Origin of the sequence: Sphingobacterium pedocola, assembly GCF_015209965.1 — a bacterium.
GTDB classification, from domain to species: Bacteria; Bacteroidota; Bacteroidia; order Sphingobacteriales; family Sphingobacteriaceae; genus Sphingobacterium; species Sphingobacterium pedocola.
Genome location: NZ_MU158690.1, coordinates 705,186 through 762,856, shown reverse-complemented (window position 1 = coordinate 762,856; position 57,671 = coordinate 705,186). Strand labels below are relative to the sequence as shown.

Sequence of the window (57,671 nt, the reverse complement as noted above, 5' to 3'; positions counted from 1 at the left end):
TTACCGGAACGCTGTCAAACAGCAATTTCCCGGACAAATCATCAAATGATGGTGAAAAAGTAAGATCAATCTTTTGTCGGGTTGCCACGCTGATACCGCTGCCGACACGTTCCACCTTACGTTGGTAGTCTGCATCATCGAGCGCATCGATTCGGGTCGATACACTATCGAGCAGGGCTAAACTGTGCATGTCTGTTTTTATTGCAGCAGATGCATTAATTTCAGTACGCAGCACATTCCATGCTAACGGAAGGCTTGCGGCATACACCGCATTTCGATCTACAGGTACACGGTGCTGCATCGTCGGAATGAAATGCAGGATGCTTGAATCCACAAGGGAACTCGTAGTATTATCTATTTTTTCGTTGGCTTGCGGGGGATGGCACGCTATTGCCATGAGGCCGAGCAAGATGATGTAAACCGGTGGCAGATACGCCTTCTTGTGTAATGAATAATACATTTTTCAGTTCTTTTTTTGTTTTCTCCCGCCTAACCATTCTTCCTCCAATGTAAAGGCAATTAACCAATCTAGCTGCGCCGGAAAAATGACCACCTCACCGATCCAGGTACTGAAAATATCCTCGTGATCGTGTGCGCCCAGTTCTTGAAGCGATGCGATCAAGACGAGCCCATAGTGCAGAAAATGCATGTATACAAGCTGTTCTTCCAAACCTAGTGCTTGAACCACCTTTTCTAGTCCGTCTCGGTAACCATTTTGAAGTGATGCGGCGTGGCAGTCTGCATATTGCGGCAGATCAGGTACGTAACGCAGTGGATTAACGGACGGAAACCGCTCGAATATTCCGTCCAATAGTGCCTCCAACGCCGCGCATTGCAGGTGAGCTGGCCGAAAGCCGGAGTCGTTATACAATGGCTGTGTGATTACTTCCATGATATATGGTTGATACTCGACAGGTACAAAGGGAAGACCGGCAATTTGGTACACAACCCCCTCCCGCCGTAAGTAATCTAATATTTCCTGTGTGGGCGCTATATGTTTATCAATATAGGTCTTCGCAAGCAACTTTACCTGTAGCGCTACGCGTCGCTTCTCCAGTATTTCACGTTTGTTATCATCCATATCGTTCTCTTCCATAAAATTTTACGTATCATATATCTGCTCCTTGCGCAATCACTTTTACACTGTCCTTTTTGAGAATAGGGTTCGCTTCTCCGAGATCCTGTGCAAGAGCTGATGACGCTTTAGCTGGCAACGGAGCCAGTCTACGTATTGCATCTATCAAACGGCTTTTATCGGCCGAGGGGATATTCGACAGCACCACACCATCGGCTGTTTTCGTTGGTTTGCCATCTACATACAGCGAGCGACCGGACAAGCTGACAAATTGATTTTTCTCATTAATAGTATCGATATTTTTCAGCGGAAGCAGGTATTGTCGAAGGCCGGTCAGCTGGATATTGCCTTTCGTTACTGTTATTTCATAACCGGATGTATACTTTTTCAGTATGCTTTTAACGATGGTCAAAGGTGGTTCTATGGGTGGAGCGGCTAAAGTGTGTGGCACATTCTTTTTTTCAGTAATGTCAGGAGGCTGATTTGCCCCCTCCGGCTCAATGTTTAACGATGCTATAGGCTCAAGTTTACCGTTTGGTTCGTCTACCCTTTCTTTATCATCATTTATCCAGTAATCTTTGGCAAACCAGGCGCCAATAAGCGATAAACAGAGGATTACCGTAAAAATACCGATAAGCTTGCTCTTGCTTGGTTCCTCTTTGCGGTGAGCCGTGTGCGCATTGAGTCTTTTGTCATACAAATCAGATGTAGGAAGCCCCATCTCTTCTTCTGGTTCTTGTTCTGTAGCAGCGACCAGCTGATTTGTTAAGCGGTAATTGATTGCAACGTCTAAACAGACTTTTGCCCGTCGTATTTCCTGTCGGAAAGGTTCCTTCGACGCTTCCAACCCGACCTGTTGCATGGCATATTCCAGCCCCTCGACATACTGCGCATACCGCTGTTCCAAAAGTTCGGAGACCTCATGTGGATATAGCGCAAAAAATGCCAGTGCTTCTTCAGCAACAACAGATTCGTCTTCACCGAGCATGTACTCGCCTTCTTCGACATACCCTTTACCTAAGGAAAGCAAAGCCCCCATGTCCGAAATAATCGGATTGTCGGTGAGCACTTTGTACGCTTGCTCCAGTTCGCGGATATGTTGTTCGTGCAGCTCCTTCATCCTATCGGTTAGGGCGCGGTCGTACTGTGTATCGCTTAATGTATATCGTGCCGCAAAACGCATGCGGATCATCTCGATGTCGGCATCCACCGGCAAAGAAAGGTTTTTTAGGGCTTGTTCTCTATTCATCGTATTGAAATGGGTATTGAGATTTAATCCGGACAATTCTTTACACATTCACCTTGTTTGTCGATATAAAACCACTGCTTACCGTCGTATACCGCTGCGATTCCATTTTTAAAATCACGCGCTGCGTGATATTTTAAAGGGATAACTTCGTTACCCGACCTATCCACAAACCCCCATCTATTATCTAGGCTCACCATTGATAGACCTTCCGAAAACCGATCCAATGTAGCATATTTGACGGGGACAACTATCTTCCCCTGTTTATTGATATAGCCCTGCTTGTAGACTCCACTTTTATCTTTTAGGGAGACTTCCGCGATATCCCCAAAAAAATCATAGGCGTCATCATATCCCGCTGCGATCACTATTTTACCTTCTTTATTGATATATCCCCATTTTCCTTGAATCTCTACGCCAGCCAGTCCTTCCGAAAAACCCAAGCCATTATCATATTTCAGCGGGATAACCACATCGCCCTCACGGTTTATATAGCCATATTTACCGTCGGCATCAACCCTAGCCAACCCCTCGGAAAAAACTATGCCCGCCCATTGTGATTTTTCTTCCCATTTTTTTATTTTTCCTTTCGCGCTTGCTGCACTGTTTTCTACTTTATTCTCCTCGCTGATTGTGTTGGATAGTTGTATGTCCGTTTTTTCGAGCACAGGTTGCTGTAGTATTGAGTTTTTTTCGGCCACTTCTATGTTAAGCTCCTCGCTGCTTATTCCGAGAGAATCTCGAGCCACCTGAGCAAATATACCGGTAGGGTACTGTTTGAGGTAATGCTCGTACGACGCTACATTACGACCTGCTAATGCAGCTTCCCATGCCGTCGAGTCCTGAGCTGGGCTCGTGGTTGAGATGGGCAGTTGATCGCTACTGTTACGAACAGTCAAGAGATAGCCACCTGTCGCAAGAGCTATTACCACCGCAGCTATTCCGATATAAGTTCCGGACTTTCCCCGAATTGCAGCTTTTTCCGGATTTCGTGGTTCGTCGGTCGACTGTGGCTGTTCAGATGATAACAGTGGCGCTACCGGCGGCTGCCTTGCCACAGTATCTTCGGCCTTCACAAATATTTCCCCTGTTCGGGGCAATGCTGCCGTATCATCCATCCCATTACTCCCGTTGAGCAGGGCGTAGGCTTCTTTCAGTTCTTCCAAACCGCGTTCGAACGTCTGTTTTAATCTCGGGGTCGGTGCATTTTCGATCCGCATGCGGTAATCGTTGTGCATCTCTGCAAATTTCTTGCGTACCGTTTGCAGGTCGGTGCCTACCGGTAATTCGAGCCGTTCGTATGCTTGTTCATTTGTCGTCATATCTTGGGGGTAACAATTAGTACTTAGTGGTGTGGAAATCTAGATTAAATAGTTAGGCACCTCTATATGTTGTTTTATTATCGCGCTGCACTCGGTAGGTGATCCATTAATATGCTTCTGGCGGTTCGTTACATGTTTGTTGATATTGATACCAGATTCTTTCCAATTCATTCCGGAAAGTCATCGCATCGTCCGGTATACCCTTCAAATTTATCTCATACAATTTTCTATTTGCTTTAATTCGACTGTCGTACATCGTGTTGCCATTATCGCCCAGGTTAATTCGCAGCTTGTCTCCAAATGCACGGTCTATAGTTACCAATTTTGTGTTAAATGTCCAAAGACGGATATGCGGATTTCCATAATAACTGTAAGTTTCGATAACAGTAATCTGACAAGGATTCAAATTAACCTGCTTTCGGATGGTGTTTTCACCAGCGGCAAAATATTTTTCAAACGCTTCGACGAGCAGCTGTTTATCTTCTAAACGAATAGTGTCCAATGCAGACTTCTCTACAACAATTGGCGTTCTAATCTCATTTCGATTGCATTCCCTCGTGACATAAAATGCCGGAAAATGCTTTTTGATACCTGCGGCTTGGGCGGCAAAAAAGATGAGCCATATACCTTGAAAAAGAATTAATAGTATTTTCATGATCATATTTTTGCATTTGTCTTGTTTTCAGTACAACATCTATTTTACTTTGATCTCCAACAGAAACCGGTGCATGTCGCCTTTCCATTTATATTGACTGTTTCCGTAGGCGATAAGGTTCAATCGGTTAGCCGCTATTCCACTATTAATTAGGTACCGCTTTAGCGCATCTCCTTTGTCTTTTGCCAACTTCATGGTGTATGCTTCCGACGCACCTTCATATAAATGTACAATCATATCGTATGATTGCTGCTGCTCGCGCATATAGCTTGCGATCTTGTCTAATACAGCATGACTGCCAGTGGTCAGTACGCTGCTGTCGTACTGAAAAGATATTTCAGATGCAAGCTTATTGATTTCTCTGGCAGGATCGTCTATTAGACTTACCGGTTGGACTTCAGTGTTATTCTTCTTGGTGTTTTCTTGGTTCGTCAATTTCGCTGCTGCTTCCTGTTTCCTGCGGACTTCCTCGGCTGTTTTTTCGTCGTGTTCTTTTTGCAGGGCTGTAATCGCTTGTTGTGCTTGGTCTCGAAAGCCCCCCTCGCTGTGTGTATTGATGTAGTGCTCATATGCAGCGATATGGTTTGCTGCGGTTGCGGTCTGCCAGGCAGTGGAGTCGCGGATCGCTTCAATGCTGATGGAATCCGGAGCCACAATGGACCGTTGCGCAGTAACATCGCCGTTTGTCTTTTGCAGTAAATAGTAGATTCCGCCAATAACCACGAGTAGAATGACGACGAGCCCCCAGCGCATGCCGTTACCTTTCTTCTGTGGATACGGAACGGACGGTTGTTCCGGATCTGCTACAGATTCGTACTGATGAGCTGTGATGAGCGATTCGGTCGCGCGCTCGCCTACCTCCTGCGTTTGTTGTTCGAGCTTTCCCGTAAGCCAGGTATTGATATCCTGTTTAGCGGTTTCCGCCTTTTGGATCTCTTCTTGGTAAAGTTGTTTTGCTGCTGGGATACGGATGGTCTGATATTGCGTATACAGCTCTTCCAGGTGAGACTGTATCGTATCGTGAATTACTTTCGGATTGTGCTCAACCGTCAGACCGAAAATAGTAAGGAGCTGTTCTATATTATTAGGGCTGTTACCCTCCAACTTCGTAAAGATTTCCCCTGTTCGGGGCAACGTTGCCGTATCATCCATCCCATTACTCTCGTTGAGCAGGGCGTAAGCTTCTTTGAGTTCTTCCAAACCGCGTTCGAACGTCTGTTTCAATCGCGGGGTGGGCGCATTTTCGATCCGCATGCGGTAATCGTTGTGCATCTCCGCAAATCTTCTACGTACCGTTTGCAGGTCGGTGCCTACCGGTAGTTCGAGCCGTTCGTATGCTTGTTCTTTTGTCATCCTATTTTAGTATGGTAGTGAGTAATGGGATTTAATCCGGACAGTCCGCAACGCATTCGTCTTGTCTGTTGATAAAAAACTCTTTGCCGTCTAATTCTACCTTTCCTCGCCCTTTGTAGAACGGAAGTGCGCTACGATATTTTAATGGGATGACTACTCGGCCTGTTTTATCAATAAAACCCCATTTGCCATTTAGTTTTACAGCCGCGAGACCTTCGGAGAAACTTCTTGCGAAGTCATATTTTAGAGGTATGACTTCGCGGTCGGCATTGTCTATAAAGCCCCATTGTGCTTTTTGATTTGGGGAGACGGCAGCAAGCCCCTCGGAGAAGTTTTCTGCAAATTCATACTTTGGATAGATAATCTCCCGACCCGTTTTATCAATATAGCCCCATACTTTGTTTAATTGGACTCTTGCGAATCCTTCCCTGAACCCATCCGCAAACTCATATTTCGGCGAAACAACGTTTCCACCTATTTTGTCTATGAATCCCCACTTTTCGTTTAGTTTTACTCTCGCGAGTCCGCTTCTGAAATCTCCCACAGACTGAAACTTTATCGGGGTAATCTCACGACCATTTTTGTCTACAAAACCCCATTTATCGTTTAACCCTGCACGCGCAAGACCGTCATAGAATTCATAGATCTTATCATACTTACTTCTCCAGTTTGTATTAGCGCCCGCAGGAAGGTCAACATCGGCATCTTGTGCTACTGTTTGTTCCCGGTTTTGTTGCTCCAGTTCTGCGATACGTTTCTTCTGCTGCTCAGCAAGGCGGCGTGTGGCTTCGGTATCGACCTGATCAGTTTGCTGTACCGTTGTGATGGCTAGCTCTACCGCGGTGTTCTCGGAAGAGGGGGCATCATTGCGCTTCGCCAGCGAGTCCTTGGCTACTGCGGCGAATATTCCGTCTGGATAGCTACTTAAGTAATGCTGGTAGGTAGCGGTGCTGTGGCCTGCTAATGCAGCTTCCCATGCCGTGGAATCTTTCGCGGCAGTGAAGGAATCGGTCGAAGACACGTTTTGTGCAGCATCGGGTCGGAGCAGGAAATAGCCCATAGCGGCCACTAGCAATGCACCGATAAGGACATACGCCCAGATCGGCTGCTTTGGCTTATCGGTGGCAGCAGGTGCCTGCGGCAAGTCCATTTTTAAACTTGCAGTAGCAGCTTTCTTTTCGACCGCTTCCTCTTGCTCAAAACTTCTTTCCGTCCGCGGGAGTTCAGCAACATCATCCATGCGCTCACTTTCATTTAACAGGGCGTAAGCTTCTTTAAGTTCTTCCAAACCGCGTTCGAAGGTCTGTTTTAATCGCGGGGTGGGCGCATTTTCGATCCGCATGCGGTAATCGTTGTGCATCTCTGCAAATTTCTTACGTACCGTTTGCAGGTCGGTACCCACCGGCAGTTCTAATCGTTCGTATGCTTGTTCTTTATTCATCTTACTAGTACTTAGTATTTAGATATTAGTATTTAGACTTCTGCATAGTTTGTTACCATTAACCACTAACCATTAAATCACATTATTGATAAATGCCTTTTGTACTAATTTTTTCTGTGCGGCAAGGTAAGTAGCACCCATACCTTCTTTTCCAAATGTCTTTTCCAGTTCGCGCCCGCTGCGGGGATCATAGGCTTGTAGCACTACAACATTGTCTTCGGTATATTCGAGCGTGATTTCGATTGGGTAATTGGCCTCATTACTGGGCAACGGTCCGACATTGAGTACACCCATAGTTTTGATATCATCCTCTTCGATGAATTGCGCCAGCTCAATTCGCATTTTGCCACCATTGTTTGGGGCGGTATAATACGTCTTTTTTACTTTGAGCGGAACAGGTCTGTTTTTCGGAATGATAATATCCAAAATGGTGCGTCCACTTTCGGTATCCACGGCACGTACCGCCAAGTTGTACCCCGTTACACCTTTGAGTTCAGAGGGCATCTCTATACTGCCGGGCTGGTCTTTGCCAGAAAGCATCCGTGCGTAGATCGCAGCGCCATACACCACCGCTTTCATTGGATCCTGAAAACGGATTTTGTCTGCTAGTTTGGGTATGGTGGCTTTGATATGTTGCTGTACAAAAGGCACCATTGACGAGCCCCCCACCAACAATAGGACATCAATATCTTCCTCTCTCAGGTTGGCAGACGAAATACAGCGTTTAAGGATTTTGAGGGTGCGATCAATGTAGGGTGTGATGGCACGTTCGAACTCTTTACGTGAGATGAAAACCTCGATATTATCATCGCCTAATAAGCACATCCGGTTGACATATTGCACACCCGGACAGGATAATTCTATCTTTACCTCTTCGGAGAATACGCGAAGCTGCTGCAGCTTACGTCCGGTGAAGACTAAGGCTTTTCCCGAAGATCTTTCAAACTGTTCGTGGATAATCCCAGCGATGGCCTCATCAAATTCCTTTCCCCCGAGGTCTGTCAGTCCGTCCTTGCTAAGCACATAAAAACTACGGTCGCTCATACTGAGGACGGTTGAATCGAAAGTTCCTCCGCCAAGATCATATACAAGTATATTCTGCTCTACGGCTTTGTTGCTGATACCGTAATGCATTGCTGCTGCCACGGGCTCTTCGACCAGTCCCAACACAGGTAGATCTATCATGGCGGCCGCATGCAGAACCGATTTACGTTGCGCATCGCTGAAATGTGCCGGAATAGTAATCACCGCGCCTTCTACGGTATTGGAAGCATAAATCTCGGCATCATACTTTATTTTTTTGAGTACCAGAGCAGCGATACTTTCTGGATACCATACGTCGCCCATACCATCCATATGCAGCTCCTTATTGTCGCCCAGATAACGTTTAAAGAAGCGGACGACACCTAGGTCGGGATTCTGTTCCAACATGTGCATGACCGATTGGCCTACAAATGCGTTATTGCCGTTAATATGCAAAATACTAGGCGTGTACAACACATTCTTGTCGGAATTGTCGGGCAGCAATACCGGCTGGTGGTCTAGATTGAGTGTCGCTCCGAGCGAATAGGTAGTACCTAAATCAATTCCGATAATCATAATTGCTGCAGCTGTTGTTGGTATTGGTTTGTCAACTCGCCCTTGAACTGGGCGAGGGAGCGATCGTAAGTTTCTTTATTTTTTAATACCCCCTGATGGCTACGTTCCCGTTGTTCCAGTCCTTGGACACGGCGTTGTACGGAGCGTTGGGCGTGTTGCATCTTGTCCTTGTGCTGTTCGGTTGCCTGGGTAAAGATCTGTTCCAGCGTGTTGACCATCTGGTTCAGTTCCTCACGTAGGGCTCCGATGATTTCCCGTTGCCACTCGTCCGTTACCTTGCGTATCATACCTCTCGACTCGTTAAGCAAATTCTCGCGCATGCGGTTTAGCTCAGTATCGTAGTCATGGGCTTTACGGGCTTTGGTATTTTTTATAAACATATAAAAACTATATATGGCTATGGGGATCAAAATAAGACCGATTAGCCACATGTATTCATTCAGTTTTCGTAAAGGAGGGATAAAACGGGAAATTAAAAAAATAGACATGACCCCCATGAACGGAGCAGTGGCCGCTCGCATATAATCAGAGAATTGCAGTTGTTTCTTCTCGACTTCATACTTCTGTGTAAACTGTACATACTCCGCAATATTGGCTTCCAGTCGGGACGGGTTAATCTTTAAGTGGGGCGTATAAGAAAATGGGATATGATGTTCCTTTAACTTTTCTTTCAGATCGTTACCTTCTTGTTTAACAAACTCTTTGAACGCGAAAACGTCTTGTTCGACCTGTGCGCGCAAGCCCTGAAAGACCGTGTGCGGGAGGATATCCAACGTACCTGTAGGTAGGGTCATGCGGATATTCCCGGCAAAATTTTCTTCCTGAAGATGGTCGATTTGCTGTACTAGCGATTCCACCTGTGCCATCAGCGAATTGGAGACATGACGTTGGCCAAGCCGGACTAACTGATCTTGAATACCCCGCTCACACTCTGAAAAATCACGTTGAAGCCCCCCCTTAAGCTGCTGGAATAGATCCCGAAGATTAAGCTTTTCTTCCTGCTTAACGGTATTAATATCTTGCTGGGCATTAAACTTTTTCGTTTTGATATCCTTTTCCTGTTGCGCAATAAATTGATAGAAAGATTCCGAAACTTTTTCCAGTCCCTGCACAAGCCGCATGGAATGCGCGAGTGGAAGCATAGCTTTGATTCTGTCAGACTCGAGCAGCAGTGATAGCTTGTCCGGAAGTTGGTCAGCACGCAAGGGCAAAACCTTCAGTTTTGGAAATCCCTGCATAAAGTCGGTGTCGGCACTGTTCAAAAAAAACACTACGCCACCTTCAGCATCCAGGCGCAGGAGGATGGGTTCGATCTCCTCTGCTGCGGGTGGCTCCGAAGAAAACCAACAAACGATCTTTAGGCATGGAGCAAGATTAGCGGTACTTCTTATAGGAAGGTGTGCCGAGCTGTATACCGAGATGCGGTAATGCGCCCTTTCGCCATGGAGCTCGTGATGGAACTGAAAACGATGCGTCGAATCGTTCAGCTGCATCGGTAGATTCTTACCATCTTCGGGCGTTATCTCTAAAAAATCCAAAAGCCGATAAAGCTGTTCTTCTTTAGGCATATCAAGTAAAAGGAGCTCAATTGGGTATTCGAAAAGCGGCGACGACTGCTTTTGTAAGAGCTGGAGATGACCACTCAAATGGTGTCCCATCTCCATACCGGGGTAGCTGTCCATCAAGTCCTGCAGTCCCTGTGTTGCTTTGTGGAAGCGATCTGAAAAAATAGTTGATACTGCCAAAACTTCGTGTTAATTCGATTAAAACATAAAACTGCTTCCACCTGCCGAAGAGGCCGAGGAACGAATGGACTCGATCTCCGAAAGTAGGCTTTGCGCATCGGAGCGAATGGATTCCACCTCACTTTTTACACTCTCTACTTCGCTTTTGCTACCGTTGATTTCAGACACCAGACTTTCGGCATCGCTTTGCAAACGCTGTATTTCACTCTTGAGGCTTTCGGATTCTTGTTTCAGCACGTCAATTTCCTGTCTTAACGTATCCGACTCATCGCGTAGCTGTTGGTTCTCATCTCTTAATGCTGTAGATTCATCGCGTAAGGTTGTAGACTCATCYCTTAGCACCGTAGATTCRTCACGTAGTACGGTCGACTCGTCTCTTAGCACCGTAGATTCGTCACGTAGTACGGTCGACTCGTCTCTTAGCACCGTAGATTCATCACGTAGTACCGTCGACTCGTCTCTTAGCACCGTAGATTCATCGCGTAGTACCGTCGACTCATCCCTTAGTACCGTAGATTCGTCACGTAGTACCGTCGACTCGTCTCTTAGTACCGTAGATTCGTCACGTAGTACCATCGACTCGTCTCTTAGTACCGTAGATTCATCGCGTAAGGCAGTCGACTCATCCCTTAGCACCGTGGATTCATCGCGTAGGGCAGTGGATTCGTCCCGGAGCGCCGTAGATTCATCGCGTAGGGCAGTCGACTCATCCCTTAGCACCGTGGATTCATCGCGTAGGGCAGTGGATTCGTCCCGGAGCGCCGTAGATTCATCGCGTAGGGCAGAAGTTTCATCACGCAGAGCGGAGACCTGCGCCTGACTTTGTTGGGCATCAGACGCAAAAGCTTCTAGTTGCTGCGCCGTTTCTTGAGCCTGTTGATGCTGGGCAGTGATTTCTTCGGTAAGCCCCTGCGCGGTCGAAGATTTTTCGATGAGTTCATCTAACGTACCGCCGGCAGTGGATAGAATGTCGTTTAATTGATCTGCTGTGTAGTCCATAATAGAGCATATTTTTGTGATATAATAATAGAGTTAGTTCAGTTAGTCCTGTTTTTTTATACAGATTTCACCAATGACGAAAATACTTGCATTTTATAGTGTAAGGAGAGCGAAATAGCAGGTGAAGGCAATATTCCCAATAGCGACAGCATTTCATCCTCCACCGACGTATTGTCGAGGACGTATTGTTCTAATGCAGCGTCATCTAATAATGGGGTCTCGTTTAAAACGGTTCCCGATTCGGTAGATGCATCCGCTACGCTTTCCTGTTCAACCGCTTCCAGTACAGTTTCTTTTTCTTCTTGACTCAAATGCGCATAGGCTGCCCATGACACGCCTACCGTGCTCAGTACTAAGGCCGCGGTCAAGAGCGTACGATTTCCTAGTTTTGAGTTTCGTTCCAGAAACGTTTTATTTTTTTGCAATGTGTCTATTTTGGGTTGCAGACTGACAGCTTGCTCGGGATTGTTTTGGCGTAGATCGTCGAAGCGTTTCGCGACTTTGTCCCAATCTGCTGTTTCAGAAAGCCCTACAGATTTCAATGCCTCTTTGGTTTGATGAACTTTGGCATTTTCTTCACTCAATTGCCGAGAAAACGATTGGTAGGTCATTTCTAGGCGCTTCAGTTTCTGTTCGCACTGCGCTTTTTGTATGCTATCTCGCGTTACACCGGCCTCCGCCATTAACGCTTTTGTTTGACCTTCATACGCCTTTTTGATGTCGGGCCATTTGCTGGATAGTGGTAGATTCAACTGGCTGAAGATATTATCTTCACTTATTTTTTTTGATAGGGGTAAAGCGTTCATGTTCTCTTTTTTTCATAAAGGCTTCGTTTGGATTCTTAGAACAAAGCTTTATCGGTTAATCATTATTATTTCATTCATCCATGGTTAGATGTCATATTGACTTCTGGCCAGTTCAATAGTTTAATCGTTATTGGTTATAAATAATCACTGTTATAAAGATATCCAATAATTAAGAGATGTCAAATACCCCAAAAGGGGTATTTTTTCGCGACTAACGCGACTAGGAAATCGGTGTACTGACTAAAAATCATACAGACGTTGCTGTGTTGTCAAGCGTACTAAGTATCCCGCAAGCCATCATGTAAGCAGGCGAATCATGCGTAAGTCACTCGGCTAAGACAAATAATCTTCGTCACGGCAATTCTATTTACGACGGACTTTCAGAACTCAAAAACATTTACGATGTCATCCCTCAATTGAAGGTGATACTCTCGGCCAATTGCTCCCATGCTCGTTGGTATTCCTTAGGGTCCTCCAAAAGTTCCCTCTCCGCGTAGTAAAATGTTCGGTTATGGATATCACCTCCAAAGAATCTTTCTTCCAGAAAAATATTTAGGTCAATTTGTGCCTTTGCCTTTCCATTTGGCTTCACCAGAAAATTGAGTGTCCGTCGAGCACCGCTTTTGGCGGATAGCATCTTCTTTTTATACTTCGTTACGATCTGCACCTGTATAAATCCCGAGGAACGGTCGACGTTGGCAAGAAAATACCCCTTATTATGGAGCGATGAAGCGAGCTGATCGAAGGCCGCATCTGCAGGGAGATCAATAACCTTCGATCGACTTGCCTGTTGTGCCGACACAGTTATTGTAGAAAATGTAAGGATACAGGTGGTGAACAATGTAAAAATAAACGAATCAGCAAACTTCATAACGGGTAAATTATTTAAATGATATCCATACTAAGATAAGAAAATTTAACAAGGCCGAGAACACCTTCCGGTTTTGACACGGTTAATTTTGAACTATTAGAAGTACAAAACTGATTAAAAGTTGGCATAGTCCGAAGATTAAAAGCAGGCGAGCATATCCAACCTTTCTTTGTTGCATTATAAAAAATGAAACAGGAACCTTCCAAAGAAAGCCCCTGTTTCATACTTATGAGAACCTAGTAAAGGAATATTATTTCTCCCACCAAACTTTGGTATGGAAATCGTCACCTCCCATCTGTTCTACTGCTTTGGTATAGTTATCCGGATTAAAGCGACGTGCCTCGTCTTTGTACATAAAACGTGTAGGCATCTCCCCGTCATAAAACATATAGGGGGTTTTTGGCAATTCAGGATAGCCTGTTCTCCGATATTCAAACCATTGTTGATAATCCACCATAAACAGGCCAAGATATTTTTGTAACATGATGCGTTCCAGTGTACCGTCAAACTGCGCTGCGGGATTACTAAGATAAGTTGCTGGCAATGTACCACCATACTGTTCAACGGAGGCTTTCACACCACTTTCGTAAGCGGCTTTAGCAGCATCGTCCATGCCCAACCCCAAATAGGCTTCTGCTTTGATAAATTCAACTTCCGAAAAAGGCATCAAAACTTCGTGAATGGGCGTACCAACAGTACTTGGGAACATTAAGTCGCCATTAGGTGTACTAGGGCTAAAATTATATGCGGATAAATCGCCCGAATGTCCGGCAGGGATACCTTTATACCCAATGGAGACATGCGCTCCACCAACCAGTTCAGTTGCCTCTGTCATGATAAACGGTCGACGCGGATCATCCAGCTCGTTCAGATTATCCACGAAAAATTCCGCCATCGCGGTAAAGTTGACATAATCCTGGCGGCGCCCCCAAGCATAATCATAGGGCGACAGACCTGAGATGGATACGATTGCTGCATCTGCATTGTTGGTAAAAATCGGATACGTCGTCGGGTTGTCTAAAATATTCTTAATCTTTTCATAAGCATTGATACGCTTAGACTGTCTTAAGTAGTAGCGCAACAATAAAGAATTATTAAACTTCTGCCACTTTGATTTATCGTTACTATAAAGCAGATCGTTTCCATCCATCTGGGAGTCCGAATTATAAAATTCATTTGCTTCTTCCAAAGCAGCGACCATCGCATTGTAGATTTCTTCCTGCGTATCAAATTTGGGCTGCGTAATCCCCCCTTCGGCTTGTATGGCTTCCGAAAGCGGAACGTCACCGAAGCTATCCGTCAAAATACCAGCTACAAAAGCCCTTAGCGTCGCCGCTACCCCTTGGTATACGGGCTTTTGATAAGCGATAGCGGCGTCCTCCATTTCTTGGATATTCCGCAAATAACTGTAACATGCATTCCAGGTTCCATCACCCGATTGCTCCGTAAAGTAATAGCGGTGTACGCCATTTGCGACGCTCGGGTTTGAAAGACCGGTCTGCATGATTTCCCAGGTAAAATCGTTACTACGTACGGTGAAATAGGTAGACATGCGATAAACGGTCGGCGTAAGTAAAGACCCTGGCGTTACCTTCTCAATATCATTGGGATTCGTATTCAACTCATCGAATCCTTTTGTGCAGCTACCTAAACCTAAGAGAACTGCGACTATGAGTGCTATGCGCGTATATTTAATTGTCATGATGTTTCTTAATTAAAAATTAGCTCTAAAATTTATTCCGAAAGTTTTCGTGCTCGGCATCTGACCCATCTCGACGCCCGGCATGATGCTAGCACCATTTAATGCCGCGGTTTCTGGGTCGTACATTGGAAAATCTGATATCATGAACAGATCACGGCCAAATAGCGCTACCGATGCACTATTCATCTTCCATCGCGCGGCCAATGCCTTAGGCAGTCCTATCTCAAAGCGCACTTCTCTTAATTTCAAATAAGAGGCATCAAAAGAATTTGTCTCTACGTTTGCCCTACGATAATAATCACCGTACCAGGTGTTAATGGGAACTTCCTTGGTATTGGGGCTAAACGTACCATCTCCGTTGTCAACAACTCCTTCGCCAACAATCAGACCGGTTTCCCGACCTTTTAACGTATGGGCTAGCTTACCTTGTTCTGTCATTTTATGGTGTGTTTGTGAGTAGATCAGACCACCGTATTGCCCATCTAACAACGCGCTTAATGAAATATTCTTGTACCGAAATTCGTTATGAAACCCACCTCGCCAATCGGCATATACGTTGCCGATTTTGGTTTTGTCTTGAGGTCTTACAGCTAACCCGGTCGAACCGTCGATAAGTACATCTCCATTGTCATTGCGCACCAGACCATACCCCCATAAATCGCCGGTAGAACCGCCCACAGTAGCGATAATTTGTGCAGCACCGGATCCACTGGAATTGATTACTTCCTGCGGTGTATCAACACCCTTACTTAGCGAAAGGATCTCATTCTTATTGGTTGCCCAATTGATGCTAGAATTCCATTGAAAATTTCCATTGCGTATCGGCGTACCTGATAAACTGATTTCCCAACCCTGGTTGCTAATTAAACCACCATTGATAAACGCCCGGTTGTATCCGGTGGTCACATCTAGTGGTACACTAAGGATCTGATTATTCGATCGGTTGTAATAGTAGTTGACATCAGCTGTTAACCTGCTATTAAATAAGGCAACATTTATCCCTGCTTCCGTCGAGTTGGTCATTTCTGGCACTAAGTTGGCATTATGTAACGTATTATTCGCCTCTGCAGAACCTGGAAAGGCCGATGATTGGTAGTATTTACCTGTTCGATAGGGAAGCGTGCCTAGGCCTACGCGCGCATAAGAAAGACGCAGTTTGGCAAAAGAAATCTGGCTTGGCATCGGCATGAGCTCACTCAGAATGACACTACTGCTTACCGAAGGGTAGAAAAAAGAACGGTTTTCGGAAGGTAAAGAAGATGTCCAATCGTTCCGCCCCGTTACATCCACAAATATCTTGTCTTTCCAGGATAGGTTTACTAATCCAAATACACTTTGAATCTCGCTCTCAATCAATTCGTTTTCCGCTAGTGCATTCGTCATCGCGTTGTTTAATTTGTAAATACCCGGCAGGGTTAAACCACGCGCTACACCTATATCTTCCTTAGAATGGTTCTTCATCACATTTCCCCCTGCTGAAACGCGAATTAAAAAGTCGTCGTTCAATGCCGAATTATAGGTTAATAGTGCGTCTGTATTAGACTCCATGAAAAACAAGTCCTGCTGCTTATAATAACCCGTTGGGAAATTAGCTGTATCCCAAGGCCGTCTTTGTTCCCGCCTGTTGTAATTCATGTTTAGTCCGGAGCGGAGCATCAATTCCCATTTTGGATTGAAGGTGTATACCCCCTGAAGCATTCCGTCCAGGCTATTTGCTGCCAGACTATTCGTCATTTCGTGTGCGATAACAAAGGGGTTTTCGATATAGGAACTGAAAGGGTGGATCTGTTTCAATTGCTCTTCCCCCTGTTTCCACATCGGGCGGTACCAGTTTAGGTCGATACTCGGATTTTGAAAAATCATGAAGTAGGCGATAGACTGATTATTGTATCCTGTTCCCGGCAGGTTATCGCTCGATTTGTTGGTATAGTTGGCCTTAAAATTCACCTTAAGTTTATTACTAAGATTAGCCGAACTGTTAAAAGAGGCTACCAAGCGTTCGAAACCCGTATTGGGCATAATCCATTCGTTTTTCGTATGGGTGATCGATGTTCTTGCCGTAAAGTTATCCGTACCTCCGTCAAAAGCTACACTATTAATAAACGTAGATCCAGTTCTAAAAAAGCCTTTGATGCCGTCTTTATAAGGTACCCAAGGCGTACGTTCCGTACCAACCGCTTCTAGTTTCGGGTCATATTGAAAGTACATCTGTCCATCAAACTTCGGCCCCCAAGCACTGGAGGTCGAACCAGTATTCGGACCATCTTCCGTTAATCCGTACGAATAATAGAGCTCACCATCCGCGTTACGGTTTAAGTTGCCCTGACCATATTCATACTGGATATCGGGCCATTTAAGCACATTCTGAAAACTGCTGTTCGAATTGACCGTTACACCGATGCCATTCTTGCTCCGGTTACCAGACTTTGTTGTAATAATTAATGCGCCATTCCCTGCACGACTACCATATAATGCCGTTGCGGCTGCACCTTTCAATACCGAAATCGACTCAATATCATCCGGATTGATGTCACCCAAGCCATTTCCGAAGTCAACAGGAATATCTTTATCTAGCCCACTGGTACCCGCACCGTACGCATCTGTGACACCTGAAGTGAATTTTCCGTTGACAAGCGGGATACCGTCTACAACAATTAGCGCCTCATTGTTCTCCATATTTAGCGAACGATCCCCACGCAGGTTGATACGTGCTGTATTTAATGGCCCAGAACTCGCTTGGGTTATGTTTAAACCTGCCACCTTGCCTTTCATGGCGTCGACCCAATTATTCGGTACCGCGTCGGTCATTTGTTCCCCGCTGATTCTTCCTATGGCATAGCCCAGCGATTTTTCCTCTCTTTTAATACCCAATGCGGTTACGATCACTTCGGATATTTCCTGATCGATCGCATGCAAAGCGATGCTTACATTAGTCGCTGCTTGCGTCCATTTGCTTACTCCCGATTGATAACCAAGGCTTAGAAACGTCACCTCTTTTCCGGGTTCGGCCTGAATTTGGAATTTTCCTTGTGCATCCGTCGTACCTAAGGTCTTACCTTCCATTTGGATGGTTACCCCCGACAATGGCGACCGCGTATCGTCATCCAGTACAAACCCAGCAATTGTTATCTTTTGTTGTGTTACTTCTGCGGAGGCAGTAGGTAATAACGAATAAGAATTTGCAAAAACAGGCACAAAACCGAGACCGGCTAATAGAAGGAATGCACTTCCCAATCTAACTGTACCGCGGGTAATGGTGATTTTAGTCTTCTTCATATTTTCATAATAAACAATGTGAGACGGTCATTTACCGCATTAAAAGTCCACAAAGCTAAATACGAAAGGTTAAATCTAGGTTAATTTGATATTACCAAAACATAATTAATCATATTGGATATATTTTCAGAATCGCGCACACCATGCCGATTGTTGCGTTATTGAACAGATAAGTTTTTCATTTAATCTGGAGGAACTAGCGCAAACTTACGTTCATTTTTGACAAAGGGCCTAATAAAAAGAGCACCGCTAGTCTTACGATCGAGTAGCGTGACAGCGTAAAAAGAAAATAGTAGGGATTTCGCTTTTAGAAAGAATAGTACCTGCCGTCCTTGCGAGCAAGAGCATTAGGAGGTGAAATGGAGCGAAGCAATCTAAATTTGGACGAAGATTGCTTCTGCTCGCACAGCCCCACGCAGCCTCGCAATGAATGAGAAAGTTTAAAAGGGAAATCACAGCACAATTTGCTTAAAAACATCTGCATGACACGATTATGTATTGCTTTACTTAAATTTGTGTTTTGACAACATCATATGATTACAAAAGAACAAGTTTTACACGCCCTTAGTCACGTCGAAGAGCCCGATCTAAAAAAAGATCTGGTAACCCTTCAAATGATCCAGAATATCGAAATACTTCCCAATAAAATCAAATTTGACGTCGTATTGACGACACCCGCTTGTCCGATGAAAGGACATATAGAACATGCCTGCCGCAATGCAATTGCCTTATTCGTGGATAAAAGCCTTGAAGTAGAGATCAACATGACATCGAAGGTGATGGGTGTCGACGCCAATCAACTCTCCGGAATCAAAAACATTATATTGGTCTCTTCGGGAAAAGGTGGCGTAGGTAAATCAACTGTAGCTTCAAATCTAGCCTTAGCACTAGCAGAAAAAGGTGCTAAAACGGGTTTATTGGATGCCGATATTTATGGCCCTTCCCTGCCGATTATGTTTGGACTGGAAGGCGCTAAACCACAATCCGCTGTAGCGGCGGATGGAAAAACAAAAATATTACCCATTGAGAAATTTGGGCTAAAACTGTTGTCTATCGGCTTTTTTACGGATCCAAACCAGCCTATTCCATGGCGCGGGCCAATGGCTACTTCAGCAATTAAACAGCTCTTTAATGATTCAGACTGGGGTGAATTGGATTACTTGATCGTAGATATGCCTCCCGGCACAGGTGACATTCACATCACGGTATCGCAATCCTACCCTATCTCCGGAGCAGTCATCGTGACTACGCCGCAACATGTCGCCTTAGCAGACGCAATCAAAGGTATGGCGATGTACCAGATGGAGGGCATCAATGTTCCGATCTTGGGTATTGTAGAAAACATGTCTTACTTTACGCCTGCCGAATTACCGGATAATAAATATTACATCTTTGGAAAAGATGGCGGTAAACGTCTCGCAGAAAAAAACAATGTGCCGTTCTTAGGTGAAATACCCCTTGTAAAATCTGTTGCTGATGCCGGAGATAATGGTTTCCCAATATTACTAGATGCAGACGATGCAGTAGCACAATACTTCTTGGATATCGCTGGAAGAGTGGCGCAGGAAATAAGTATTCTGGCGAGTAAGCGATAGAAGCACAATTCATCACCTCTTGCGGCATAACCTGTCAATCCTTATTGACTGTTTAGGCGCAGAAGTGATGTCTTTATTCCCTTTCCTTTAACCCGCAATACCATATCGCCTGCTACCTCACCGGATTCGATTATTACCACTAGTTTTCCGTTGAATACAGGCATATTAGGTTGCTGAAATTGAACCAAAGATGTCGCATCTCCATTGCATGCCGCCTTGAAGCGACCCGCTCCATTAACGTCAAACGTGAGAGGTGTATCCGATGTCGGGCAAAGGTTTCCTTCCTTATCGACGACTTCAACAGTGACAAAGACCAGATCTTCACCATTTGCAGACAAGGTTTGGCGGTCCGGAGTTAACCTTAAGCCTGCTGGTTTTCCTGCTGTTTTCATTTCCTTTTCTTCTACAGCTACCCCGTCACTATTATAGGCTACGACCTTCACGGTACCCGCTTCATAGATGACGTCATTCCAGCGTAAACGGTATCGATCGAGCCTTGAGGACGGATCTTTTTTCCGTCTACCCTGACTTTTTCCGTTTATAAAAAGTTCAGCTTCGGGTTGATTTGTATAGCAATACACAGGTATCGTATCACCCTCTTTGCCCTTCCAGTTCCAGTGTGGTAAAAGATGTAGGGTATTTTCTTGCGTATTCCAACGGCTACGGTAGAGGTAATAACGATCTTTTGGAATACCTGCTAAGTCGCAGATTCCAAAATAGGAACTTCGTGAAGGCCAATACTCATCATAAGGAGTAGGCTCTCCGAGGTAATCAAAGCCTGTCCATACAAATTCACCAATCACCCAATCCATATCATCTTGTAAAATCCAGTCGTCTTCTGGCAGATTGGACCAGCTGCAATATTCCAGATCGTACGAAGAGCTCTGCCCGTCTGGGTAGGTTTTATTCTTACCTTCGACAACGGGGAACTTATACACCCCTCGAGAACTAACTGTAGAAGCTGTTTCGGAGCCTAGTATAAATCCCTGCGGCAGCTTTTTGTAGGCGCTTTCATAAAGATGCGTGCGATAGTTCAGCCCAGGGATATCTAAAAGCGGTGCAAAACCGTTTTCAATCGCATTCGTGATGCGATCCATTCCGACCGTCACAAGTCGGGTGGGATCCTCGCGATGGCAAATATCCTGAAGCCGTTTGGCTATTCGCCCGCCATCTGCACGACCTTGCTCAGGTACTTCATTACCAATACTCCACATCACGATAGACGGATGATTTCTATGGCAACGAATCAAATTGACCAGGTCGCGTTCTGCCCATTGGTCGAAATACAGATTGTACCCATTTTTTGTCTTCGGATAGTTCCATTCATCAAAACTCTCTGCCACGACCATGATTCCCATTTCGTCACATAGATCCATTTGCCAACTGGAAGGCATATTGTGTGCAGTTCGGATTGCATCGGCACCCATATCTTTCATCAGCTGCAGCTGGCGCCTGAGTGCCGCTTTATTGAGTGCTGCCCCTAACGGCCCCAGATCATGGTGAAGGCACACGCCTTTAATCTTTCTCGATTTACCATTTAATACAAAGCCTTCCTCTGGCGTAACCCGTACCTCCCGAATCCCAAACCGAACAGAATCCACATCCACCAACCGTTCACCATCATATATTTTTGTAACGGCATAATACAGTGCCGGACTTTCTGGGGACCACAGGTTGGGCTGATCTATTTCAATATTTTCTTCAATAAAATGATGGATATTGTTAAACATTCTATCCTGTTGGCCGACTACTCTACCATTAAGATCGTTAATAACCGATACTACGCGAAGATTGCGCCCCTTTGCTCCATCTATTTTTGTTTTTACATTTACGCGTGCATATTCCTCCGAAACTACGGGCGTCGTTACCGTAGTACCCCAGATCGGTACGGATATGGCTTTATTTAACAGTTGCAGTGTTACCGGGCGATATAGGCCAGCTCCGGGGTACCATCGTGAAGAGAGCGCTCTATTTTCCAATCGTACTGCTAGGATATTACGACTATCCGGATTTAAATATGCTGTTATATCGAAATGAAACGTGTTATAGCCATACGGCCAAAAACCTACTTTCTGACCATTTATAAAGACCTGCGCTTCACTCATAGCACCCTCAAAGAGGAGGATTGCCTTTTTGTTATCCAGGTCAGCTTGGGGTAAGACTGTCCTATACCATCCAACACCAACGTAGGGTAAAGAACCAGTACGGCCAGTTTTTTCCGTAGGCACTTTCTCACCGTTTTGTTCGATGGCGACTATTTGCTTGTCCACCTCCTTATCAAATGGACCAGATATGGCCCAATCGTGCGGAACACGTACCCTACTCCAATTGCCATCGTCGAACGAGGGACTTTCCGCCCCAACAAAATCCCCTCGATGGAACGACCATCCATCCGTAAGATGGTAGACTGTTCTACTGTGGCTTTGACAAAACACCAAAGAAAAGCTGAAGAAAAACACCAGTGTGCCTATTGATTTTTTCATTATTCCATTCATATATACATCGGCTAGCCTTAAAGATATAGATATCACTTTACGCTCGCAACCTGCACTATCCGCCTCTACTTATTCCAAGTCACTTTTCCATTGAATGTCAAGCCCCGGCATTAATCGTAATCGCGAATGCATGGCTCAGGCAAATGACACAGGAAAGAGCATGTTGCCCGCTGAGACTTAATACGTTATTTTTGACCTAAGTAAACCTTTAATAAATCTAGTTTTATGCGCGCACTTCTCAAAACATTACTTCTCTCGGTCGTATTATCGCTTACCTTTAACGCAAGTAGAAGCCAGACCGATAGGGCATCAAAAGGATTTCTACCGATTACAAACGATGTATTTTGGGACACGAAAGACGGACATCCCATCTACAGCCAGGGTGGTGGTATTTTCACCTTTAAGGATCCGGTAGACGGTGTTGAGAAATATTACTGGTATGGTGCACAATACAAGGAATCTGATTTATATCGTAAAGACCCCTCCGTTACCCCTCCTCGCGATAATTTTGTTTCCGTAACCTGTTACACCTCGACCGATTTGGTAAACTGGGAATCAAAAGGCGATGCCCTTACGCGGGACGAAACAGACAAGCATCCACATCGAACCCGGTGGGCCGGACGCTTAGGTGTAGCCTACGTCAAAGAGATCAACAAATATGCATTATTTATTCAGCACAACGCCGAGGTACTGGTCACGGTTTCGGACAGTCCCAATGGCCCTTTTACATGGCATCAACGCATCAACATGGAAGGGATGATCGGGACGTCCAATACGGGAGATCAGACCGTATTTACCGATGAGGATACCGGGATCTCTTATCTCGTTTATTCCTATGGTAAGGGGCGTCATAAAATTTTCATATCGGAGATAGGAGTTAAAGACGGAAAAATTGGTTTGTTGGATTGCACCCAAATTTTTAAGGGCGCAGGTCGTGAAGGTAACTGTATGTTCAAGTATAATGGTAAATATTATCTGTTCGCGTCTAATTTGTATGGTTGGGATTCTTCCTATGCCTATTACCTCGTGGCGGATGATATCAGGGGCCCTTACACGCCGACCAATGAGATGTCGATCCTGCCCGGATCGGAAGCCGACTATGCACATGTGACGCAGACCGGATTTTTTGTCAAGGTCAAGGGAAGTAAGCAGGAGACCGTCATTTATTGCGGCGACCGATGGGCTAATTTTGCCGGGAATGGGCTCGGCTACAACCAATGGTGCCCCTTATCGTTCGATGGCGCAAACCCTTATTTCAATTCGCTTAGCGCCTGGAACCTGAATCCAGTGACCGGCGAGTGGCATGTGGGAAAAGACAATAACTATGTAAAGAACGGAAGCTTTGAGGCCGACCGACGCCGGATTCCGAGTCCTGCGAAACCCGTACAAGAGCAGCTGCTGGGATGGGCGACAACGATCATCGAAGGCACGAATTTATCTGTCAGCGACTCCACATCCCCCAGCCTAAATTATTTCAACACACAACAGGACCGAAAAACCGTGATCGGCGAGAAAAGCCTACAGATTAGCGATGTCGTCAATTTTAAACGCAAAATCGTACAAACTATCGAATCCAGTCCATACGTCAAATTGGAAGACGGCTATTACACCTTAACTGCGAAATTGAAAAACAGCGACGGTTTTCCCCAATTGGACATATATGCCGAAAGCAATGGTGATACCGTAAAGAAATCGATATCTAAACCGAACGAGGTGTGGACGTTGGTTGAAATCGAAAAGATACCCGTTAGAAACGGGCGTGTTGAAATTGGTTTTGTGGCCGAAGGAAATGCCGGCGCATTTTGCTATGTAGATGATATATCGCTGGTTAAAGATTATTGATACCTAAAAGCCCCCTTTAAAACGTGTTTTAAAGGGGGCTTTATATTTGAATCGAATCTCCTGTTACAAAACCGCAGAAGCTTCTACAAGCCGTTTCAATTTGGCATGGGTAATCTCAATAGGTACATGTCCAAATCCACATTCACTGGTCAGTATCAGGCGATCAGCCGGGAAGTAGTCCAAGGCCGGTTTTATACGCTCCCGAATTTCCGCTACAGATTCCAGTTCATCACTGCGCTGGTCTATCACGCCGATGGCTAGGTCTCCTTTAAAATCCCAGATATCAAACAATTCCAGCATATTGTAGCTAAGGGTACAATGTTCGAGCATGAGTTCATCTACCGGAACCTTTTTAAATGCTTCAACCAAATCGGTATACTTCGTAAAGTAAACTCGCTTTCTTCTAGGGTTTCCACCGCAAACATGTAATCCCACGCGCACCTTCTTTGGCAGGGATTCAATTAGCTCAGCAAGGATCTCTGCTGCCCAGATGCTTTCCTCTGGAGACTCGGTCCACATCGGTTCATCAAACTGCACATGCGTACATCCTAGCGCGATGGCTTCTGCTATTTCTTCTCGCAAAACATTCGCCCAAGCACGGCACAAGGCCTGCGCATCGGGATATAGATCTTTACGCTCATTGACGCTGAAGCGATACAACACATGGGGACCGGTTACGGTCAGTTTTACCTCCACATCGGCAGGAGCAGCATCACGGGCTATCTTCCAGTTGCGGGCAGTATCAAATCTTGGATTCTTAAGCTCACCGATCACTCTGGGGCATTCAATACCAAAACCGGCGGTACCGAATGTGACCTTAGGCATATCCTCGAAGGTGATCCCATCAATACGCTTCTGGTAGAAATAATACATATTCTCCCGGTATCCCTCACCATCGGTGATCGTATCCAGACCCAGGTCGGCCTGATCTTTTGCTGCCCACTTGATGTAGTCGTCTACTTCTTCCCGGTTCATCACGGGGCGTTTCATGGTATCCTCCAGTTTTTCCGGGCGGGGATAACTACCGACTACTGTATTGCGAAATCCTGACATATATGTTGCTTTTATATCGTATTTAAATCTAACTCATTTACTTCGCGCACCACAGCCATCAAGGCTATTTTACAGCGAAGAATCTCCATAAATATAGAACTTTTTTAATAATTGACTTGCAGCTGCCTGTTGCGGGCTTCTTCAATTTGCATCCGCACCCCATCCTCCAGAGAACGCGGGATAAACCCGATTTCCTCCTCCAGACGGGTACTATCACAGCGATCTACTAGCGCAGTACGCGGGACGCGCTCGTCAAATTCATATTGCGCATCAGGAACAATGCTTTCAACCGTCTGCATCAGTTCTTCGGCCGTCACAGAATGTCCTCCGTTGTTGTATGCAAAATGGTTAAGTTTTGGCTTAAGGGAAAGCCGGACAAACTGCTCGGCTACATCGTCCACATAAATCCAGCAGTCGCGAGAATCTTTCGAGAACGGCAATTTTGCTTTCTTACCGAGTGCAGGATTTGTTGCAAACTCACAGGCCCATAGAACCGACCCTCTCATCCGCCCATCACCATATACGATTGGTGGGCGCATCGCGGCGATGCTGACTCCTTTTGTCTTTATGTACTTCTGCGCCGTAAATTCGTTGAGCATTTTCATTACCCCGTAGGTAAAAAAATGATCATCAAGGGAACAGAAATCTTCTTCCTTTACTGCATAATTTTCATCACCATATGCGCTATGGTTGGCTCCATAGATGGTTTCGCTACTGGCAAACACAAGGCGTGACAACTTGTGGTTCACGACCATATCAAACATATTGATCATTCCCAGTATATTGACGGAAGCTCCCCGGTTGTGATCGGCTTCCACTTCAGCGCTCATCAGGTAGGCCAGATGGATCACATGGGTAATGCCGGGAAATGTGAGAAACACGTCATTGACCCTTTCTCTGTTTGATACATCCAGGTTAATAAATGAGGTTTGATCTATTTGTTCCTGCATCTCGGCAAGCTTGGCAGCATCATCTTGATATTTTAAAAGAGCTATTTGCTTCGTCCACTCTATATTCAGACTCAAATCGGCGACTACTACCGGTATTTTACGCTCCCATAGGTTGACCACTACTCGTGCTCCAATAAAACCTGTACCTCCGGTAACTAAAAATTTCATATGTATTTAATTATTTATGAGTGCCTGTTTTCATTGGTATAAATGAACTCGTTTCACTCGATTTGCCTTTTAAGGGTCATATATACCTACCGTAGGCAGGAAATATCTATGTGTGCTTGTATTTTGCTTAACCCGAATATTTCACAAAATCACTGTGCTTATATTGAAGAGGGCTGCAGGTCTCTAAAAAACCTGATCTACGATCACCCATTTTATACACTGCACAAAGTTAGTTTCTCTGCATTAATAACCATAAATTTTTAAAAAAACAGATAAAATTACTTTTTTATTAAAGTATTTTAGCATAATTAGCTTTTTGTTCGTTAAATTCGGCACTACAAAAGAGTTTTATGCTATGGAGGAACTTGATAAGACAGATCTGCTACTATTAAAAATATTGGGAAATAATTCCAATCACACAATTAAGGAATTGGCGAAGCAGGTGAACCTGTCACCAACACCGGTATTGCAGCGGGTACGGAGACTAGAGAATGAGGGGTATATTAAGAAGTACATCGCTTTGCTCAATCCCGAAAAATTCAGTCAGGGATTTATCGTTTTTTGTAATATCAAACTGAAACAGCATGACCGCAAGATCGGCCATCGATTTGTAGCCGATATTTTGAAGATTGATGAAGTAGTAGAATGCTATAACATTTCTGGGGACTATGATTTTATCTTGAAAGTGTTTGCGAAAGACATGAAGCATTATCAAGAATTTGTATTTAATAAATTGGGCACAGTAGAAAGTATTGGAAGTACGCACAGCACCTTTGTGATGGCAGAGATCAAAAATGCCCATAATATCAGTTTCTGAGACCAAAACGGAGATTCACGGAGATTCTAAATAAAAGGAATTTACCTAAGTTTAATAATTGTTTTGTTACTTTACGGAGAACATTATATTACCGATAAGCGCATGATAACATACAATACCGCAGCTTTGCTCTTCCCAGCCATCAGTTTAATTATGCTAGCATATACAAATCGATTTTTGGCCTTAGCGGCTTTGGTCCGGAGTCTGCATGCCAAATATCTTGAACACAATAAGGGTGGTGTTTTAAAAGGTCAAATTGGAAATCTTCGTTATCGACTTAAACTATTGCGCCACATGCAAGGTATGGGGGTATTGAGCTTTATCGCCTGTATCGTGTGTATGTATGGCATCTACTTGAACAATATGCTGATTGCCGAAATTTCTTTTGCGTCAAGTCTTTTGTTTTTCACAGTGTCATTAGTCATTTCTTTTGTAGAAATTCAACTGAGCAACAAAGCATTGGAACTGGAGTTGAGCGACATGGAAGAACATCCCGACCCTTCTTTAGTCAAATATTTAAAGAAAAAGTTCGACCATCGGAAGAAGCCAACTGACAACCACGAAGAGTAAGTGATAAAGACAGGAGATGTGCTATAACACATCTCCTGTCTTTTTATGCTATTTCAGCCGTTACTTATTTTTTACCGTAAATACCGTTGCCACAGCACGCTCGCCTTCGTGGTCAAACTTCTTATTATCCGAAGGAAAGTTGACAATCCCCTCACCTTTCACCCAAGCCGTAGACGAACCTCCGCCATCGAGATTCAAGGCCCGCGTACAACCCAGCCCAGCCATTAACTCAGAAAGCTGAGGTATCGTTAAACCCTGCGACTGCGAGGAGCGACCATCCACTACTACGACAAGCATCTTATTATCTGCGGTAATTCCGACCGCAGTACGTGGATGCCTCGTTTCGTTAAAATCTACTTCCAACTGAGACAGTTGCTTGCTGTCCATGATAAGCAAGGGACCTCCGGCCAAAGCAACAGGCTGTGCAAGAGCAGCCCAACCTCCCGACGGTTTTGCAACCACACTAGGCAGTCCGGCGTTATCCAATACGACAGCACCGTTTTCCCGATACGCTGTGAACCCATTCACGGTTTGGTTAATAAGCTGCCCATTGTTCTTAAAAAAGACCGTAGAGCCACCCGTCGTGGTGTTGAAAAAACTACCGTTAAAAGCAACCAACGCATCCTTTGCTACTGCGGCATCGCTTGTTTTCAAAAAGCCCGACGTTACGTACGGTATTTCAATCTGAAAACCCTTGCTTAGGTCGATTTCAAATATGTTGACATACTGCTTGGATTCAAAAATCTGCAGAAACTGAAAAGACTTCCAAACTACCCCTGCCGATACTTCCGTTTTCTTCCATTCCGCCGTTGTCAACAATTCCGTCAGGTCTACCTGCTGTTCCTGCGAATAATCGTAAGGAAGCTGGGTTCCTTCATCCTTTTTACCACATGAGATAAAAAGGAATAGTAGCATTAAACTATATAAAACATTCTTTTTCATAAATTTATTTATGTATCTATATTATCTATTTAAATCATCAATCCATTTCAATTTTAATGCTTCAGGTTTGCCTTGCACCCGCAAATCTTTGCCTATGCGAACGGTCTCCATGTTCCGAAAGAGCTTTAGCCTGCCGCTTTCCTTTTCGGAGATGGCAGCAGCTACGTTGCTGTTTCCCCACGAAAAGGGCCAATCTTTAAAATAATTACCTGCTACCGTTTCTTCCACAAAAGCAAACTTGCCTTTCTTCTCTATGGCAACCAATATCCTTTCCGGCGCAAACAACAAGAGCTTATCTTCCCACAGTACACCTGTGGAAAATGCGGCCTTTTCCCAGGATTTGGGCATACCCACGATCCAGTCTTTCCATGTTGCCTCGCCGACGATCTGTTTAGATTTTTTGTCAACTTTCAACATTTGATCACCACTCCGTATCCACCAAAAATTACCACCATCTATGAAAGCCCGCGAACAGTCGTTGCATAGCGTATTTAAAAAAGGAAAAACCATTTTACTTCGTTGCACGGTAAACGAACTGTTGCCCGCATCAGTTGTGTAAATCAGGTCGCCCGAAAGGTAGTACAATGAATCTGCCGACGACCAGACCGCTTCCGGAGTGAGCCATGTCCCGCGTAAGACAAACTTATCGTTATCAGGCTGTCCGTTAAAAATGGAAACATAGTCTACTTTGTCGGTATCCTTGGGTATCAGATTACCTTCAATATAGAAGCGCGCGATTACATGATCATGCTGCTGCAGCCTAGCCGCTACCGAAATGGCATGCCAATGATTAGACACAACGAATACGGTATCTCCGGGTTGTATGATTTGCTGATCATGTTCATCCCGCAAAACTCTGCTAAAGATATAATTCTGTACCGTAGTCTTCGCATTCTCTTCTTTATAGATCTTTTCCCGTTTTACACCCTTGGCTTGCAGTCCCTGTTGCATCCTCGTCGCCTCACATATACCCGAGCCATGCGCACCACACCCACCGCTGACGATAATCTTATCAATAGGTTGGGTACGATATAGCCGAGCGGCGATCTCGATCCGCTCTTCTAACGTCGTTGGGTCTGCCGATCCCAAGACCAACATAACCGTCTTGGGGTTAGCAGCTATCCCTAGGTTTACCCCCAGTATCCAGTACAAGGATATCCACAGTATTCTGTTCATCTTATTTCACTTTAGCTCCCATGATAGCCAAAGACCTATTCTCTGCCTGGATGTCTGAGGCGATCGCGTCATCCAATACTGGATTATACGTCTGCGCCAACCCTTTCAATCGCGTGCCATCCAATCCGTAGGACAGTGCCGGATTATTGTCTCCTATTGGCAAGAAAACGCTATTCAGCATCGTAGTCGGAGAAAACGATACGCCAGCCACAATAGAACCCGCATCTCCGTATATCGCCGCTGTGATAGCAGAATTTTTAATGCTTGGTATCACAGCGGCATTATCGGCATGTGCATCCACATCCGTAGAGCCACTGCGCTGTGTATTACCAGAGATGATTGAATTGACAATTGTAAGGTTATTCACCAAAGACTGTCTGAATACACCGCCTCCGGGACCAGCAATTTCATTTCCAGTTATTGTACAGCTGATGATATCCGCCTTACTTCCGGCGTACAGCATCACACCCCCGCCACCATTAGGCGAAGTGCTCTTATTGCCTATTATCAAACAATTGACGAGGATCGCATGCGATTTCTCCCGCATATATACTCCTGCACCGAATGACGTGTTGCTGTTATTCGACACCTCCGAATTATACAGATGAATCGTCGCATTCGGGTAGCCGTGTATTCCTGCAGCAGTACCTCGCGCATAGTTATTGTTAAACTGCGAGCGATACGCTACTAAACTCGCATCTGCCACCCATACTCCGCCACCATTATTATTATTGTTCGAGTTATTGTTGACCTTCGAGTCTTCCATCGTCACCTTGGCTCCTGCGAAGACATACATACCGGCTGCGTACCCCGCTGTACCACCGCTAGTAGAAGCCTTATTATCTACAATTTCTACTTCTTTAAGGTGTACAATCGCATTTGCGATGGCTATACCACCTCCGTGACCACGATTGTATTGCACACCATTAATGCTCACGTTGCTACCCCTATTTGTCGCATTTCCACCACGAATGGTCAACCCCTCGAGATACACCATAGATTCATTCTCCAGTACCGCTGTCACCGTTACGGTATGGAATGCTTCTTTGCCTGACGCCATTTTTCCATCCAGTATGGTTTTATAACGTGTTGCATTTGGTGTCGCTCCAGGCAGGGCATCGGCTGCAAAACCTCCGATCAGCGAAATATTCTTCGAAATTTCAAAGGTCTTATCCGATTCTTCACCGGTGTCGCCATTCCGGATGGTTTTCGAAGGTGTATAGACACCCTCCGCCAGATAGATCGTACTGCCTGTTGTGGTTTGCTCCAATGCCGTATTCAAGTCGGTGGGTGAATTCCAAGACTTACCATCTCCCGTACCGTCTACAGTTACGTAGAAAACGGGAACTTTGCCGGATTCCTGTACCACGAGCACCTGTTTGGCATTGGCTTCGTTCATCCGTACCAAAATAATTCCCGTACGCTCGTCATCGGCATTGGTTACCACTGTAAATCCCACACGCTGTTTTCCTTTGCTATAAGCCACCGTGTCTAACTGTATCCAATCCACATCCGATTCGACCGAAATGGTCTGGTTCGATAGTACTTCAAAATTGTAGGCGTTGGATTTGCTGCCTACCTCCATGTAGTCTGTCCCCATTAGAAGTTTTTCTTCAAACGGGTCTTTATCCTTTTTACAGCTTCCCAAGCCCAGAAATATGAGCGCAGCGAGCAGTATATAGTTCATATTGTTCATTAGTATAGTTTTTTAAGCGCGTAAGTGTGTCAAGAATGATTAAAAACAACTAGATGAATAACATTTTTCATTATTCGTCCCATTTTGAATTCTGTTTCAGGTTGTCATTCAGTAATAGATCCTGTGAAGGAAGTGGGGCGAAGTAGTCCCTATCCTCCCTGAATTTTCCATTTTGCGGGAGAGGATCGATATTTCCTTCCGGCGCATTCCGTGCATCTGTTATGGGATTACGCAGGGTACGTTGGTTGATATTGATCATCGATGTGACGGACGAGGGTGCTCCCGAAGTACTGCCGGTATGTACAAATACATCCGCCGCGCCGTCGCCGGTAAAATCGTAAGCCCCTACTCCTGGGAAATACACCCCTACGATAGGTTGCGTAATCTTCAGTCCTTCTTTCCAGCGCATCAGATCATCCCATCGGAACCCTTCGTTAAATAATTCAGCGCGTCTCTCTCTTCGTATTTCCAGAATCACCCCCTTAAAATCCCCTTTGTCTACGTTCTTGTACATCGTCTCTAAATATGGATCTGGATTTGCATTCGCCTGTATTAGATCGAGATTAGGCATACCGGCGCGTGCACGCAATTTATTAATCGTCAGATTCAGGTCAGCTTGTGTCAGCAAACCTAATTCAGCTCTTGCTTCAGCAAATATGAGCAGCGCCTCAGCATAACGAAAGAGAATGATATCGAAATAACCAGCTGAGGTAGCCCATTGACTGCGATCTGGCAAAGCCTTGACCAACCGATATCCAGTTGTCGTAATGGTCAGATTGACAGGTTCATTTCTCGTTTCGCCATTCACCCGGAAGTCGGGCCCAGCTGTAGTCTGCGTAAGGCGAGGATCTCTGTTTTGCATTTCCTCATAAAATCCCATCGTGTTATAGTTGACTTTATCCGTAAATCGTGAACCGTCCCGCATCAAATAACTATTGATGAGATCCTTGGGCAACCCATAAGATCCTGCGGTAGCTGAGGTAAAAGAGTATCCCAAAGAATGAATTTTGATTCCTAATTCATAATCAACCGCTAATATGGTTTCGGTGTTATTCTGATTAATTAAGGAAAATAAATTTCGATAAGCCGACTCCGCCCCACCTTCGGTATACAATGTATATACCCCTGTACTGATCAACGCATTCGATGCTTCAGCAGCGAGTGTCAAATATTTATCCGCGTCTTCAAGACCATGATATTTCCGGAAGGTTCCTTCAAAAAGTGCTGCCCTAGCTTTTAACAGCATTGCGGTATATCTCGTGATTAGATTCAACTGCTTTTCGGCCGGAATATTTGTGATGGCATAGTCTAAATCGGCCATTACCGAATCCATCACCAACGTACGCGAATCTCTCGCTTTGTATAGTTCGGGGTCCTTGGCATCTAGCACTTTCCCATACCAAGGCACATCACCAAAAGTCTTTACCTTATCGTAATAGAAGTATGCCCGGAAAAAACGTGCAATACCGCTATATTTGGCTCTGGCTGCTTCATCCTGTACTTTATGATAGTTTGCTAAGAAATAATTTATTTTACGCAAATTAGTCCATGACCAGCCACCGCCTGTGACCGGAACTATCCGTGCACCACGGATACGTGGGTCCGGATTCAGCGGCATGAGATTGTCCGACTTCGCATCCTCGGTATAACTTTCTGTACCCGGCAGCATGGCGTAAAAATCGTTGGTAGCTACTTCCAGATCTTTCGCCGTATTGAAAAAGTATGGAGCCTCTACTTGATCCTCCGATGCTCGGTCTAAAAAATCCTCATTACAGGAAGAGAAAAATAGAATAGCTATCGTCAATAGCCCGATTGTCTTTATATTTAAATTCATGACTTTCATATTTTATAAACCCAACATTACACCAAAAGAATAGGTCTTACCCATGGGATACACCCGTTGGTCACCCCGATCATTTGCTGTGGCCGGTGATGAATAATTGATTGCCGAGCCCGCCTGCTCCGGATCGATATATTTGGTCAGCTTACCAAAGCTCCAAGTGAACATATTCTCGCCACTGAAGAAAATACGCAATCTATCTATCTTCGCCTTTCTCGTCAATTCTTGCGGAAGTGTATAACCCACCGTAAGGTTTCTCATGCGCAAATACCCGACATTCGTTAGGTAATAGTCATTGATCTCGTATAGCGAACGCCTGCTCTGCAAGGACGAATACCCCCTATAAATCTGTGGGTAGGTATTGTCCTTATTATCGGGAGTCCAGGCATTATCGATTAAATCCTTCCGAATGAAGGATAGATAAGGTCGTTGGTATGTTCCCCAATAAAGTTCACCTGTCGGGTACCAGTCCTGTCGAGCCACTCCGGCCACCGCTACGGATAAGTCGATATTTTTCCATGTCGCGTTGAGGTTTAAACCGAAAGGAAAACGCGGCATGGCATTACCGATGCGTTCCAGATCGCCGTGATTGGCCAATGTGTTATCGCCTTTGTCAATCTTACCATCGTCATTCAGGTCTAGATATTTAATATCCCCTCCACGTAAAAGACTCCATTCGCTGTTTTGCATAATGTTCAGGACATCGTCGTACACCTGGCCCAACGAGGTGGACGGGTTATCAAACGATTCCTGATAAGCCAATGCCTCTTCATCCGACTGAAACTGTCCATCAATCCGATATCCCCATATTTCGCCAAGGCGTTGTCCTTCGTAATAGGAACTCAACAAACCCGATCGATTGTTATATTTCGTAATGATACCCTTGAAATTAGAAACGTTTGCCGTGACATTTAAACGCAGAGGTGACCCCGCAACATTAAATTTTTCCCGATACGAAACACCTATTTCGTACCCCTCGTTACGCAACGCAGCATAGTTTTCACGCGGTTCGCTCGCACCAAATACATCAGGTAAAGGTTCGCCAGGTAGATACATTCCCTCTACATTCTTACGATACCAATCTAAATTCAAAAAAAGTTTGTTGTTGACCAGCCCGATGTCGGCTCCAACATTCAAACTCTTTGTTGTCTCCCACGTTACGACACTAGGTAGAGGAGCAGGCATTTGTGCGACGGTGAGCATATTCCCCATATTGAGCCAACTGTTGTTGCGTTCCACATTCATTAACTCCTTAAAGGTGTTGACGCCTACCGTTTGATTGCCCAGCTTACCGTAGGATGCTCTCAGTTTCATCGAGGGTACATATGCATTGATGCCATTCCAGAAGGCTTCCCTATCCAGCTGCCAACCCAACGATACGGAAGGGAAGAATCCCCACCTGCTATTCGCAGGAAATCGTGATGAGCCGTCATATCGTGAATTAACTTCCAGCAAATACTTATTGTCATAGTCGTAGTTGAGGCGCCCAAAAAATCCCCGTACAGCCCAATCTGTTGCCGAACCAGTCATGCTGTTCATCAAGGTCGCCAATGCGAGGTTTGATAGATCATCGATCAGTAGATCATCCCCTTTGACTCCGATAGCATCTCGATCGTACTCCTCCTGGTTGAAACCGAGTAAGAGTTTAAAATTATGTTTATCCACAAACGATTTTTGGTAGGTCGCGAATAGATTCAACGCATTATACTTATCTTTCGAACGCTGCTCCTCCAAACGGTTTATCCCCACGGTTTGGTGGTTCAGCCTATTCCCGGACAAGTAACTAAACTGATTTAACCGGAGGGCCAAATTTCTATTTTCGATGCGATTGCTGTAATCGAAGTTGATTTGAAGGCCCTCTAGGGGTCTGGCCACAACGCGAAAAGTATTGGTAAACTCCTCCGTATTACTTTCTCTCCAGCTTTTACCCGATACGAGGCCAGCATTCCCCCCCTGACCACCAGAGCCTGTACCGATATCGGTGGGGACACCATCTACAAAATTCGGGTAAAAAGGCATCAGGTTGTACCAAGTCGTCGTGCTCCATAGCCCCCCGAAACCATTGGAAAACCCGCCGTAATCCTTATCTTTTTCGTTGATAAACTGCACATTATTGGACACTTCCAACCATTTATAAGGTGTAAAAACCAGATTTGCCTTCATGTTTTGCCGGTCCATACCCGCATCTTTATTGATATTATTAATGCTCTGGCGCTCGAAAACACGACCTGATAAATATCCTCTCAGCTTATCCGATCCTCCGGACACCGATACATTATGAAAATTAGACGCCTGATATTTGCGGAATAAATAGTCCCACCAGTCCGTGTTATAGAAAAATTTATTCGTACCATCTGCCTGCAATTCGTGAAAAGGTTCAATCTCTCCGCGCGCCACCATTTGGATCGCTTCCCAATCCATGGCATTATACTGGCTATAGCTGCTGCCATTGTATCCGAATATCGCGGCATCCACCGTTTTTGCGTAGACATACGGATCAGAAATATAATCGGTTCGTGCAGTGGGCGTAGTCCAGGCGAAGTTGTTGGTATATTCTACGGTGGTAGTTCCCACCTTACCCGTCTTCGTCGTAATCAATAACACCCCAAAGGCTCCTCTAGCGCCATATATTGCTGCTGTACCAGCATCTTTGAGCAAAGTTACCGACTCGATGTCATTGGGATTGACTCGGGTGATATCACCTTCAATCCCGTCGATCAATACCAAAGGGCCTCCTCCATTAATCGAGTTAAACCCACGTACATTGATATCCGGTGTCGCCGAAGGGTCGCCATTATTGATCTGAATATTCAGTCCCGGCATTAACCCTTGCAGGGTGGCGGAAATATTCGCATCGGGTCGCAGGGCGATGTCCTCCGCATTAATCTGCGCAACTGCGCCAGTGAGGTTTGCTTTTTTCTGCACGCCATAACCTACCACGACTACCTCGTCCAGGTCACTCTTCTTGGCCTGTAAAACAATGTTTAGCGGCGTGCCCACCTCATATGGTAACAACTGCTCTTCATATCCTAGTGCTGTGATCAGTAGCTGACCTTCATCCTGCACCACAGGTATGGAAAAAGAACCATCCAATTGCGAGGCTGCAGCAATATTGCTTTCTACCAAGCGGATCGAGGCGCCTACCAAGGGTTCACCGTCGTTGCTCCGGACCACGCCAGTGATCTGCTGCTGTTGCGTCTCCGCATCCAGATCGGTAACCGTCAGATCCGTCGCCCTTTTAATGAGAACGGTTTTGTTCTGCACAACATAAAAGAGTCCGCGAGGGGTAAGACAGGCATCCAGTACCTTCTTCAAATCCGCGTTTTTGACATGCAGATCGATTTTGTCCACATACTTCAGCTGGCTGCTGTTGTAAAGAAAATCTAGATTAGTTTGCTCCTGAATCTGAGCCAGCACATCAGCCAGTTCGGCCTGCTGTACCGACAAGCTCACCTTCTGTGCATACGTACTTCCGCTTGCCTGCAAGAAGAGGCCAAAGAGCAGGAATGAATACAACTTCATCATAAGTAAACAGGTAAACAATCGACGATGACTCCGCACGATTGCAGTAATATTTTTATACATTTGATAGGTATTTGGTAAATATTATTAATTCTTAACTGATGCTATTTCCGGGTACTATCGAAGAGGGGGTGTTGGAGCATCTCCTCTTCTCCTGATATGATATCCAATGCTTACTTCATTACGATCACCCTCCCTTCCTGAATATCAAATCGTAAATCAGATACCTGTTCTATACTTTCCAGGACATCCTTGAGTTTTTTTGAACGTTTTATACTACCTGTAAATTGATCTGAAGATCCGGCCTTAAATTCCACACCTTCGATAGGATACCACTTGGCGAGATTGGCCATTATTGTCCGTATAGACTCGTCCTTAAACCTAAAATAACCGTCCCGCCAAGCCAATACATTATCCATATCCACATTTTTACGCAGCTGGATCGTATTCGATGCATGGACGACGGCCTGTTGGCCAGGTTTTATGCGTAATCGGTTCTGGTCGGCACCCACCTCCACGGATCCCGACAGTAGCGTGGTTTCTACCTGCCTGTCTTCATCATAGGCTGATATATTAAACTTCGTTCCCAGTACGCTTACTTCTGTATTTTTGGCATGTACTACAAATGGTAGTTCTTTGTTGTGTGCGACTTCAAAAAAAGCTTCACCCGATAGCGCCACTTGTCGTTGCTTCTTTCCAAAGGAGACGTATACCTGCATGCTGGAATTGGAATTGAGATACACAATCGAGGCATCGGGGAGCATCAGACGTAGGCTGACCCCCTTAGGCGCCACAAAATGATGTTTTTCATCGGCCCGAAAAAAATGAGCCTCCCGATTTTGTTTCATGACAATTGTACCATCATCCAAACGCGTGATGGCCAACCCCTTGTAGTGGATCGTATCTTCCTTTATTTCATCCAACGACATCTGCTTTCCATCTGCCAAGGTGATCAGGGCATCTTCTTGAGGCAGTTCTATTTCCCCAGTCGCAACAGCTTTTTGCATGGATATTACCGTCTCCGTATGCTGTCTTACATCAAAAATCTGATACGCGACCAATCCCAATAACCCCGAGACGAGGAGCACAGCTGCCACCTTTCCGAATTGCAAAAGGTGCATTTTCCGTAAACGTGGAACGGAAGCTGTTGTGGATTTGTCCTTCTCATCCATCCGATTCAAGATGCCCTGAAAAACAAGCTCTTTCTCAAAGTCCCTATTTTCTTCCAGCTCGACCAACTCGTCTACTACCTCCGAAAAGTCGGCCTCGTCCAACAGAGACATATAACGATCCAGCTCCTTTCGCTCGTGTTCGTCGAGCGTACCAGCCAGATGTTGCTTAAAAAGAATCCTAAATTTATTTTTATCCAACTTTTTATTTCCTTAATCTATATACAGTACACCTAAGTAGGACCATACGACTAGTTGGAATGAAAAAAAAAGTAGTTAGTAAGTAGATACTAGATGAAAGAATAGGAAAGAGTTAGCAGGATAGGGACGAAATAATTGTAATCCGCCTGAGTTAGTGTTTTACGCAGACTTTTCAGGCCCTGTGTAATATGGTTTTTTACCGTGTTGGGAGAGATTCCCATTTCATGTGCAATCTGTTGGTGACTGTAACCCTCCATACGGCTCAGTTGCAAAGCTGTCTTTTGTTGCTTGGGCAATTTTGCGATAGACTGTTCGAGTTGCCCCTCCAGTTCGCGCAGATCTAGTTTCTCCTGTACATCGTTGACGACGATATTCTCTACCTGCTTAAGATAATTTTTGGCTACGCGGGCATGTCGTAATTGATTATAACACAACCGTTTTGCGGACACGTAGATCAATGGCCAGATATTCTGGTCTATTCGGATCTGCTCGCGGTTGCCCCATAGCTTTACAAAACAGTCCTGCACGATCTCTTCTGCAACAGCAGTATCTTTCAGCAGCTTATGCGCTAGATCGAAAACCAGTGGTGCATAGACATCATATAGCAACCTGAAGGCTGCTTTGTCCCCTTGCTTAATTTGTAATAATATCTCTGTTGAGCCTGCAATCATGGTGTCAGCTATTACCGAGGATAATTTAGATTCTCCATAAAGGTAGAGACAATAATCTAAAAATCCAATCCGACCCAAAGATACAGTTGCCATATTAACTTAATATTAATTTCAACAAACCGGCCTGCAATACGGACGGGAAACTCCCTACAGCGTTGGCACCACCACTTTGATCGTCCCATCCGTGTTAAATTCCATTCGGTCGATGCATACCTCCCTGTTATAACCTGCCGCCCAACCCATTCCTTTCGCATTTGGCCGGCGAAAACGATGATACACTATGTACCATTCATCAGTACCCGGAACTTGAATAACCGAATGATGCCCGGGACCATAGATTCCTTTGGTGGTGTCCTTTGCAAGAATCAAATTACTTTCCGGAATGTTCAAGGGGCCCGTGGGACTATCCGATATCGCGTACCTTACGCGATAGTTTTCATCACGCGTATCGTTCTCCGACCAAAAGAAATAATATTTGTTGTTACGATGGACGACATAAGTACCTTCCCGGTATGTGCTTTTCGGAGTCAATACGTTGATGGTCTCCTTTTTGATAGAGGTCATGTTCTCATTTAGCTCCGCAACACGCATATACCCGCTTCCCCAATACAGAAAATACTTACCACTAGCGGGGTCGTACATCACGTCAGGATCAATTTCTTGCGAACGCGTAGTCGTATCATTTGGAATTATTGGTTTTCCCAAGTCCGTAAACGGACCTGTAGGCTCATCTGCTACCGCTACACCGATATTTTTGGCGGCCGAATAGTAGTAGTAATACTTATATCCCGTTGCCGTCTTTTTTTCTATAATACACGGTGCCCAAGCATTATTTGAAGCCCACCGTGTATCACGTCTTAGATCCAGCATCACCCCCTCATCTTGCCAATCGCGTAGATTAGAAGAAGAGAATACCTTAAAGCGATAACCTGCCCAATTGTGAAAGCCATCACTAGTAGGGTATAGGTAGTACTTACCGGTTTTCTCTGCGTACAAAATCTCGGGATCAGCATAATAGCCATGTATCACGGGATTGTTCTTATTATCGGAAGGGAGCAGGTATTCCCTGGCGGCTACGTTCGCACTATCGGAAAGTAATTTTACATCTTCAATCCTGACCCAAAAATCCGTACTGCCAAAACGGTCGCCCCGCTTATTTCTCCATACCCCCTGCTCACCAGCCACCTCCACGTGCAACGTATAATCCCCTTCTGGAAAGGCAGGACTCACAAAACGTAACCCTGAGTGCGTTACTTTGCTATAAAAATCGACCAACGAACTTTGCAAGGTATCCCCCCCTTTGCCTACTATGCTAATTCGGGCATAACCACCGTCTGGACCGCTGCGTCCGACCAAGCCGAGTGCTGCACCGTTAAACGGAATAGTCACAAAATCTCCTTTCCGGTTCGATTTCAGTTGTTGATTAACAGGCAATCCTAAAAGCTGTCTGTTTACGGGCCGAAAGGTAGTAACGTCCCAGGCCGCCCAATACGTCGGAATAGACAACGTGGTTCCTTTCGCTTTCAAGGGCAACCACACCTGTGTGGCAGCCTGCCCTTGCCGAGGATAAGACCAGCGATCGCCCATGTACATATACTCCATTTGCTTGCCGCTCTTTACAGGGAAGACAAAACTGCACTGCGAATTGTGCGTCAGTGTGCCTTCGGGAGCAAAGACACCTTGTTTAGTCCAAGGCCCCTCGATCGACGGTGCGGTATGGTACATGTTGTCGTTGCGCTCCCAACTGGTGAGTCCCGAACTTAACAAATAATAGGTACCACCTTCATGAAACATAGCGGGCGACTCGCCTGATCCGGGGATCCCCGAAACAACCCTATCCGCCGCCGATCGAAAATCCGCGCTCAATCGGTAAATATCGCCATGGTGCATCAACAGGTATCCTGTGCCGTCGTGATCCTGAAAGGTTCCCATATCCCATTTCCGGATAGGTTCACCCTCATAAAGCAAAGGACCCTGAAACGTGTATTCTCCGTTGATGGTCTTACTCGTTGCATACCCCACCTGCGGATCCGTATATTTTCTGTCGTCGGTATGCATGTACATGACGTACTCGCCTGTTGCAGGTGATTTCATCACCTTCACGCGTTCGCCCACTCGATCAGGCCCTAACGGCCCGTCTTTTTGCTGGGGCAAAGCTAGCCGTTCAAAAGTCCAGTTAACCAAATCTGTCGACGAATAGCAGCTAAAGCCGATGAACATATTCACACTATCCGTCTTATACTCACCAAAGAGATAGTATTTTCCATCATCTTCTACAATACAGGCACCATGCGCATTGACAATATCGGCTTTATCATCAAACCAAGGCACACCATTGTAAATAACAGTATTATTTGTAGAAGAAACTTTCTCCTGCCCCCAGACATTATACATTGACATTAAAACGAAAAAGATCGTAGTAAATAGCTTCATAATAGAATATATTTAAAGTGTATCTAACACTAGATTAAAAAATATCGTCAAAATCCCTCCCCTCCGGTCGGAAAGACGCGTTCTGAATTTTATCCGTTTAAGCGTATAACCAGAAAAAATAGGGTCAACAGAATTAAAAAATCATCACCTGATCAAGCACCACCCCCTCATCTAGCGCCTTGATTTGCAGACGATGCTTACCAGCAGCACCAACGGGAAGTTTCACTACACGGATGGCCTGATTGCGCAGTACATTTCGTTTCCATTCTTCACTTCGGCCTTCCGTTTTGTAAGACACTTCCTGCATCGGTTGGTCATCCACGGCAATACCAAACCGCAACTTTTTACCATCTACCGCATGATTAGGCAATAAGCGCACTTCAATGACCAATGAATCCGTAGCATCGTGGGTAAACTCCAGCGACACCTGCCCCCCTTTAGGAAGCGACAACATCCGGTTGCTATAACCTAGACCCGTAATTACGCGTGCACCAGTCTCCCTTTTATCAAAATCCTCGGCATTGAAGCTATATTTCGGTTGTTGCTGTTCCACCAGCGGTCGGTTCGACTTTTCTTCCGGTATCTTTTGATACACCGCTAGATTACGGGGTTTATAATCCATTATTCTGTTCCACTTGCCGTCTTCCAAACCGTTATACCGTGCGGTAAGCGATACAATACTATCGAAAGCCCGGTGGCTGTCGTTCCATGAACCCTTATCGTGTCGTGCAAGCTGTGCCTGTAACAATTTTTGATTCATTTGTGCAGCAGCCTGTACCGGATATTTGACCAGCTGAAAATAAGCGGACTGTTGCGCGGGCGAGATCTGTCTGGCGATTTCTTCCACCTGATCCGACAGCTTTACATAGTCGTTTATCCGTTGGCGAATTTCTTCTTCGTTCCAGTCCAGATCCTTGACAATTTTATAATGCGGATCCTGTTCTTCCATCCGTGTATTCCCCATATGTTCGGGTTTACGGATGTAAGCCAAACGATAATACTCGTTCATTATTGGCAATAGACTTTTAGCTTCCTGCTCACCAAATTTACCTTCCAACCAAGATAACAAATGTGCCGATACACCGGTCTTATTCACAGCTTCAATATCCCAGGCCATATCCAAAAATAACTCCGTCTGGTATTCGGCAGGTTTGATGTCTCCGACGTTCACAATCCATAATTTGCGTACGCCCTTGTCGTAAGCCAAGCTCATCTGTTGGTGCAACAGGGCCGGGTTAATTGTTGATAGCCAAAGGTAATCGTGCGGGCGCCCCCAATACGATACGTGGTAATAGAGTCCGTTTCCTCCATTTCTCGCCCGTTCCGTTTCGTCGGGAAAATGCTTGATATAACCGTAATTATCGTCGCACCATACCATCGTTACGTCCTCCGGCACATCAAGACCATCGTTGTACACGTCGAGCACTTCTTTGTACGGAATAAACACCTGCGGTACCTTTGTCGGGTCCGGGTTGGTGTACTTTTTCAGTAATTCGCGCTGATCGGGTAATACCTGTGACAGTACGGCTTTATGTTCTGCTAACGTTTTCACACCCTGCATCATCCCATCGTGCTTACCACGAAGGCCGATGGTAAAAATATTTTCCGCTCCCTGCAATTCCTGTAGACGCTCGGCCCAATAATTCAGCAATTCCTGCCTGTTGGTTACATAATTATAGTCTCCCTTTCCAGATACATCCCATTCGCGCGCGCTGTTACGCATGAGCGGTTCGCAGTGCGATGTACCTAACAGGATACCATACTTAGCTGCCGCTTCCTTATTTCCAGGTGTAAAATAGAACGGAATCGTAACCTCATGCATCGCCGGCCACAAAGTGTTTGCACGTAAGCGAAGCAACAGCTCAAATATACGGGAATAGGTCTTCGGGCCGATCTGTCCTTTTCGATCCGACGGCTCATACGTCATACTGCTCCACGGCATTAGCCCCCAATCCTCATCATTTAAGAATATACCCCGGTATTGCACCGAAGGCTTTTGGACATCATAATAATTTAGCGGCAAAGCGACTTCATCCCTTTTGCCGGGGCTAACATCGGCCCACCATACCCAAGGGGAAACACCGATTAGGCGCGACAGTTCTAATACACCGTAGGCAGTTCCCCGTGGATCGCTACCGATCACGAGCAGATAGCTTTCGTTTTTCTCCTGTACAACCTGTAATTTGAAGGCTTCCCATTCGCCTTTTATAGCTGAAATATCAACTTTAAATCGAGACAATAGCTGATCTAAAGCTGCATCCTTGCCCGCGACACCAACGATGACACCGCCGTTTTTGACGTCTCGAGAATTTATGAAGCCTTGCTCGCTAACCCGCCTTGCGTCGTCGAGTAGCATATCGATTGCTGTCTTTACAACAGGATCGGTACCGTTGTAAGTTACCTGGGTTTGCTTATCACGTCGGATAAGTTCAAACTGGGCTGTCGCAAACGCATCAAAAACACATATCGAAAGAAAAAGGAACAGCGCAATTTTTTTGTTCATCATCACTTAATTTTTAATGTTAGGCTATATATAGCAATTATTCTTTAACAGAAGAAATTCCACAGTTACTTCGGTCGCCAGTTGTGGATAAAAATCAGTCTGGGTAAGGCAGCGAATCCTAAAAAAAACAGGTATTTCATCGTTTTATCACTTCGTTAAATCCTTACTGTACGTTCGTTCCAACCAATGCTTGGGCACCGGAATGATGCAGATGTTCATCGTGCGATTGTCTTCCGACAGCATAGCGGATTGGATCTGGATACGCGAACCATCCGGACTGAACGTCGGATGCGGATGGTCTGCTGCAGTAGTTTTATGTCCGGAAGACAGCAGTACCATTTCGTGGGTATGGCGATCAATGAGATAGATATCCCGCGCAAAGTCATCTCCAGCCAGCCAACGTCCGTCGCCTGAACCAGTAACGTGCCAAAAGCCACTTCCGCGATGGGTTTGTCCTGCTATACGCATCTCGCGTGTCCGTAGATTTACGACGGCAAACCCCGTAGGTTTTTCCCGTGTACCCGAAGATCCCCATCCCAACTCCTGTCCTGGATTAGCACCGCCCACTTCGGTACCTGAAGGCGTTTGAGAATCTTTTAGCCCGGAAACTGGACGATGTCCCATAACTGCAAAACCCACCTCGTCCGGTGTTAGGAATGCTTCATGGGTTACCCATTCGTATTCGGATTCAGGATAGAGCGGGCGCAATCCTGTACCATCTGCCATAACCGTCCAGGTACGCTGTGGCGATTTACCGCCGGTTTCCCAACAAAATACAATTTCTCCCGCCTTCCAGGGATTTGTCTGGATATGCCCGACCTGAAAGGGAACGGAGATCACGTGGATTACTTCACCGGTTCGGATGTTCATCTTCGCAATGCCTGATGGACCTGCCCCCATATTACGGGGACCAAAAGCGGCTTCAATTTTTGTATCCTTGGGAAGGTGTTTTGCCGCCGCATCTTTACCAACACGGAAAAACACCCATTCCTCACTCTCGCCGTCCAGCGCCATGTCGCCACCCGCACCGATTTCAGGAGATGTAATACCACAAATGCGTTGGTAGACAGATGCCTCGCGCAACTTACCCGCTTTACTATCTGTAAACAGTCTTGCGAGGTCCACTTCGACCACCTCCATTGACCCGTCGTGGTCTATCGTGCTTCGTATAGGTCTACGCATGAAATAGAGGTGCATGGAGTTACGCGCGATGTTCAACATACCGCTGTACCCCCCTTCTGTAACCTGTACCATTTCTCCGCTTTCCTCATGAACGGCAATTGCTTCCCCGGGCACACGATCCGATCGGAAAATCAGCCACTGCCCATCTGCTGTCCATTGGTTGTGGGTTTGGTATATTTTTGAATCCCCATTGGGTATGCTGGTTAAAAATACCAGGTCAATACCTGTTATCGGATCTTTGACGATCTTCCGTTCCGAAGGGAACCGTGTACCGATCTGTGCTGTGCCCAGCCAGGGGCATAAGATGACCAAGCCAAACACAGATACAATCAATCTCAAATAAATAGCTTCCATACCTTCATCAATATGTCTGTCCATCTACCCCGAAAATCGCTGCGTCAGTTTTCGGATCTGTTTCATAATACTGAATAGCACTGTCGTTCATCTTCGGATAGAACTTTTTGACCAGCGTGATCATCTCTGCTCCGGCCAACAGTGCCGGGCCGTAACCGTGTGCTGCATATGCATTTACGGGGCGGTGGTAGTAATAAGCCGCATCAAAGGCCATCCCCGTACCTACGCAAGTACCTTCTACCTGTCCCCGCCCATTGATTTTGGTCGCGACAGCATTCCAACCCAATTGGGCCACCGGTCCGTATGAGATTGGGTTAAGCCATCCTTTGTTGATACCTCGCGCAATACAATACACATAGATCGCCGTGGCTGATGTTTCGAGATACGAATCGTTTCTGTCTAACAATTGATGCCAGAATCCACTTCCCGACTGGTAGGCTGTAATACCTTTGACATGTTCTTTAAAAATGCGGACGATATCCGCTCTTTCAGGATGATCCTGCGGCAGCGCGTCTAGCACCTCAGTAAGCGTAAGCAAAGCCCATCCGTTGGCGCGTGCCCAGTGAAAAGCCGGATGGCTGTCCGAGCTTTCGATCCAACCATGTAGATACAATCCCTTTTCGGGCACGAACATACGTTGCGTAAACTGCTTTACCTGCTTTACAGCTTCATCAAAATAACGCTTCTCTCCCGTGTAAACGCCCATTTGCGCCAGTGCCGGAATACCCATATACATATCATCCAACCACAGGCTATTAGCCTGTGGGCGCATACGCGCAAACGTCCCGTCTGCCAGACGGTGTTCCTTGTTTTCAATAAAATCAATGTAATTATCAATTAGCTCCTTGTAATCCACACCGGATGCCTTACCCCCAAATTTAATCAATGCCGCACACATCGCTCCGGCATCATCCAGCGATCCAGGTAATATGACCTGGTTCATCTGCCGATCCACGACACGATGTTCTTTTCGCAAGCGCAGAAAATGTGGTGCGATTTCTGAAAGAAACGCAAAGCGTTTGGCGACGTATTCGCTGTATTTCGGATCTGCCGTAGCTGCCGCTGCTTCGAGCATGCCGGTATACGTTACTCCCCACTCGTAACTTGCCAGACGAAAATCACCCTTTTCCAATTGGGTATGTTTGTTTAACTGTGTGTAGTCTGTAATTTCTTTGCCCGATAAGGTATCCAGTACACGGGTAGGGGTAGCTTTGTCCAGATAGGTTAGTATCCGATCCAAATTTTGCTTGATTTCCGCTGTCGTCCATACTTTATATGGAATGGTATACTCCGGTTTTAACAAATGTAGCGGGGTATTGGAGTCGTTTACCTTCGTCTGTTGCGCGGTAGCATCTGCGCTTAAAATCATTCCTATTACCGAAATAATTCCTGCTAATACGTGTCTTTTTCTCATATTTTTTCTACTAAATAAAATAATCCATAGGCTTAAAAACAGAATAGATTGTCCCGATGGTCTTGCGATAAACCATAATAGACAGCCAACCAACCGCTGCAACAAAACAAGAATAAGCAGACACATTGAGCTATTAGGTTCTAACTGCGATACTTATCAAATATATTGTATTGTGCATGGTCTAGCAACCTGCGCCGTCCTGACATCAACAGTAGTATTGGGTATTAAGAATTGGGTATTAAGTAGAGATGTGAGATTGCGATACTTGGATAAAAGTAAAAACGCCCTACTTTGTCGCAGGGCGTTCCAATTTTGGCTAGCGCCTCTTTTTAATCGTAGGGCAGCTTTATACTTACCCTTTATTTCCTGATCCGTCGCAATACCCGGGTAAGCAGATAACTGACGAGCGTACCTACTACGGCCAGTATCACCGTTTGCAATACGTTGTTCCAAGGTATAAGTCCCATAATACTGCAACAGGTGCCTCCCAACATCGGGAACAAGCCGCCACCCTGACTATTCATTGCTTTCCTCCCCTCCGGCTTCTTCGATTTCTTCGCCAGCATCGATGTAACCAACGATCGCTTTATCGCTTTTACCGTTCTGGACTTCGCTTTCCTGCTCCCGGATTTCAGATTCCTGTTTTCCATTATCCAGCACGGACTCCAGTATCCCCAAGCCCACCGCGACATATTTGATAATATTCAATGCCTTTCCCGGTAATTTAATTGGCGCCAGCAGTATCACCTGTACCGCACGGCTTATTTTGTTTATAATGCTTTTCATTTTATAGTATTTAGTATTAAGTAGTGAGTATTGAGACCAGAATCGTTATTACGTCACTGCGAGAATTCACGAAGCAGTCTTCCACTAATTACTTTATAGATTGCCGCGTCGTATTCCTCGTTCTGACGACAAAGACACTTTTGACCCCTAATCACTAGTCTCTAGTTACCAGTTACGATTCACTAATCACCAATTCCTGATTCCGGCTACCTGATTTCTAGTCCCTAACTCCTCTAAGATTGCCACGTCGCAACGCTCCTCGCAAAGACGAGAATAATAGTTCTCCCCCCCTAGTCACTAGTCACTAACCCCTAATCACTGATCACCAATCACTGGTCACTAGTCACTAGTCACCAATCACCATCCAAGCCTCTCCCCGTGCAACAGTGTCTACCAGCAGGCTGTACAACCGCTTATAGACTTTGGCCGATTTTTCCAGCACATAATCTCCGTCATCATCCTTTTTATAGCGGTCACCGACCAGCAGACATCCCGAGGTATCGCCAATGTTGTTGCCAATATGTATATACACATACGAAAAGTTCGGGATGTCGCTTATCTCGATCATGCCGCGGTGCAGCGTCGGATACCGCTTCTTATAACGGGCATTCATACCACCATAGGTATTTAGCTTCAATCTATATCGACCGACCGGTATGGCCGTGCTGCCTTTGATCTTGACCTCACGGATCGAATCCTCCAGCCCATAGCAGATGAATCTGCCGTCGATATAGCATTCGGACAGGGTACTCTCCTTCCCCTGCCGAATACGTTTTACAACGATTGTCATTAGCGCACGATAATCGACACTGCTTCGCTCCAATCACCGGTTCCTTTACCATTTCGTGCACGTACCCGTACATAGCAGCGATCGCCTGGTGTCAATCCCGAAATATAGTTTGCACGGGAATTGGTCGTACGGTGCAGCTCCCCCCACTCCGGATCGCTATTCGCATCCAAAGAGGTAGCATATTGATATTCGTATTCCCAGGCAATCCGCAGCGATCCGAACATGAAGCGTAGCTCTCCACTGACACGTCCGTCTAGCAACCGCAAGTTTTTCGGAATGCCCGGATATGCCGTGGATTGTGGAGGTGGCACCAGCTCAAAGCCCGAGCTGGCCAATACCTGCCCATCACCTTTTGCCACCGTATTTACATAGAAGGACAGCTCCTTCATCGCCTGCAGCACCAATGCGCGGGCATTGTCCTTAGCCTTGATCTCGAGCTGACTGCCCCGCTTACTCGCGACTTCGTGTTTCTCCCGGTAGTCGTTGACGATCACCGTGTAATCATCCATTGCAGGCCGAGGTTCCGGAAAATTAAGATTATCGGTCATAAAGGCCAGCGTACGCCCGGCCAGTGTAGAAAGGGAATAATCATCCCATTTCTCGTAACTTTGATATATTGTTGCTTTACGCATAATTGTATTATTTGATGTTAACGGATTGTATTCTTTTATTTAAGGGTAGACCTATTGGATCCATCCCTGTTTGGATTATTTCGTCGGATGGTTCCGCCCGGATCTGATTTGCTTTGGTTTCAACCATTTTTCTTTCCTCCCTATTGATGATGATCCAAAAATGTGGAAGACCATAGGGAGAAAAGATTTTTCAAACAACACCGTACAACAAACAACAACTTTAGGGAAATTACCGTACAACACCTTACAAGCAACAGGTCGGATATGCATGGAAAAATGGCTTGAAGCATACCTCTCGCGCGAAATGAAGTACGCCTTACGCCAAATGAGGTACGTCATATCCCACGAAGTGTACGTCATATTCCACGAAGCATACGTCTCGTGCGAGATGACGCATACCTTACACGAAATGACGTGCGTCAAAAAGTAGCAGGTGTACGTCTAAACGCACAGGGCATACACTTCGTTCAATATGACGTATGCCTTAAACGAAATGAGGTATGTCTAAAAGCAGGAAGCATATGTCCAAATCCACCATCTGTGCATCATATACCACGAAGCATATACTTCGCGCGAGATGATGTACACCTAAAGCGAAATGGCATCCATCTAAATGCAGGAAGCATACGTCTAAATCCACGATCTGTACATCATACGCCACGAAGCATACACTTCATGCGAAATGACGTACATCTTAAACAAAATGACGTACGTCTAAAAGCAGGAAGTATATATCTAAATCCACGATCTGTACGTCATATGCCACGGAGCATACACTTCGCTTGAGATGATGTACACCTAAAGCGAAACGACGTACGTCTAAAAGCAGGAGGTGTATCTCATATGCCATGAAGCATATATCTTAAATGAAATGACGTACCCCATAAATGAAATGAGGTACGTCTAAATACAGGAAGCGTATGCCTAAATCTGCGAAGGGTACATCCCCTAACTCCTAGTCACTAACCCCTAATTACACTTTTCCCTTCGGCGCACTGTACCAAACACGCGCAGCATCCACTTCGGCCTTGATCAGACGTACTGACCGGCCTTTCCTTATTATCGTTAGCTCGCCCTTGTTGCACATGTCCTCGATTTTCCATCGACTTACCTTAAGAATTGCTTCCGCTTCCTTAACGGTCACGAGTTCATCCTCGGTATAAGTAGTTGCGTCCCACACATTACATTCGTCAGGTACGGCTATAGATGCCGATGCAGGCACGTCTTCCTTTTGTGAAAGATGCGATTCTAATAGATTATAAATAAGATTTAATGTTTTAAGGCAATTGGTAAGCGTCCGTAAGATTGCCATCATCAATTTAATCATGGTTCCATAGTTTGGACCACTTCATGTACAAGTACAGCTACATGCTTTTCGATAATATTGATTCGGATAGCACGACCATTTCCGACACAGATAGGAAAAGCAAGTCTACCACAATGCGGTAAAGTTTATAATTAATTTATTCTTCCTAAGATACCATTAATTATAAATTTTTCCATAACATGATGAGGGCGAATCCATCGAAAATATAGATTATAGCAGTATTCGAGTGACCATTATAGCTTTTGCTGTACAAGCCAAGCTACATAGGCATGGAGATAGGCACCAAGACAATAGGGTAAGTTTAACAGGAGGTAAGGCTTTTTTCCCGGTGTTGTCGTTTTTTCCAGCTTCAATTCGCCTGCATACATACGAATGGCAAAAGGGTGGCCCACCGCTTCGACGTATAGGTGCAAAGATGTCACAAAATAAGGGTTGTTTTTCCTAAATCCTGTTAAAAAATCAACCCTAATTAATCAATCTGATTCGAAATCTCTTGTAGTGAGAACTAATTTTGCTTATCCCACATCCTTCCATAACACCATAACCGTAAACACCTTGGTATCATCGATGACGTCGATCCTATTCTCTTCACCATAGATCTTCAGCAGGCTTTTGATGAGGGGCAAGCCAAGCTGGGTACTTTCTTCGCTGGTGGCACGGCCCTCCTTTCGGAAATTGGTTAGGCACATATAAAGCCTTCCATCCGGCAGCAGATCCAACGTGAGGTGTATGGGTCTTTTCGGGTCGTCTACGATACCGTATAGGCAGCAATTTTCGATCAGCGTCATCAGGAGCATGGCCGGTACTTTGATGTTGTAAACCGCTTCCTTGGCACAACGGATAACAAGGCGCAACTTTTTACTGCGCTGAAGGCGATATATTTTACACAGATTCTCCAACTGCTCCAATTCAGCACCTAATGGGTGGGTCTGCTGGTCATGAATGTCGTTGTAATATCGGAATATCTGCATCAGCGGCTCCGCAATCTTCGCAGCCCGATTCGGCTTCTTAATCGCCAGGATTTGAAATGCAGATAAGGTATTCTTCAGAAAATGCGGAAAGAAGTGTGAACGGAGCACCTCTGCCTCTAATGCGAGCAACCTATCCCAATCGATCTTGGCACGGTCGATCAGATAACTCATCCAGCCCAGAAAAGCAGGCAACGCCAGCAAGGAAATAACTTCATTCAGATTCGAGATTTCCCAATCTCCTTCATGCTCCCAGGTAGCTGCCCCCAGCCAAACGCTCACGTATAATAAGCCAAAAATAACGATTACAATAGTGACCACATACAGAATCGGAAGGTGTAGAAAAGGCTTTCTATAACTATAGGAGATGGGGGCGATGAGGTAACGCGATAACGCAAACAGGCCTATATTAATGGCGAGCATGGCTATGAAGTCATTCCACCCTGAAAAAGCTGCTGCGCATAAACCTAGTACGATCCAAGCGGTTACAAATATGGCTCCGCACCACAGGATTATTTGCGTCGTTTTATAATTTGATTTCCGAAAAGGCATACATGATTATTAAGGCGACTTTTCACTGGCTATGAATTTTTCGATGTAGGAACGGCGACTTCTGTTCACATCGACTTTTACTCCATTTTTGAGTTTCACAGCGCTTAACGAAATATCCTTGACATAATCCTTATGGTACATCACCGAGGATGTTACAAACAAAAAGATATTCAAACGTTCGTAGTCTCGATAGAAAGCCTTTAGCGATGTACGCATACTTCCCAGTAAATAATAATGTCCGGTAGGATCCAGCCCATAAAAATCGATCTCATTTCCTTCCCGCTTCTCCTCTCTGACTTTACGCTTTACCCTCACGATATCTTCCAGTGCCACTCTGGTCAATTCCCTCACCGGATGCCCGGCATGCTCTTTGTCGTCATCCTTCTCTTCTTCGATTCGTTTGTCGTGGGGTCGTCTTACCAAGATCGAAATGGGATCCTTCGGCCGCCAGGTTTCCCGTTTTTGTAAATCCCGTACCAACTCAAGGATATCCTCTTGGAACAAGGGCTTCTTGAAAAAAGCATCCGGGTAGATATCGTGCGCTTCATCAGCATATTTTTTCCGGTAATCCGAGCATAGGATGATAAAGCGGACATAAGGGCGTAACTTACTTACCCCCTCGGTACCCAACATACCGTCTAGTTCGACATCCAAAAATACAAAGTCAACTTTTACTGGACGGTTCTTCAATGCTTTTATTGCGGTTTCGACAGAGGTATAACACTTCTTCTCCACATGGAACAGTTTTGTCCCCATAATCACCCTTCTCATCTGCTCCTGAACAAGCGGGAGGTCTTCTATAATAATTGCTGAAAACGTAGACATTCTGGTTTCTTGTTTTACTAGGTTGTACCGCGAATTTACAAAAATCCTCATAAATGTGTCGGTTTTCACCAACATTATAGCCGATCAATACTGTAAAAGCCATATTTACGGTATTACAAACAACTAAACACATGAACATAAAAAACAAATCGCTACGCTACGCTGCCCTCATTGGCTGTGCATTTTGCCTATTTCAGGCTCTTCCATTTTTAACGACGGAGTCTCAGCCACAGACCGTCGAAGTATCCGATGCCTTACTTCAATTGCATCCTGATGTTTTCAAGACCAAGATTCTTTTTTCCAGAGATGAGCCGACGGCCGTTGCCCCGGCCGTACAAGAAATTATGGAGCAGGAGTAAGGCGCAATGGTGAGCTGGTACCGCCGACTGTTGTCGAAGTGTTGGGAGCTACACATTCTCATCAGCGTATTGTACAATCTTGCTCATTTGTCGAGCAGTACATTCGCTGTCGCGTGGGGTGTAGCCCCTTGCTTCAACAGGGTATGGGAGCCTATCAGGACTACATCGTTTGTACCTCGCTACGCCGAGTGGGCTGGTATCCATGGTGGATACAGTTTTTATAGTCCTTCGGTAGCGAGTACGTACCGCAGCCACTTCTATATTGCCGACCCTAATGGTGAACTGCATTATTACAGTCATCCGTTATTGCGCAGCCGTAGTGCGAAGATCCGCTATCGCAGCTTTATGGACCATCAGAAGGTCTGGATAGGCGCAAAAGAGCATAACAGTGAAGTGGACACGGCCTTTGCCTACGCGGTACAACGGTCATTAACGATGCAACTGGCCAAACGCTATCCCGGCAGCCCGGTAGTACACCGGATCATGGTGCAACATATACCGTCACTGCGGGAGCATACCGAGCAGATGGAACTGAAAAAGCAAGTGATTAACCTTAAGACATACCGATATCAATACGACACCCTACACACCCATTTGGAGCCGCCTGTTACCACAGGGGATGGGATTGATCCTGGGCTGGGAGATGATCCAACTTTGGTCCGATTTACCAATACTGTATGGACAGGATGGGATTATCGACAACCGTTTGCTCCAGTTGCACCAATCGGATACAGGTTGGAACATCTATATGGCGGTAGATTATCTTCGATGGATCGCGCTAGCCTATCTCTTATGCTGTGCAGCGATGACAGTACTGTATCACAGCCGTTTAGCCAGTTTTCTCTTATTGATACTACATCATGGGTTGTGGATCAATGATCCCAACTGGTCTTATGGCGTAGACTACCTCGCACAGACTGGGCTGCTGATCTGTTGTCTTTCCCCAAAATATCCGCATACCTTAAAACTCTTACGCTGGCAGCTCACGGTGGTGTATCTGTTTGGTGGATTAGGGAAAGCCATTGGCGCGAGCTGGTACGATGGGGAGGCACTTTGGCGGGCCGTACAACAACCCTTTCCGGGCGCCCTGTTTCCAATTCCGACCAAGTGGGGAAGTTATAAGGAGATCTGGATAGTAAGCGGTTGGTTTGTTATCCTGCTTGAGTTGTGCTATCCCTTGATCTGGCGAGCCGGTTGGTACCGCCGTACTTTTTTAGCAGGCATTATCGGATTACATGTCAGCATAGCCTTAACCATGGGATTGTACCATTTTGCGAGCCTCATGATCTGGTATAACCTATGCGGCTGGTACTTCCCCGACAAGAATACGATCATTTCCAATTATTCACCCCTTGAAGGCGAGGCGAGGTATCTCGCAAGTACGATTCCTTCCCTCCCACCTTCAATACAAGGAAAGGAGGCTAAAGTCTCTGTAGAGACTATGTAAACATCGCCGATCAGTTTGATGGCGAATAGAGCAAAAACCAAACACTAAACAAAAAATAACGATTTATGAGCAAATATTACAGCAAAACAAAGGCGTTTAACCTGCTTTTGAACTACTGGTCAAAACATCGGCCGATAAGTGAGGAACACGCACGATGGCTAAAAGAAAACTGCACCGCGCATATTGTTAAAAGTGAACAGATACTCTATGCGGAAGGAGATCGCCAGAAGAAAATCTATTTTGTTTCGGAGGGAATCCTGGCACGGCGGAAGCTTACTCCCAAAAAAAAGAAACAGCAACTCTTGGCTATAGCCCCGCCAACCTACGGTCTATTTACCACTAAACACACGCATAGCCTAACGCCGGCGGAAGGCGATATCGTGGCCTTACGTTCCGGTCTCATTGTGTCCATTCCATATACCAGCTTAGCACTTGAAGGCTTCAAACACCTTGGACTGGATGAATTTTCCAGACAGCTGGTCAATAAGAAGAAAGCTTTGCTGGACAAATTGCGCCCCTTAGCATTTGAGCGGGATGCTATGGCGCGCTACCTGCGGTTTGCCCGTGATTTGCCAGAACTCTGTTCTATACTATGGCAACAGGAACAGGCCGATTTAATCGATGTATCTATCAGCACTGTACAACGAGGTTTTAGCCGTTTGTAAAAAATCACCCCAAATCTCTTTCTCTAGGAGCATGATCTCGGGCAGATTTTATTACTCAACTTTGAAAAGTGAGACATCCATATAAACAATATAGCGAATTAGCTAAAAAATACGGTTGAGCGTATCGGGATGGTAGCCACTATTCCGGTGGTAGAGTTTCGACAAGGTAGCAAAAGGCAGTGAGACCGGCTACTGCTATCCGCCGATACGCTGGGTTGGTCACGGATGTCGAGACACAGGAACGCGGGTACGGCGATATAGTGCAAATAAAGCCAAGGGGCAGGCTGCGTCGGGGACGCAGCCCAGTCCGGGGCTAGATAGGAAAAAAATGTAGTAAAGAAAAATGAACGAAGTATGAACCGCTATCAGACAGTGCTATTAAAAAGCAAGGCTTTTCTCGTAAAGATAGAGAGGCTTGCACAGTCCATATGGACAAAGCTGCACGGGCGGTACATATCGAGTTGTGGCGTGCAGGAACGTATGGTATGGGTACTGCTATGCACGCACGCCTATCTTGCGCCCTGCGCTCCGCAGAGAATTGCGAATAGAATCAAGTATCCGCGTAAGTACGCATTATTCACGGTCAGCTTGATTCTTTGGCTTCCAGGAAGCTGATTAATCACCGCCCCGGATCCCTCCGACGTATACCACCGAGGCAAAACGAGGTATGCAGATACAATAAAAAATAATCTATAAACTTTAAACATCATTATTATGATTACATTAAAAAGCAAGGGGCTATTTGCCTCACTAGCATTATCAGTTTTATTTATGGTCGGATCAGCAGCTACAGCTCATGCAAACGAAACCGACAAGGAAAAAGAAAAAAAGAACCAGCCTAAGGTGGAAGCTAAAACGCTTGCCCCGCAGTGGTATGTTTTCAACGGAAATCCCAACGATCCTAGTCAGCTCGAAGATCCTAGTTTTTATGCGCCTTACACGCCGACTATGACCAATCCCGAGCCAGCTTGTGAAGATGGCACCAATCTTTGTGCTGTTAAAGCGGAACCTAACTCAAGCAATACTTCCATCCCAGATGAAACAAATCTTTTGGATATCTTGGAACGTAATCAGGGAAGTAGCCCCGATCGGTCAGAAATCAAGCACCAGCCTTAGTTTAGGCTGTAGCTTGCATTAAAACAAAAGTCCCTGCGCATCAAACTGCGCAGGGACTTTCTTAATTTTGCTGATACCCTCCTCTTTCAATTACCGCTTCTGGTATAAGAAAAGCAAAATCCTGTATAGCACCTTGATCCAATACATAAGAAGTATCGTACAACAGCCTTTCCAAACGTATATCTTCTTCAAAACTCATTCTTCTGATATCAGACCAGCGTACTCCCCTTCCTACCAATTCCTTCCTTCTCTCCAACATTATCCGTCTCAATAGAACATCTGGATCGCGTTGCAGATCTAGACCAGTAAAATCAAAATTGCTCACATAACGTTTTCTCAGCAACGTAATTACATCATCTTCAGCCTCTTGGAGCTTACCGGCACGCGCATTGCATTCTGCTCTGATGAGCAGCATTTCAGCAGTTGTCAACCCCGTAAACTTCTCAAAATTAGCTTTACTGTAATCACCAATAAAGGAGTAGTATCCATCGGCCTGCACCTTGAAAAACAATTGCTTACGCAAATCATCATCCTCGTAAGATTGGTATAAAAGTGGATCCACACGGGCATTCGCCTCACTCAGATTCCGGTAAGCATATGATCGGGAATAGTAGATTATTTCAACATTATAGAATTCAAAGGGATAAGGAATCTGCGCCACTGTATTATAATCGGATAGCGTAGATTTGAGCGCTAGACTTGAATCTGCATAATATCCCGCACTAGTATAATCCCCTATACTAAGCAGGTATCTCGCCATAGCCGCATATCCAGCGCCTTTTGCCGCCCTAGTCGGATAATCATACGGGTTATCGGGCAAATATTTAATGGCTTCGGTCAGATCCTCCTTAATCTGATTATGCGTCTCCTCTAATGTGCTTCTCTTGAGATCTTCATTGATATCGGCGCTCCGTTTCAGAACGACCCCTAATCTATCCTCTGCCGCTACTCCCCTGCGATAGGGAACACAGAATACTTCCGCCAGCTTTTGAAATGCCATCCCCCTGACCAGCAGAGCATTTGCGTAGATGCTATTCTTTTGACCTTCGGACTGATAGGTGACCTTATCTATATGCTCCAGCACCAGATTTACATCGTAGATCTTCCGGTACATGTATGACCAGTATAACTCAGCAACGGGACTGCGTTTCCATAGGTAGGCATCTCTATTTTCTACTTCGATGAGGGCAGACCAGTTGGCATCAGGCAAAAAAAAGTTGTCGGATGCTATTTCTGACAAGCCCGTTTCCGCCTCATTGATCCTCGGAATATTATCGAGGATCGCCTGCAGATCTTTGGCTGTAGCTGGCGTGGCCAGCTTTTTATCAGGCTTGGTATCCAAGTATTCTTCACAGGAGGTGATAGAAAGTATTAACCCTGCCAGACACATGAACCAACAAAAACGCTTTAATATATCAAACATAACTTTAAAAATTAAGGTTAAAACCACAACTAAAAATACGCGGCATCGGAATACTCGAAGCATTGTCTGGAAACTGCCCAGATGACGACGCACTCCAT

Annotated in this window: 47 protein-coding genes (2 of these 47 cut by a window edge); 9 read left to right on the top strand and 38 right to left on the bottom strand. The window is 45.4% G+C overall.

Features of this window, described 5'->3' with window-relative positions; translation table 11 throughout:
* From C4F40_RS13340 to C4F40_RS13275, 14 genes are all read right to left on the bottom strand, one after another.
* Nucleotides 1-460: the 5' portion of a hypothetical protein gene (locus C4F40_RS13340; RefSeq protein ID WP_196939877.1), read on the bottom strand. Its footprint begins 587 nt before the window's first position; only the first 460 of its 1,047 coding nucleotides appear in the window; the start codon lies at nucleotides 458-460; the stop codon falls past the left edge of the window.
* A gap of 3 nt (nucleotides 461-463) precedes the next feature.
* Nucleotides 464-1,096 carry a hypothetical protein gene (locus C4F40_RS13335; protein ID WP_196939876.1) on the bottom strand — a complete coding sequence of 211 codons (633 nt, stop codon included), beginning with the start codon at nucleotides 1,094-1,096 and terminating at the stop codon, nucleotides 464-466.
* Between the two features lie 13 nt (nucleotides 1,097-1,109).
* Nucleotides 1,110-2,372 carry a hypothetical protein gene (locus C4F40_RS13330; RefSeq protein WP_196939875.1) on the bottom strand — a complete coding sequence of 421 codons (1,263 nt, stop codon included), beginning with the start codon at nucleotides 2,370-2,372 and terminating at the stop codon, nucleotides 1,110-1,112.
* Nucleotides 2,348-3,643, bottom strand: coding sequence for a WG repeat-containing protein (locus C4F40_RS13325; protein WP_196939874.1), 1,296 nt, complete (start codon nucleotides 3,641-3,643; stop codon nucleotides 2,348-2,350). The genes C4F40_RS13330 and C4F40_RS13325 overlap by 25 nt, the downstream gene beginning before the upstream one ends.
* Nucleotides 3,644-3,749: 106 nt before the next feature.
* Nucleotides 3,750-4,298 (bottom strand): hypothetical protein, encoded by a 549-nt coding sequence (locus C4F40_RS13320; protein WP_196939873.1) that lies wholly within the window; start codon nucleotides 4,296-4,298, stop codon nucleotides 3,750-3,752.
* Between the two features lie 39 nt (nucleotides 4,299-4,337).
* Nucleotides 4,338-5,651: an OmpA family protein gene (locus C4F40_RS13315; RefSeq protein ID WP_196939872.1), complete on the bottom strand. Its 1,314-nt coding sequence runs from the start codon at nucleotides 5,649-5,651 to the stop codon at nucleotides 4,338-4,340.
* Nucleotides 5,652-5,682: 31 nt separating this feature from the next.
* Nucleotides 5,683-7,092 carry a WG repeat-containing protein gene (locus tag C4F40_RS13310; RefSeq protein ID WP_196939871.1) on the bottom strand — a complete coding sequence of 470 codons (1,410 nt, stop codon included), beginning with the start codon at nucleotides 7,090-7,092 and terminating at the stop codon, nucleotides 5,683-5,685.
* A gap of 72 nt (nucleotides 7,093-7,164) precedes the next feature.
* Nucleotides 7,165-8,691, bottom strand: coding sequence for an Hsp70 family protein (locus C4F40_RS13305; protein ID WP_196939870.1), 1,527 nt, complete (start codon nucleotides 8,689-8,691; stop codon nucleotides 7,165-7,167).
* Nucleotides 8,688-10,436, bottom strand: coding sequence for a preprotein translocase subunit SecD family protein (locus C4F40_RS13300; protein ID WP_196939869.1), 1,749 nt, complete (start codon nucleotides 10,434-10,436; stop codon nucleotides 8,688-8,690). Before C4F40_RS13300 ends, C4F40_RS13305 begins: the two co-directional genes overlap by 4 nt.
* A gap of 18 nt (nucleotides 10,437-10,454) precedes the next feature.
* Complete coding sequence (locus C4F40_RS13295) at nucleotides 10,455-11,435, bottom strand: coiled-coil domain-containing protein (RefSeq protein WP_196939868.1); 981 nt, start codon at nucleotides 11,433-11,435, stop codon at nucleotides 10,455-10,457.
* A gap of 56 nt (nucleotides 11,436-11,491) precedes the next feature.
* Nucleotides 11,492-12,241 (bottom strand): hypothetical protein, encoded by a 750-nt coding sequence (locus C4F40_RS13290; protein ID WP_196939867.1) that lies wholly within the window; start codon nucleotides 12,239-12,241, stop codon nucleotides 11,492-11,494.
* Nucleotides 12,242-12,653: 412 nt separating this feature from the next.
* Entirely contained in the window at nucleotides 12,654-13,112 is a 459-nt protein-coding gene (locus tag C4F40_RS13285; protein WP_196939866.1) for a hypothetical protein, read from the bottom strand.
* A gap of 250 nt (nucleotides 13,113-13,362) precedes the next feature.
* Nucleotides 13,363-14,814, bottom strand: coding sequence for a SusD/RagB family nutrient-binding outer membrane lipoprotein (locus tag C4F40_RS13280; RefSeq protein ID WP_196939865.1), 1,452 nt, complete (start codon nucleotides 14,812-14,814; stop codon nucleotides 13,363-13,365).
* A 12-nt stretch (nucleotides 14,815-14,826) separates the two neighbouring features.
* Nucleotides 14,827-18,090 carry a SusC/RagA family TonB-linked outer membrane protein gene (locus tag C4F40_RS13275; protein ID WP_196939864.1) on the bottom strand — a complete coding sequence of 1,088 codons (3,264 nt, stop codon included), beginning with the start codon at nucleotides 18,088-18,090 and terminating at the stop codon, nucleotides 14,827-14,829.
* A 533-nt stretch (nucleotides 18,091-18,623) separates the two neighbouring features.
* On the opposite strand from C4F40_RS13275, the gene C4F40_RS13270 reads away from it, so the two are divergent.
* The gene (locus tag C4F40_RS13270) at nucleotides 18,624-19,685 is read left to right on the top strand and encodes an Mrp/NBP35 family ATP-binding protein (protein WP_196939863.1); all 1,062 of its coding nucleotides are present in this window, start codon (nucleotides 18,624-18,626) and stop codon (nucleotides 19,683-19,685) included.
* A 41-nt stretch (nucleotides 19,686-19,726) separates the two neighbouring features.
* Here C4F40_RS13270 and C4F40_RS13265 read toward each other — a convergent pair whose 3' ends face one another.
* Nucleotides 19,727-22,168 (bottom strand): glycoside hydrolase family 2 TIM barrel-domain containing protein, encoded by a 2,442-nt coding sequence (locus C4F40_RS13265; RefSeq protein ID WP_196939862.1) that lies wholly within the window; start codon nucleotides 22,166-22,168, stop codon nucleotides 19,727-19,729.
* A 237-nt stretch (nucleotides 22,169-22,405) separates the two neighbouring features.
* Here C4F40_RS13265 and C4F40_RS13260 point away from each other — a divergent pair, with 237 nt between their 5' ends.
* Nucleotides 22,406-24,022 (top strand): family 43 glycosylhydrolase, encoded by a 1,617-nt coding sequence (locus C4F40_RS13260; protein ID WP_196939861.1) that lies wholly within the window; start codon nucleotides 22,406-22,408, stop codon nucleotides 24,020-24,022.
* Nucleotides 24,023-24,085: 63 nt separating this feature from the next.
* Here the strand turns inward: C4F40_RS13260 and C4F40_RS13255 are convergent, their stop codons facing one another.
* A complete protein-coding gene (locus C4F40_RS13255; RefSeq protein WP_196939860.1) occupies nucleotides 24,086-25,075 on the bottom strand; it encodes a cobalamin-independent methionine synthase II family protein in 990 nt (329 codons plus the stop codon).
* 104 nt (nucleotides 25,076-25,179) lie between these two features.
* Nucleotides 25,180-26,193, bottom strand: coding sequence for an NAD-dependent epimerase/dehydratase family protein (locus C4F40_RS13250; RefSeq protein WP_196939859.1), 1,014 nt, complete (start codon nucleotides 26,191-26,193; stop codon nucleotides 25,180-25,182).
* Between the two features lie 355 nt (nucleotides 26,194-26,548).
* On the opposite strand from C4F40_RS13250, the gene C4F40_RS13245 reads away from it, so the two are divergent.
* Together C4F40_RS13245 and C4F40_RS13240 are read left to right on the top strand one after the other, a co-directional pair.
* Nucleotides 26,549-27,010, top strand: coding sequence for an Lrp/AsnC family transcriptional regulator (locus tag C4F40_RS13245; protein WP_196939858.1), 462 nt, complete (start codon nucleotides 26,549-26,551; stop codon nucleotides 27,008-27,010).
* 102 nt (nucleotides 27,011-27,112) lie between these two features.
* Nucleotides 27,113-27,580 (top strand): DUF2721 domain-containing protein, encoded by a 468-nt coding sequence (locus tag C4F40_RS13240; protein ID WP_196939857.1) that lies wholly within the window; start codon nucleotides 27,113-27,115, stop codon nucleotides 27,578-27,580.
* 60 nt (nucleotides 27,581-27,640) lie between these two features.
* Here C4F40_RS13240 and C4F40_RS13235 read toward each other — a convergent pair whose 3' ends face one another.
* The 19 genes from C4F40_RS13235 to C4F40_RS13145 all read right to left on the bottom strand — a co-directional run bounded on the left by C4F40_RS13235 (nucleotide 27,641) and on the right by C4F40_RS13145 (nucleotide 52,563).
* Nucleotides 27,641-28,522: a phosphodiester glycosidase family protein gene (locus C4F40_RS13235; RefSeq protein WP_196939856.1), complete on the bottom strand. Its 882-nt coding sequence runs from the start codon at nucleotides 28,520-28,522 to the stop codon at nucleotides 27,641-27,643.
* 21 nt (nucleotides 28,523-28,543) lie between these two features.
* The gene (locus tag C4F40_RS13230) at nucleotides 28,544-29,698 is read right to left on the bottom strand and encodes a YdcF family protein (RefSeq protein ID WP_196939855.1); all 1,155 of its coding nucleotides are present in this window, start codon (nucleotides 29,696-29,698) and stop codon (nucleotides 28,544-28,546) included.
* Between the two features lies 1 nt (nucleotide 29,699).
* Nucleotides 29,700-31,394, bottom strand: a complete 1,695-nt coding sequence (locus tag C4F40_RS13225; RefSeq protein ID WP_196939854.1) for a right-handed parallel beta-helix repeat-containing protein — start codon at nucleotides 31,392-31,394, stop codon at nucleotides 29,700-29,702.
* Nucleotides 31,395-31,464: 70 nt separating this feature from the next.
* Nucleotides 31,465-33,228 carry a RagB/SusD family nutrient uptake outer membrane protein gene (locus C4F40_RS13220; RefSeq protein WP_196939853.1) on the bottom strand — a complete coding sequence of 588 codons (1,764 nt, stop codon included), beginning with the start codon at nucleotides 33,226-33,228 and terminating at the stop codon, nucleotides 31,465-31,467.
* A 12-nt stretch (nucleotides 33,229-33,240) separates the two neighbouring features.
* Entirely contained in the window at nucleotides 33,241-36,759 is a 3,519-nt protein-coding gene (locus C4F40_RS13215; protein ID WP_231390061.1) for a SusC/RagA family TonB-linked outer membrane protein, read from the bottom strand.
* Between the two features lie 170 nt (nucleotides 36,760-36,929).
* Nucleotides 36,930-38,126 carry a FecR family protein gene (locus C4F40_RS13210; protein WP_196939852.1) on the bottom strand — a complete coding sequence of 399 codons (1,197 nt, stop codon included), beginning with the start codon at nucleotides 38,124-38,126 and terminating at the stop codon, nucleotides 36,930-36,932.
* 89 nt (nucleotides 38,127-38,215) lie between these two features.
* A complete protein-coding gene (locus C4F40_RS13205) occupies nucleotides 38,216-38,890 on the bottom strand; it encodes an RNA polymerase sigma-70 factor (RefSeq protein ID WP_196939851.1) in 675 nt (224 codons plus the stop codon).
* A gap of 54 nt (nucleotides 38,891-38,944) precedes the next feature.
* Nucleotides 38,945-41,230, bottom strand: coding sequence for a family 43 glycosylhydrolase (locus C4F40_RS13200; protein WP_231390060.1), 2,286 nt, complete (start codon nucleotides 41,228-41,230; stop codon nucleotides 38,945-38,947).
* A gap of 133 nt (nucleotides 41,231-41,363) precedes the next feature.
* Nucleotides 41,364-43,736, bottom strand: a complete 2,373-nt coding sequence (locus tag C4F40_RS13195) for a glycosyl hydrolase 115 family protein (RefSeq protein WP_196939850.1) — start codon at nucleotides 43,734-43,736, stop codon at nucleotides 41,364-41,366.
* 144 nt (nucleotides 43,737-43,880) lie between these two features.
* Complete coding sequence (locus C4F40_RS13190; protein ID WP_196939849.1) at nucleotides 43,881-45,293, bottom strand: TolB-like translocation protein; 1,413 nt, start codon at nucleotides 45,291-45,293, stop codon at nucleotides 43,881-43,883.
* Nucleotides 45,277-46,683, bottom strand: coding sequence for a glycoside hydrolase family 88/105 protein (locus tag C4F40_RS13185; protein ID WP_196939848.1), 1,407 nt, complete (start codon nucleotides 46,681-46,683; stop codon nucleotides 45,277-45,279). Before C4F40_RS13185 ends, C4F40_RS13190 begins: the two co-directional genes overlap by 17 nt.
* A gap of 359 nt (nucleotides 46,684-47,042) precedes the next feature.
* On the bottom strand, nucleotides 47,043-47,207 hold the full coding sequence (locus tag C4F40_RS13180; RefSeq protein ID WP_196939847.1) for a hypothetical protein: 165 nt from the start codon (nucleotides 47,205-47,207) through the stop codon (nucleotides 47,043-47,045).
* Nucleotides 47,200-47,469 (bottom strand): hypothetical protein, encoded by a 270-nt coding sequence (locus C4F40_RS13175; protein ID WP_196939846.1) that lies wholly within the window; start codon nucleotides 47,467-47,469, stop codon nucleotides 47,200-47,202. The genes C4F40_RS13180 and C4F40_RS13175 overlap by 8 nt, the downstream gene beginning before the upstream one ends.
* A gap of 346 nt (nucleotides 47,470-47,815) precedes the next feature.
* Nucleotides 47,816-48,259, bottom strand: a complete 444-nt coding sequence (locus C4F40_RS13170; RefSeq protein WP_196939845.1) for a DUF5675 family protein — start codon at nucleotides 48,257-48,259, stop codon at nucleotides 47,816-47,818.
* A complete protein-coding gene (locus C4F40_RS13165; protein ID WP_196939844.1) occupies nucleotides 48,259-48,891 on the bottom strand; it encodes a fibronectin type III domain-containing protein in 633 nt (210 codons plus the stop codon). The genes C4F40_RS13170 and C4F40_RS13165 overlap by 1 nt, the downstream gene beginning before the upstream one ends.
* A 973-nt stretch (nucleotides 48,892-49,864) precedes the next feature.
* Nucleotides 49,865-50,206, bottom strand: a complete 342-nt coding sequence (locus C4F40_RS13160) for a helix-turn-helix domain-containing protein (protein WP_196939843.1) — start codon at nucleotides 50,204-50,206, stop codon at nucleotides 49,865-49,867.
* A gap of 245 nt (nucleotides 50,207-50,451) precedes the next feature.
* Nucleotides 50,452-50,640, bottom strand: a complete 189-nt coding sequence (locus C4F40_RS13155; protein ID WP_196939842.1) for a hypothetical protein — start codon at nucleotides 50,638-50,640, stop codon at nucleotides 50,452-50,454.
* Nucleotides 50,641-50,733: 93 nt separating this feature from the next.
* Nucleotides 50,734-51,738: a histidine kinase gene (locus C4F40_RS13150; RefSeq protein ID WP_196939841.1), complete on the bottom strand. Its 1,005-nt coding sequence runs from the start codon at nucleotides 51,736-51,738 to the stop codon at nucleotides 50,734-50,736.
* 9 nt (nucleotides 51,739-51,747) lie between these two features.
* Nucleotides 51,748-52,563 carry a response regulator gene (locus C4F40_RS13145; protein WP_196939840.1) on the bottom strand — a complete coding sequence of 272 codons (816 nt, stop codon included), beginning with the start codon at nucleotides 52,561-52,563 and terminating at the stop codon, nucleotides 51,748-51,750.
* Nucleotides 52,564-52,694: 131 nt separating this feature from the next.
* On the opposite strand from C4F40_RS13145, the gene C4F40_RS13140 reads away from it, so the two are divergent.
* From C4F40_RS13140 to C4F40_RS13120, 5 genes are all read left to right on the top strand, one after another.
* A complete protein-coding gene (locus tag C4F40_RS13140) occupies nucleotides 52,695-52,922 on the top strand; it encodes a hypothetical protein (protein WP_136819262.1) in 228 nt (75 codons plus the stop codon).
* 6 nt (nucleotides 52,923-52,928) lie between these two features.
* Nucleotides 52,929-53,801 (top strand): hypothetical protein, encoded by an 873-nt coding sequence (locus tag C4F40_RS13135; protein WP_196939839.1) that lies wholly within the window; start codon nucleotides 52,929-52,931, stop codon nucleotides 53,799-53,801.
* The gene (locus tag C4F40_RS13130) at nucleotides 53,770-54,369 is read left to right on the top strand and encodes a hypothetical protein (protein ID WP_231390059.1); all 600 of its coding nucleotides are present in this window, start codon (nucleotides 53,770-53,772) and stop codon (nucleotides 54,367-54,369) included. The genes C4F40_RS13135 and C4F40_RS13130 overlap by 32 nt, the downstream gene beginning before the upstream one ends.
* Before the next feature lie 65 nt (nucleotides 54,370-54,434).
* A complete protein-coding gene (locus tag C4F40_RS13125) occupies nucleotides 54,435-55,034 on the top strand; it encodes a Crp/Fnr family transcriptional regulator (RefSeq protein WP_196939837.1) in 600 nt (199 codons plus the stop codon).
* A 714-nt stretch (nucleotides 55,035-55,748) separates the two neighbouring features.
* Nucleotides 55,749-56,150, top strand: a complete 402-nt coding sequence (locus C4F40_RS13120; RefSeq protein ID WP_196939836.1) for a hypothetical protein — start codon at nucleotides 55,749-55,751, stop codon at nucleotides 56,148-56,150.
* Between the two features lie 61 nt (nucleotides 56,151-56,211).
* Here C4F40_RS13120 and C4F40_RS13115 read toward each other — a convergent pair whose 3' ends face one another.
* Both C4F40_RS13115 and C4F40_RS13110 read right to left on the bottom strand, forming a co-directional pair.
* Nucleotides 56,212-57,573: a RagB/SusD family nutrient uptake outer membrane protein gene (locus C4F40_RS13115; RefSeq protein ID WP_196939835.1), complete on the bottom strand. Its 1,362-nt coding sequence runs from the start codon at nucleotides 57,571-57,573 to the stop codon at nucleotides 56,212-56,214.
* Nucleotides 57,574-57,577: 4 nt separating this feature from the next.
* A protein-coding gene (locus tag C4F40_RS13110) for a SusC/RagA family TonB-linked outer membrane protein (RefSeq protein WP_196939834.1) crosses the window boundary here: on the bottom strand, nucleotides 57,578-57,671 show its 3' end. 3,113 nt of this gene lie beyond the right edge of the window; only the last 94 of its 3,207 coding nucleotides appear in the window; its start codon lies off the right edge, out of view — the gene reads right to left on this strand; the stop codon is at nucleotides 57,578-57,580.

Bases quoted from the DNA above. Each gene is read 5' to 3' on its own strand.
- C4F40_RS13240 (WP_196939857.1), top strand. From the start codon at position 27,113: ATGATAACATACAATACCGCAGCTTTGCTCTTCCCAGCCATCAGTTTA.
- C4F40_RS13215 (WP_231390061.1), bottom strand. From the start codon at position 36,759: ATGATGAAGTTGTATTCATTCCTGCTCTTTGGCCTCTTCTTGCAGGCA.
- C4F40_RS13255 (WP_196939860.1), bottom strand. From the start codon at position 25,075: ATGTCAGGATTTCGCAATACAGTAGTCGGTAGTTATCCCCGCCCGGAA.
- C4F40_RS13170 (WP_196939845.1), bottom strand. From the start codon at position 48,259: ATGACAATCGTTGTAAAACGTATTCGGCAGGGGAAGGAGAGTACCCTG.
- C4F40_RS13225 (WP_196939854.1), bottom strand. From the start codon at position 31,394: ATGAACAATATGAACTATATACTGCTCGCTGCGCTCATATTTCTGGGC.
- C4F40_RS13205 (WP_196939851.1), bottom strand. From the start codon at position 38,890: ATGGCAACTGTATCTTTGGGTCGGATTGGATTTTTAGATTATTGTCTC.
- C4F40_RS13220 (WP_196939853.1), bottom strand. From the start codon at position 33,228: ATGAATTTAAATATAAAGACAATCGGGCTATTGACGATAGCTATTCTA.
- C4F40_RS13175 (WP_196939846.1), bottom strand. From the start codon at position 47,469: ATGAAAAGCATTATAAACAAAATAAGCCGTGCGGTACAGGTGATACTG.
- C4F40_RS13285 (WP_196939866.1), bottom strand. From the start codon at position 13,112: ATGAAGTTTGCTGATTCGTTTATTTTTACATTGTTCACCACCTGTATC.
- C4F40_RS13310 (WP_196939871.1), bottom strand. From the start codon at position 7,092: ATGAATAAAGAACAAGCATACGAACGATTAGAACTGCCGGTGGGTACC.
- C4F40_RS13160 (WP_196939843.1), bottom strand. From the start codon at position 50,206: ATGATGGCAATCTTACGGACGCTTACCAATTGCCTTAAAACATTAAAT.
- C4F40_RS13270 (WP_196939863.1), top strand. From the start codon at position 18,624: ATGATTACAAAAGAACAAGTTTTACACGCCCTTAGTCACGTCGAAGAG.
- C4F40_RS13250 (WP_196939859.1), bottom strand. From the start codon at position 26,193: ATGAAATTTTTAGTTACCGGAGGTACAGGTTTTATTGGAGCACGAGTA.
- C4F40_RS13125 (WP_196939837.1), top strand. From the start codon at position 54,435: ATGAGCAAATATTACAGCAAAACAAAGGCGTTTAACCTGCTTTTGAAC.
- C4F40_RS13235 (WP_196939856.1), bottom strand. From the start codon at position 28,522: ATGAAAAAGAATGTTTTATATAGTTTAATGCTACTATTCCTTTTTATC.
- C4F40_RS13140 (WP_136819262.1), top strand. From the start codon at position 52,695: ATGAACATAAAAAACAAATCGCTACGCTACGCTGCCCTCATTGGCTGT.
- C4F40_RS13290 (WP_196939867.1), bottom strand. From the start codon at position 12,241: ATGAACGCTTTACCCCTATCAAAAAAAATAAGTGAAGATAATATCTTC.
- C4F40_RS13190 (WP_196939849.1), bottom strand. From the start codon at position 45,293: ATGGACAGACATATTGATGAAGGTATGGAAGCTATTTATTTGAGATTG.
- C4F40_RS13120 (WP_196939836.1), top strand. From the start codon at position 55,749: ATGATTACATTAAAAAGCAAGGGGCTATTTGCCTCACTAGCATTATCA.
- C4F40_RS13115 (WP_196939835.1), bottom strand. From the start codon at position 57,573: ATGTTTGATATATTAAAGCGTTTTTGTTGGTTCATGTGTCTGGCAGGG.
- C4F40_RS13145 (WP_196939840.1), bottom strand. From the start codon at position 52,563: ATGTCTACGTTTTCAGCAATTATTATAGAAGACCTCCCGCTTGTTCAG.
- C4F40_RS13195 (WP_196939850.1), bottom strand. From the start codon at position 43,736: ATGATGAACAAAAAAATTGCGCTGTTCCTTTTTCTTTCGATATGTGTT.
- C4F40_RS13230 (WP_196939855.1), bottom strand. From the start codon at position 29,698: ATGAACAGAATACTGTGGATATCCTTGTACTGGATACTGGGGGTAAAC.
- C4F40_RS13180 (WP_196939847.1), bottom strand. From the start codon at position 47,207: ATGAATAGTCAGGGTGGCGGCTTGTTCCCGATGTTGGGAGGCACCTGT.
- C4F40_RS13260 (WP_196939861.1), top strand. From the start codon at position 22,406: ATGCGCGCACTTCTCAAAACATTACTTCTCTCGGTCGTATTATCGCTT.
- C4F40_RS13275 (WP_196939864.1), bottom strand. From the start codon at position 18,090: ATGAAGAAGACTAAAATCACCATTACCCGCGGTACAGTTAGATTGGGA.
- C4F40_RS13165 (WP_196939844.1), bottom strand. From the start codon at position 48,891: ATGCGTAAAGCAACAATATATCAAAGTTACGAGAAATGGGATGATTAT.
- C4F40_RS13150 (WP_196939841.1), bottom strand. From the start codon at position 51,738: ATGCCTTTTCGGAAATCAAATTATAAAACGACGCAAATAATCCTGTGG.
- C4F40_RS13245 (WP_196939858.1), top strand. From the start codon at position 26,549: ATGGAGGAACTTGATAAGACAGATCTGCTACTATTAAAAATATTGGGA.
- C4F40_RS13305 (WP_196939870.1), bottom strand. From the start codon at position 8,691: ATGATTATCGGAATTGATTTAGGTACTACCTATTCGCTCGGAGCGACA.
- C4F40_RS13320 (WP_196939873.1), bottom strand. From the start codon at position 4,298: ATGAAAATACTATTAATTCTTTTTCAAGGTATATGGCTCATCTTTTTT.
- C4F40_RS13135 (WP_196939839.1), top strand. From the start codon at position 52,929: ATGGTGAGCTGGTACCGCCGACTGTTGTCGAAGTGTTGGGAGCTACAC.
- C4F40_RS13185 (WP_196939848.1), bottom strand. From the start codon at position 46,683: ATGAGAAAAAGACACGTATTAGCAGGAATTATTTCGGTAATAGGAATG.
- C4F40_RS13200 (WP_231390060.1), bottom strand. From the start codon at position 41,230: ATGAAGCTATTTACTACGATCTTTTTCGTTTTAATGTCAATGTATAAT.
- C4F40_RS13330 (WP_196939875.1), bottom strand. From the start codon at position 2,372: ATGTGTAAAGAATTGTCCGGATTAAATCTCAATACCCATTTCAATACG.
- C4F40_RS13335 (WP_196939876.1), bottom strand. From the start codon at position 1,096: ATGGAAGAGAACGATATGGATGATAACAAACGTGAAATACTGGAGAAG.
- C4F40_RS13280 (WP_196939865.1), bottom strand. From the start codon at position 14,814: ATGACAATTAAATATACGCGCATAGCACTCATAGTCGCAGTTCTCTTA.
- C4F40_RS13315 (WP_196939872.1), bottom strand. From the start codon at position 5,651: ATGACAAAAGAACAAGCATACGAACGGCTCGAACTACCGGTAGGCACC.
- C4F40_RS13265 (WP_196939862.1), bottom strand. From the start codon at position 22,168: ATGAAAAAATCAATAGGCACACTGGTGTTTTTCTTCAGCTTTTCTTTG.
- C4F40_RS13325 (WP_196939874.1), bottom strand. From the start codon at position 3,643: ATGACGACAAATGAACAAGCATACGAACGGCTCGAATTACCGGTAGGC.